This window comes from Rhodoferax sp. P1_F3 (assembly GCF_056405715.1).
In genome coordinates, this window is the sequence record NZ_JBFUBO010000002.1 from 172,311 (window position 1) to 225,096 (window position 52,786).

Annotated in this window: 61 protein-coding genes and 1 pseudogene (1 of these 62 running past the window's edge); 36 read left to right on the plus strand and 26 right to left on the minus strand. The window is 63.5% G+C overall.

What is annotated here, in order from left to right:
• Both AC1DZ5_RS03430 and AC1DZ5_RS03435 read right to left on the minus strand, forming a co-directional pair.
• Positions 1-184 carry the 5' portion of an AraC family transcriptional regulator gene (locus AC1DZ5_RS03430; RefSeq protein ID WP_477886070.1) on the minus strand. It extends 686 nt beyond the left edge of the window, so the window shows 184 of its 870 coding nt (coding positions 1-184); it begins with the start codon at positions 182-184; its stop codon lies off the left edge, out of view.
• Between the two features lie 29 nt (positions 185-213).
• On the minus strand, positions 214-660 hold the full coding sequence (locus tag AC1DZ5_RS03435) for a GyrI-like domain-containing protein (RefSeq protein WP_477886072.1): 447 nt from the start codon (positions 658-660) through the stop codon (positions 214-216).
• Between the two features lie 139 nt (positions 661-799).
• Between AC1DZ5_RS03435 and AC1DZ5_RS03440 the strand changes: the two genes are divergently transcribed.
• Positions 800-1,417, plus strand: coding sequence for a sterol desaturase family protein (locus AC1DZ5_RS03440; protein WP_477886074.1), 618 nt, complete (start codon positions 800-802; stop codon positions 1,415-1,417).
• Between the two features lie 30 nt (positions 1,418-1,447).
• Entirely contained in the window at positions 1,448-1,798 is a 351-nt protein-coding gene (locus AC1DZ5_RS03445) for a FlxA-like family protein (protein ID WP_477886076.1), read from the plus strand.
• Positions 1,799-1,813: 15 nt separating this feature from the next.
• Here the strand turns inward: AC1DZ5_RS03445 and nagA are convergent, their stop codons facing one another.
• Together nagA and AC1DZ5_RS03455 are read right to left on the minus strand one after the other, a co-directional pair.
• Entirely contained in the window at positions 1,814-2,935 is a 1,122-nt protein-coding gene (gene nagA, locus AC1DZ5_RS03450) for an N-acetylglucosamine-6-phosphate deacetylase (protein WP_477887032.1), read from the minus strand.
• Positions 2,936-2,954: 19 nt separating this feature from the next.
• A complete protein-coding gene (locus AC1DZ5_RS03455) occupies positions 2,955-3,686 on the minus strand; it encodes a GntR family transcriptional regulator (RefSeq protein ID WP_477886078.1) in 732 nt (243 codons plus the stop codon).
• A gap of 146 nt (positions 3,687-3,832) precedes the next feature.
• Between AC1DZ5_RS03455 and AC1DZ5_RS03460 the strand changes: the two genes are divergently transcribed.
• The 3 genes from AC1DZ5_RS03460 to AC1DZ5_RS03470 all read left to right on the plus strand — a co-directional run bounded on the left by AC1DZ5_RS03460 (position 3,833) and on the right by AC1DZ5_RS03470 (position 5,808).
• Positions 3,833-4,456, plus strand: coding sequence for a hypothetical protein (locus AC1DZ5_RS03460; protein ID WP_477886080.1), 624 nt, complete (start codon positions 3,833-3,835; stop codon positions 4,454-4,456).
• A gap of 90 nt (positions 4,457-4,546) precedes the next feature.
• Entirely contained in the window at positions 4,547-4,903 is a 357-nt protein-coding gene (locus AC1DZ5_RS03465) for a nuclear transport factor 2 family protein (protein WP_477886082.1), read from the plus strand.
• Between the two features lie 26 nt (positions 4,904-4,929).
• Positions 4,930-5,808, plus strand: a complete 879-nt coding sequence (locus tag AC1DZ5_RS03470) for a helix-turn-helix domain-containing protein (protein WP_477886084.1) — start codon at positions 4,930-4,932, stop codon at positions 5,806-5,808.
• An 11-nt stretch (positions 5,809-5,819) separates the two neighbouring features.
• Here the strand turns inward: AC1DZ5_RS03470 and AC1DZ5_RS03475 are convergent, their stop codons facing one another.
• Together AC1DZ5_RS03475 and AC1DZ5_RS03480 are read right to left on the minus strand one after the other, a co-directional pair.
• A complete protein-coding gene (locus tag AC1DZ5_RS03475; RefSeq protein ID WP_477886086.1) occupies positions 5,820-6,599 on the minus strand; it encodes a substrate-binding periplasmic protein in 780 nt (259 codons plus the stop codon).
• 83 nt (positions 6,600-6,682) lie between these two features.
• Positions 6,683-7,249, minus strand: a complete 567-nt coding sequence (locus AC1DZ5_RS03480; protein WP_477886088.1) for a TetR/AcrR family transcriptional regulator — start codon at positions 7,247-7,249, stop codon at positions 6,683-6,685.
• Between the two features lie 97 nt (positions 7,250-7,346).
• Between AC1DZ5_RS03480 and AC1DZ5_RS03485 the strand changes: the two genes are divergently transcribed.
• Both AC1DZ5_RS03485 and AC1DZ5_RS03490 read left to right on the plus strand, forming a co-directional pair.
• Entirely contained in the window at positions 7,347-8,051 is a 705-nt protein-coding gene (locus AC1DZ5_RS03485; RefSeq protein ID WP_477886090.1) for an SDR family oxidoreductase, read from the plus strand.
• Positions 8,052-8,082: 31 nt separating this feature from the next.
• Positions 8,083-9,081 carry an NADP-dependent oxidoreductase gene (locus AC1DZ5_RS03490; RefSeq protein WP_477886092.1) on the plus strand — a complete coding sequence of 333 codons (999 nt, stop codon included), beginning with the start codon at positions 8,083-8,085 and terminating at the stop codon, positions 9,079-9,081.
• Between the two features lie 32 nt (positions 9,082-9,113).
• Here the strand turns inward: AC1DZ5_RS03490 and AC1DZ5_RS03495 are convergent, their stop codons facing one another.
• Positions 9,114-9,911: a substrate-binding periplasmic protein gene (locus AC1DZ5_RS03495; RefSeq protein WP_477886094.1), complete on the minus strand. Its 798-nt coding sequence runs from the start codon at positions 9,909-9,911 to the stop codon at positions 9,114-9,116.
• A 266-nt stretch (positions 9,912-10,177) separates the two neighbouring features.
• On the opposite strand from AC1DZ5_RS03495, the gene AC1DZ5_RS03500 reads away from it, so the two are divergent.
• Positions 10,178-11,761, plus strand: a complete 1,584-nt coding sequence (locus tag AC1DZ5_RS03500; RefSeq protein ID WP_477886096.1) for a methyl-accepting chemotaxis protein — start codon at positions 10,178-10,180, stop codon at positions 11,759-11,761.
• Between the two features lie 7 nt (positions 11,762-11,768).
• On the opposite strand, the gene AC1DZ5_RS03505 is transcribed toward AC1DZ5_RS03500, so the two are convergent.
• Together AC1DZ5_RS03505 and AC1DZ5_RS03510 are read right to left on the minus strand one after the other, a co-directional pair.
• On the minus strand, positions 11,769-12,548 hold the full coding sequence (locus AC1DZ5_RS03505) for a substrate-binding periplasmic protein (protein ID WP_477886098.1): 780 nt from the start codon (positions 12,546-12,548) through the stop codon (positions 11,769-11,771).
• A 39-nt stretch (positions 12,549-12,587) separates the two neighbouring features.
• Positions 12,588-13,748: a GGDEF domain-containing protein gene (locus AC1DZ5_RS03510; protein WP_477886100.1), complete on the minus strand. Its 1,161-nt coding sequence runs from the start codon at positions 13,746-13,748 to the stop codon at positions 12,588-12,590.
• A gap of 204 nt (positions 13,749-13,952) precedes the next feature.
• Here AC1DZ5_RS03510 and AC1DZ5_RS03515 point away from each other — a divergent pair, with 204 nt between their 5' ends.
• The 4 genes from AC1DZ5_RS03515 to AC1DZ5_RS03530 all read left to right on the plus strand — a co-directional run bounded on the left by AC1DZ5_RS03515 (position 13,953) and on the right by AC1DZ5_RS03530 (position 16,827).
• Entirely contained in the window at positions 13,953-14,408 is a 456-nt protein-coding gene (locus AC1DZ5_RS03515; protein WP_477886102.1) for a 3'-5' exonuclease, read from the plus strand.
• Positions 14,409-14,499: 91 nt separating this feature from the next.
• Positions 14,500-14,907 carry a TIR domain-containing protein gene (locus tag AC1DZ5_RS03520; RefSeq protein ID WP_477886103.1) on the plus strand — a complete coding sequence of 136 codons (408 nt, stop codon included), beginning with the start codon at positions 14,500-14,502 and terminating at the stop codon, positions 14,905-14,907.
• Positions 14,908-14,919: 12 nt separating this feature from the next.
• Positions 14,920-15,786 carry a DUF4231 domain-containing protein gene (locus tag AC1DZ5_RS03525; protein WP_477886105.1) on the plus strand — a complete coding sequence of 289 codons (867 nt, stop codon included), beginning with the start codon at positions 14,920-14,922 and terminating at the stop codon, positions 15,784-15,786.
• A gap of 18 nt (positions 15,787-15,804) precedes the next feature.
• Entirely contained in the window at positions 15,805-16,827 is a 1,023-nt protein-coding gene (locus AC1DZ5_RS03530; RefSeq protein ID WP_477886107.1) for a hypothetical protein, read from the plus strand.
• A 234-nt stretch (positions 16,828-17,061) separates the two neighbouring features.
• Here AC1DZ5_RS03530 and AC1DZ5_RS03535 read toward each other — a convergent pair whose 3' ends face one another.
• The 5 genes from AC1DZ5_RS03535 to AC1DZ5_RS03555 all read right to left on the minus strand — a co-directional run bounded on the left by AC1DZ5_RS03535 (position 17,062) and on the right by AC1DZ5_RS03555 (position 22,233).
• A complete protein-coding gene (locus AC1DZ5_RS03535; protein ID WP_477886109.1) occupies positions 17,062-17,616 on the minus strand; it encodes a YdeI/OmpD-associated family protein in 555 nt (184 codons plus the stop codon).
• A gap of 34 nt (positions 17,617-17,650) precedes the next feature.
• Positions 17,651-18,769, minus strand: coding sequence for a PDDEXK nuclease domain-containing protein (locus AC1DZ5_RS03540; RefSeq protein ID WP_477886111.1), 1,119 nt, complete (start codon positions 18,767-18,769; stop codon positions 17,651-17,653).
• 37 nt (positions 18,770-18,806) lie between these two features.
• Positions 18,807-19,961 (minus strand): Fic family protein, encoded by a 1,155-nt coding sequence (locus AC1DZ5_RS03545; RefSeq protein ID WP_477886113.1) that lies wholly within the window; start codon positions 19,959-19,961, stop codon positions 18,807-18,809.
• A 116-nt stretch (positions 19,962-20,077) separates the two neighbouring features.
• The gene (gene yjjJ / locus AC1DZ5_RS03550; protein WP_477886115.1) at positions 20,078-21,454 is read right to left on the minus strand and encodes a type II toxin-antitoxin system HipA family toxin YjjJ; all 1,377 of its coding nucleotides are present in this window, start codon (positions 21,452-21,454) and stop codon (positions 20,078-20,080) included.
• A gap of 107 nt (positions 21,455-21,561) precedes the next feature.
• Positions 21,562-22,233, minus strand: coding sequence for an AraC family transcriptional regulator (locus tag AC1DZ5_RS03555; RefSeq protein WP_477886117.1), 672 nt, complete (start codon positions 22,231-22,233; stop codon positions 21,562-21,564).
• A 122-nt stretch (positions 22,234-22,355) separates the two neighbouring features.
• Between AC1DZ5_RS03555 and AC1DZ5_RS03560 the strand changes: the two genes are divergently transcribed.
• On the plus strand, positions 22,356-22,736 hold the full coding sequence (locus AC1DZ5_RS03560) for a VOC family protein (protein ID WP_477886119.1): 381 nt from the start codon (positions 22,356-22,358) through the stop codon (positions 22,734-22,736).
• Between the two features lie 23 nt (positions 22,737-22,759).
• Here AC1DZ5_RS03560 and AC1DZ5_RS03565 read toward each other — a convergent pair whose 3' ends face one another.
• Positions 22,760-23,227 (minus strand): CreA family protein, encoded by a 468-nt coding sequence (locus AC1DZ5_RS03565; protein ID WP_477886121.1) that lies wholly within the window; start codon positions 23,225-23,227, stop codon positions 22,760-22,762.
• A gap of 119 nt (positions 23,228-23,346) precedes the next feature.
• On the opposite strand from AC1DZ5_RS03565, the gene AC1DZ5_RS03570 reads away from it, so the two are divergent.
• From AC1DZ5_RS03570 to AC1DZ5_RS03605, 8 genes are all read left to right on the plus strand, one after another.
• Positions 23,347-24,525: a Fic family protein gene (locus tag AC1DZ5_RS03570; protein WP_477887034.1), complete on the plus strand. Its 1,179-nt coding sequence runs from the start codon at positions 23,347-23,349 to the stop codon at positions 24,523-24,525.
• Between the two features lie 67 nt (positions 24,526-24,592).
• Entirely contained in the window at positions 24,593-24,991 is a 399-nt protein-coding gene (locus tag AC1DZ5_RS03575; RefSeq protein WP_477886123.1) for a VOC family protein, read from the plus strand.
• A gap of 24 nt (positions 24,992-25,015) precedes the next feature.
• Complete coding sequence (locus AC1DZ5_RS03580) at positions 25,016-27,148, plus strand: TPR end-of-group domain-containing protein (RefSeq protein ID WP_477886124.1); 2,133 nt, start codon at positions 25,016-25,018, stop codon at positions 27,146-27,148.
• A 52-nt stretch (positions 27,149-27,200) separates the two neighbouring features.
• Positions 27,201-27,782 carry a DUF1439 domain-containing protein gene (locus tag AC1DZ5_RS03585; protein ID WP_477886126.1) on the plus strand — a complete coding sequence of 194 codons (582 nt, stop codon included), beginning with the start codon at positions 27,201-27,203 and terminating at the stop codon, positions 27,780-27,782.
• A gap of 78 nt (positions 27,783-27,860) precedes the next feature.
• Positions 27,861-28,430 carry an RNA polymerase sigma factor gene (locus AC1DZ5_RS03590; protein ID WP_477886128.1) on the plus strand — a complete coding sequence of 190 codons (570 nt, stop codon included), beginning with the start codon at positions 27,861-27,863 and terminating at the stop codon, positions 28,428-28,430.
• Positions 28,423-28,671, plus strand: a complete 249-nt coding sequence (locus AC1DZ5_RS03595) for a hypothetical protein (protein WP_477886130.1) — start codon at positions 28,423-28,425, stop codon at positions 28,669-28,671. The genes AC1DZ5_RS03590 and AC1DZ5_RS03595 overlap by 8 nt, the downstream gene beginning before the upstream one ends.
• Before the next feature lie 15 nt (positions 28,672-28,686).
• Positions 28,687-29,598, plus strand: a complete 912-nt coding sequence (gene lepB / locus AC1DZ5_RS03600; RefSeq protein WP_477886134.1) for a signal peptidase I — start codon at positions 28,687-28,689, stop codon at positions 29,596-29,598.
• Between the two features lie 86 nt (positions 29,599-29,684).
• Complete coding sequence (locus AC1DZ5_RS03605) at positions 29,685-30,449, plus strand: tRNA-uridine aminocarboxypropyltransferase (protein ID WP_477886136.1); 765 nt, start codon at positions 29,685-29,687, stop codon at positions 30,447-30,449.
• On the opposite strand, the gene alkB is transcribed toward AC1DZ5_RS03605, so the two are convergent.
• On the minus strand, positions 30,446-31,096 hold the full coding sequence (gene alkB / locus AC1DZ5_RS03610; RefSeq protein WP_477886138.1) for a DNA oxidative demethylase AlkB: 651 nt from the start codon (positions 31,094-31,096) through the stop codon (positions 30,446-30,448). The genes AC1DZ5_RS03605 and alkB overlap by 4 nt on opposite strands.
• A gap of 47 nt (positions 31,097-31,143) precedes the next feature.
• Positions 31,144-31,845 (minus strand): pirin family protein, encoded by a 702-nt coding sequence (locus AC1DZ5_RS03615; protein ID WP_477886140.1) that lies wholly within the window; start codon positions 31,843-31,845, stop codon positions 31,144-31,146.
• A gap of 113 nt (positions 31,846-31,958) precedes the next feature.
• Here AC1DZ5_RS03615 and AC1DZ5_RS03620 point away from each other — a divergent pair, with 113 nt between their 5' ends.
• From AC1DZ5_RS03620 to AC1DZ5_RS03630, 3 genes and pseudogenes are all read left to right on the plus strand, one after another.
• Positions 31,959-32,852 (plus strand): LysR family transcriptional regulator, encoded by an 894-nt coding sequence (locus AC1DZ5_RS03620; protein ID WP_477886142.1) that lies wholly within the window; start codon positions 31,959-31,961, stop codon positions 32,850-32,852.
• Positions 32,853-33,021: 169 nt separating this feature from the next.
• The gene (locus AC1DZ5_RS03625; protein ID WP_477886144.1) at positions 33,022-34,065 is read left to right on the plus strand and encodes an Acg family FMN-binding oxidoreductase; all 1,044 of its coding nucleotides are present in this window, start codon (positions 33,022-33,024) and stop codon (positions 34,063-34,065) included.
• Positions 34,062-34,901: pseudogene (locus tag AC1DZ5_RS03630) on the plus strand (DUF6920 family protein); the annotation flags it as partial. The gene AC1DZ5_RS03625 and the pseudogene AC1DZ5_RS03630, both read left to right, overlap by 4 nt.
• 37 nt (positions 34,902-34,938) lie before the next feature.
• On the opposite strand, the gene AC1DZ5_RS03635 reads toward AC1DZ5_RS03630, so the two are convergent.
• Positions 34,939-36,315, minus strand: coding sequence for a homoserine dehydrogenase (locus tag AC1DZ5_RS03635; protein ID WP_477886146.1), 1,377 nt, complete (start codon positions 36,313-36,315; stop codon positions 34,939-34,941).
• A 246-nt stretch (positions 36,316-36,561) separates the two neighbouring features.
• On the opposite strand from AC1DZ5_RS03635, the gene AC1DZ5_RS03640 reads away from it, so the two are divergent.
• Together AC1DZ5_RS03640 and AC1DZ5_RS03645 are read left to right on the plus strand one after the other, a co-directional pair.
• Entirely contained in the window at positions 36,562-36,813 is a 252-nt protein-coding gene (locus AC1DZ5_RS03640; RefSeq protein WP_477886148.1) for a hypothetical protein, read from the plus strand.
• A 12-nt stretch (positions 36,814-36,825) separates the two neighbouring features.
• Positions 36,826-37,689, plus strand: coding sequence for a PA4780 family RIO1-like protein kinase (locus AC1DZ5_RS03645; RefSeq protein ID WP_477886149.1), 864 nt, complete (start codon positions 36,826-36,828; stop codon positions 37,687-37,689).
• Positions 37,690-37,693: 4 nt separating this feature from the next.
• Here AC1DZ5_RS03645 and fabF read toward each other — a convergent pair whose 3' ends face one another.
• Positions 37,694-38,974, minus strand: coding sequence for a beta-ketoacyl-ACP synthase II (gene fabF, locus AC1DZ5_RS03650; protein WP_477886152.1), 1,281 nt, complete (start codon positions 38,972-38,974; stop codon positions 37,694-37,696).
• Positions 38,975-39,096: 122 nt separating this feature from the next.
• Between fabF and AC1DZ5_RS03655 the strand changes: the two genes are divergently transcribed.
• A complete protein-coding gene (locus AC1DZ5_RS03655) occupies positions 39,097-39,690 on the plus strand; it encodes a TetR/AcrR family transcriptional regulator (RefSeq protein ID WP_477886154.1) in 594 nt (197 codons plus the stop codon).
• A gap of 43 nt (positions 39,691-39,733) precedes the next feature.
• On the opposite strand, the gene AC1DZ5_RS03660 is transcribed toward AC1DZ5_RS03655, so the two are convergent.
• The gene (locus AC1DZ5_RS03660; protein ID WP_477886156.1) at positions 39,734-40,378 is read right to left on the minus strand and encodes a TetR/AcrR family transcriptional regulator; all 645 of its coding nucleotides are present in this window, start codon (positions 40,376-40,378) and stop codon (positions 39,734-39,736) included.
• A gap of 99 nt (positions 40,379-40,477) precedes the next feature.
• Between AC1DZ5_RS03660 and AC1DZ5_RS03665 the strand changes: the two genes are divergently transcribed.
• From AC1DZ5_RS03665 to AC1DZ5_RS03690, 6 genes are all read left to right on the plus strand, one after another.
• The gene (locus AC1DZ5_RS03665) at positions 40,478-40,888 is read left to right on the plus strand and encodes a VOC family protein (RefSeq protein ID WP_477886158.1); all 411 of its coding nucleotides are present in this window, start codon (positions 40,478-40,480) and stop codon (positions 40,886-40,888) included.
• Between the two features lie 21 nt (positions 40,889-40,909).
• A complete protein-coding gene (locus AC1DZ5_RS03670) occupies positions 40,910-41,434 on the plus strand; it encodes an SRPBCC family protein (protein WP_477886160.1) in 525 nt (174 codons plus the stop codon).
• 4 nt (positions 41,435-41,438) lie between these two features.
• Entirely contained in the window at positions 41,439-41,792 is a 354-nt protein-coding gene (locus tag AC1DZ5_RS03675; RefSeq protein WP_477886162.1) for a GFA family protein, read from the plus strand.
• Positions 41,789-43,225, plus strand: coding sequence for a DHA2 family efflux MFS transporter permease subunit (locus tag AC1DZ5_RS03680; protein WP_477886164.1), 1,437 nt, complete (start codon positions 41,789-41,791; stop codon positions 43,223-43,225). The genes AC1DZ5_RS03675 and AC1DZ5_RS03680 overlap by 4 nt, the downstream gene beginning before the upstream one ends.
• A gap of 62 nt (positions 43,226-43,287) precedes the next feature.
• Positions 43,288-43,692 (plus strand): 5-carboxymethyl-2-hydroxymuconate isomerase, encoded by a 405-nt coding sequence (locus AC1DZ5_RS03685; RefSeq protein ID WP_477886166.1) that lies wholly within the window; start codon positions 43,288-43,290, stop codon positions 43,690-43,692.
• 14 nt (positions 43,693-43,706) lie between these two features.
• The gene (locus tag AC1DZ5_RS03690; protein ID WP_477886168.1) at positions 43,707-44,588 is read left to right on the plus strand and encodes a hypothetical protein; all 882 of its coding nucleotides are present in this window, start codon (positions 43,707-43,709) and stop codon (positions 44,586-44,588) included.
• A 6-nt stretch (positions 44,589-44,594) separates the two neighbouring features.
• On the opposite strand, the gene AC1DZ5_RS03695 is transcribed toward AC1DZ5_RS03690, so the two are convergent.
• Complete coding sequence (locus AC1DZ5_RS03695; RefSeq protein ID WP_477886170.1) at positions 44,595-46,199, minus strand: EAL domain-containing protein; 1,605 nt, start codon at positions 46,197-46,199, stop codon at positions 44,595-44,597.
• 32 nt (positions 46,200-46,231) lie between these two features.
• Positions 46,232-46,882 carry a pyridoxamine 5'-phosphate oxidase family protein gene (locus tag AC1DZ5_RS03700; protein WP_477886172.1) on the minus strand — a complete coding sequence of 217 codons (651 nt, stop codon included), beginning with the start codon at positions 46,880-46,882 and terminating at the stop codon, positions 46,232-46,234.
• A 112-nt stretch (positions 46,883-46,994) separates the two neighbouring features.
• On the opposite strand from AC1DZ5_RS03700, the gene pdxR reads away from it, so the two are divergent.
• Complete coding sequence (pdxR, locus tag AC1DZ5_RS03705; RefSeq protein WP_477886174.1) at positions 46,995-48,449, plus strand: MocR-like pyridoxine biosynthesis transcription factor PdxR; 1,455 nt, start codon at positions 46,995-46,997, stop codon at positions 48,447-48,449.
• A gap of 9 nt (positions 48,450-48,458) precedes the next feature.
• Here the strand turns inward: pdxR and AC1DZ5_RS03710 are convergent, their stop codons facing one another.
• A complete protein-coding gene (locus tag AC1DZ5_RS03710; RefSeq protein WP_477886176.1) occupies positions 48,459-48,953 on the minus strand; it encodes a MepB family protein in 495 nt (164 codons plus the stop codon).
• 100 nt (positions 48,954-49,053) lie between these two features.
• Complete coding sequence (locus AC1DZ5_RS03715; protein ID WP_477886178.1) at positions 49,054-49,464, minus strand: tautomerase family protein; 411 nt, start codon at positions 49,462-49,464, stop codon at positions 49,054-49,056.
• A 105-nt stretch (positions 49,465-49,569) separates the two neighbouring features.
• On the opposite strand from AC1DZ5_RS03715, the gene AC1DZ5_RS03720 reads away from it, so the two are divergent.
• Together AC1DZ5_RS03720 and AC1DZ5_RS03725 are read left to right on the plus strand one after the other, a co-directional pair.
• Complete coding sequence (locus AC1DZ5_RS03720) at positions 49,570-50,451, plus strand: LysR substrate-binding domain-containing protein (protein ID WP_477886180.1); 882 nt, start codon at positions 49,570-49,572, stop codon at positions 50,449-50,451.
• The gene (locus AC1DZ5_RS03725) at positions 50,448-51,962 is read left to right on the plus strand and encodes a PglL family O-oligosaccharyltransferase (RefSeq protein ID WP_477886182.1); all 1,515 of its coding nucleotides are present in this window, start codon (positions 50,448-50,450) and stop codon (positions 51,960-51,962) included. The genes AC1DZ5_RS03720 and AC1DZ5_RS03725 overlap by 4 nt, the downstream gene beginning before the upstream one ends.
• A 74-nt stretch (positions 51,963-52,036) precedes the next feature.
• On the opposite strand, the gene AC1DZ5_RS03730 is transcribed toward AC1DZ5_RS03725, so the two are convergent.
• Together AC1DZ5_RS03730 and AC1DZ5_RS03735 are read right to left on the minus strand one after the other, a co-directional pair.
• The gene (locus AC1DZ5_RS03730) at positions 52,037-52,555 is read right to left on the minus strand and encodes an RNA polymerase sigma factor (protein WP_477886184.1); all 519 of its coding nucleotides are present in this window, start codon (positions 52,553-52,555) and stop codon (positions 52,037-52,039) included.
• 21 nt (positions 52,556-52,576) lie between these two features.
• The gene (locus tag AC1DZ5_RS03735; RefSeq protein ID WP_477886186.1) at positions 52,577-52,783 is read right to left on the minus strand and encodes a YgaP-like transmembrane domain; all 207 of its coding nucleotides are present in this window, start codon (positions 52,781-52,783) and stop codon (positions 52,577-52,579) included.
• Positions 52,784-52,786 lie beyond the last annotated feature (3 nt).

Sequence of the window (52,786 nt, forward strand, 5' to 3'; positions counted from 1 at the left end):
GTATGGTGGCTGCAATGGTTTCGCCATTCAGTGCGTGGTAGACGCGGTGCCAGTGGTAGGGCGAGAGGTGGGCCACCTCCGCCAGCTGGTCCAGGCCCAGATCCTCCGCCAGATGGTCGTGGATGTAGGCGGTGACGCGGCTCAACCGGTCTTGGTAGTCGGTCCAGCTGTGGCTGCGGTTCATGCGCGTGGGGTTCTTTCGTTATTGCAGGCCTATTGCAATCCAATAGAGATGGCAATCTTGCCATCGGCGCTGTACTGCTCGTACTCGGCAATCACCGTCTTGGCCAGCTCGGTGTGGCTCCAGATTTCCATCCATTTGGCCCCCACCAGGTCAAAGCGGGCGGGCTCCACGTCAAACAGCGCGCGTTTGGAAGCAGGAATGACCACGCGCACCATGCCCACGGGCACCTCGGCACTGGCCGGTACCGTGGCGCCAATCACCAGCGAATACAGACCCGTGTTGTTGAAGCCGGCGTTTTCAAAGTGGGTGTAGACCGCGTACACATCACCATTCAGCTTGGTGGGAATGTGGGCCAGCACCTCCTCCTGGCCAAAGCGCTGCCAGTGCGGGGGGATGGTCTGCATGGCTTCCAGGTTGGTGGTGCGCAGCTCGATGCCGACGACGTGGATGGCCTGGGACAGTTGCTCGGTTTTCATGGGGAGACTCCGGTAGGGTTGAACACCGGGCCAGTCTAAAAACACCGAGCAGACATTTCTTGCGGAGTTGCAGCGCACATCGGGTCGCCATGTGTTGCAACGCACAGACCCTGTTGGCGGGGGCCTCTCAGAATGACCCATGCCTGTATTTTCGATTGAACATAGCCGATTCACGTACTTTGCAGACTTTGTGATCTATTGCGTGTGCGTGGCAGTGCTGGCGGCATTTCTGGGCATTGCGGCGCCCCATGCATTGCGGTGGGAGCTCGTGGCCTGGGCAATGGGCGGGCTGGCGTACTGGACCCTGATTGAGTATGGCGTGCACCGCTTTGTGCTGCACCAGGTGCCACCGTTTCGGGCGATGCATGAGTTGCACCATCTCCATCCCCGCGCCTACATCGGCACGCCGACTTTTGTAACGCTCACCCTGTTTGTTGGGTTGGCATTTTTGCCCGCCTGGTGGTTAACCAACCTCTGGATTGCCAGCGCGCTCACACTCGGTGTGCTGCTGGGGTACATCACCTACTCTGTGACACACCACGCGGCCCACCACTGGCGTTCTTCGAGCAACTGGATGAAGCGCCGAAAGCAACTGCACGGGTTGCACCACCAGTTTGGTCATACGCGGCATTTCGGCGTGACCACCAGCCTGTGGGACCACGTGTTTCGCAGTGCGCACTATCCGCAGCACAAAGCGCCAACGCCACGCACCGACCAAGTCCGGGCGCCGGACGACTTCGCCAAGAGCAGTTCCTAAAGCATTGCCGCAATTTGCCGATAACCACGCATGCAAGTGTCCGGAACATCCTCTGTCTCAGGCCGTATTTCAAGCGCCGGCGGAGACGGCAGCGATATCGCAAAACTGCAGAAGCAGCTGCGTGATTTAGTGGAGGAACTACAAGGCTTAGCCGCATCTGACATCGATCCGAAGTCAAAGAAGGAGCGCGTCAAACTCCTGCAAGCGCAAATTCAGATGGTTCAGGCCCAAATCACCGCAATCCAACGGACTCGCCAGCAAGAGCAACAAAACGTCACCATCCAGAAATCCGAAAATGCGGCAAAGCTGGCGGAGAAAAAGAGCCCCAAAGCTGCATCAGAGAATGACAAACTAGGCAGCCGTGTTGACACGTATGCCTGACTTGCGTCGCAACTTTTACAAGGCGACGGCGTAGCCCTCCACCAGCACCGCCTGCAGCGCCAGATCGCGGTTCAGTACCACCACATCGCCCCAGGCGCCTGCTTGCAAACGCCCGCGGTCTTGCAGGCCCATGTGGTCGGCAGCAAACGTAGACACGCGTTTGGAGGCATCCGCCAAGTCCAGCCCCAGTGTGTCCACCAGATTACGCAGCGCCTGGTCCATGCTGAGGACTGAGCCTGCCAGCGTGCCGTCGGCCAGGCGCACACCGCCCATGCACTTGGTCACCGTATGGCGGCCCAGCTTGTAGTCACCGTCGGGCATGCCCGCGGCCGATGTGGAGTCGGTCACGCAATACAGCTTGGGAATAGCGCGCAGCGCGGTGTGGATGGCACCGGGGTGCACGTGCAGCAGGTCAGGGATGACCTCGGCAAACTCGGCGTGCGCCAGCGCGGCGCCCACCATGCCCGGCTCGCGGTGGTGCAGGGCCGACATAGCGTTGAACAAATGCGTGAAGCCCGTGGCACCGCAGCGTAGAGCGGCCACACCCTGCTCGTAGCTGCCCGTGGTGTGGCCCAACTGCACCTTGAAACCTTCTGCCACCAGTTGCGCAATCAGCTCATGGTTGCCACCCACCTCGGGCGCCAGTGTGATCAGGCGGATGGGCGCCATGGCGTGCAGGCGGTGGATTTCGTCAAAGCTGGCGGGCCGGGCAAACGGCGGCTGCGCACCCAGCCGGGCCTCGCTGATGTAGGGGCCTTCGAGGTGCACGCCCAGCACGCGGGCGGCGTTGTCCACACGTTGTTTGCACAGCGCCCCCATGGCGGCGAAGGCCGTGTCCAGGTCGCTCTGTGGTGCGGTCATGGTGGTGGCCAAGAGCGAGGTGGTGCCGTGGCGGGCATGCAACGTGGCCACGTGCAGGGCCGCGTCGCCGCCCTCCATGATGTCGTGGCCCGCACCGCCGTGCACATGCAGGTCGATAAAGCCGGGCAGCACGATGGGCACACCGCTGTCGCGCACCGCAGCAGTCGCCACGGGCGTGCCTTGGACGCTGGCAATGCGACCCTGCGCATCGAGCGTCAGCGTGCCGTGCACAAAACCCGTAGGGGTGAGGATGTGGCCTTCAATGCGGGTTTGCAAAGTCGTCATGGCGGTGTCCTTAAGTTTTCAGTTCGGCCACAAAGTCGTAGTAGTCGCTGCGGCAGTACGACTGGGTGTGCTCCACGGCCACGCCGTCGGGCAGGTAGGCGGTGCGGCTCACCCACAGCAGGGCCGCACCAATGGCGATGCCCAGCGGCGCGGCCATGGTGGCCTCGGCATTCACGGCACGAATGTGCTGCACCGCGCGCACGGGCGCCAGGCCGCTGCGCGCCAAGTGCAGATAGAGCGAACCTTCCAGGTCCTGCGGGCGCGGGCAGGCAGTCAGCAGCACCGTGCTGCGCTCGTAGGCCATGGGCACCCCGTCCGCCAGGCGCAGGCGCTCCAGCCGCGCCACGCGGGCGCCGCGCGCCAGTCCCAGGGCTTCACGCTCGGCCACGCTGGCGGCGGCCACCTCACGCGTGATCCAGGTGCTGCTGGGCATGTAGCCGCGCTGGCGCAGCTCTTCCGAAAAACTGGCCAGCTTGGACAGCGGCTGCTCCAGCCGCGGCGCAATGAAGTTGCCCGAACCCTGGCGGCGCAGCACCAGGCCCTGGCCTACTAGCACCTCAATGGCCTTGCGCGCCGTGATGCGCGACACACCCAGTGATTCGGACAGCACCCGCTCTGACGGCAGCGCCTGGTCCACCCGGTAGGTGCCGGTGCGGATGTCGCTCTCCAGCTGGCGCGCCAGCTGCAGGTATAGCGGCGAGCCGTCCGGGGGCAGGGTGGAGGATGCAAGAAGGGTGGGCATGGGCACGGGTGGTTTTTATTGATAGTACCACTTCAATACCAGCTAAATCAACCGCTATGTTTTGTATAGCTACTGGCGCAATAGCTACGGGGGCTAGAGGCCAATCTGATAGAGTTTGCGCTCCCCCACCCCTGGACCGCACCGCCATGGCCACGTTTGAAACCGAGTTTCTCAACCACTACCTACAACTCGGCCTGGGCTCCATGCCCAAGGCCGACATTGACGCGCTGGTGATGCACCTGCTGGACCAGCACGGGCTGGACGGCTCGGGCCCTCTGGCGCGGCTGAACAACCAGACCGTGAGCGAGCGCCTGAAGACCCCCGTGGCCAAAGTGAAGAAGCTGCGCTACGAGGCCGCGCTGAAGTTTGGCGGCCGCGTGGAAGACCAGGCCGCCGGGCGCCTGCTGGCCGCGCTGGCCAATGCATCGCTGGAGCCGCAGGGCGACAAGATCTGTCTCATCATCGAAGACACGCTGGCCAAAAACTGGCTGCAGGGCCAGCTGAAGATCTACCAGCACATCTTCGACCACCCCTTCAGCACCGAGATCATCCGTGTCTCGGCCGATGGGCTGTTCCAGGTGCTGGAATCGCTGTTTGGCAAGAAGGAGTTGGCCGCTTTCCGCGCGGGCTACGACAAGGCCAAGGGCACCAAAGATGCGGCCGCGCGCAAAAAACTTTTCAAAGAGACCGCCCTGGGCTTTGCCAAAGATGCTGCCAAGGCCGCGGGCGGCACGGTGCTGGCGGTGGTGAAGGGGCAGCTGGGGCTGTAACCCCGCCATGTGCATTGCGCACAAAATGTCAAAACCAGCCCCCGGCGCTGGGCACCATCGTGGCTCCTCTTCAACCACCAAGGAGCATCCATGAACCACGCACAGCAAACCACCTGGGAAACCTACGCCGCCTCCTGGAAGGCCGCTACCGTCGCAGAAAAGCAGGCCCTGTTCACTGCCAGCCTGGACCAGAACTGCACTTACACCGACCCACTGGGCACCGCCACGGGTTGGGACGCACTGACGCACACCATGCAGGGCTTTCACCAGCAGATACCAGGCGGCTACTTTGTCACCCAACAGTTCACCAGCCACCACCAGCACTGCATGGTGCAGTGGAAGATGTACGGCGGTGACGACGCGGTTCTTGGCGAAGGCACGAGCTTCGGCCAGTTCAACGACCAGGGCAAGCTGGTGGCCATGACCGGTTTTTTCGACACCCCTTAAACGACACCCATCAACGGAGCCCCTGCGTGTTCTACCTGCACCGGATTCAGCGCGGCATTGACTTCATCGAAGCCCACCTGGACGCTGACATCGCCCTGGCCGATGTGGCCCAGGCCGCTGGCTTGAGCCAGTGGCACTTTCAGCGCATCTTCAAGGCGCTGACCAATGAAACGCTGAAGACCTACATCCGGTCCCGGCGTTTTGCCAAGGCACTGGACCAGTTGCTGACCACGCGCCTGGGCATTCTGGACATTGCCCTGGCAGCGGGGTACGACACGCAGGAGAGCTTCACCCGCGCCTTCAAGACCTGCTTCCGGCTGACGCCCAACCAGTACCGCAAGTTCGGCACGCGCAGCCTCTTCGTCAAGAAGATCCAGTTTGACGAGGACTACCTGCGCCAGCTGCACCGCAACGTATCACTCACGCCCGACATCCACCAGCGCCCCGCCATGCAGCTGGTGGGCCTGGAGACGCAGTTTTACGGCGCCGATTCGGACAAGGACAACCTGGCCAAAAAGCTGCCGCCGCTGTGGGCCAACTTTCTCCCCCGGCTAGGCGAAATTGCGCACCGCGTGCCGGGCGTGTGCTACGGCGTGGTACGCCAGACCGCCAGCACCTCGGACCTACTGCACTACCACGCCGCCATCGAGGTGTCACAGCGCGGCCCGCTGCCGCCGGGCATGGTGCACCTGGAGCTTCCCCCAAGTCACTACGCCACCTTTGAGCATCGCGGACCGGTAGGCATGGTGAACAGCACCGTCAACTACATCTACGCCAACTGGCTGGCAGGCGCCGAGCAACGCCACAGCGGGGGTGCGGACCTGGAGATTTATGGTGCTGACTACAACCCCGCGTCCAACGCTTCGGTAATGCACTACGCCGTGCCACTGGCCACGGTCGCCTAGCCTGCTGGCCCTCAAGGCGGCGGGGCGTACTTGCGCAGGAGCTCCGGCATCTTCTCTTGCCGCAGCTTGGCCAGCCTGGCCCAGAGCCGTTCGGCCCGCAGCGGGTCTTGGGCCACAAACTGATGGCTCAGCATCAGGTAGTAGGCCTTGGTCTCCAGCGGAATGGATATCTTCTCTACTTCGCTCATGGGGTGGCTGCCCAGGTAGCTGTCGGCGGCCTGCTCTTGCATGACATACGCCGCGATGCGCCCCATCGCCAGCTTCTGAAAATTCTGCTCCGTGGTCTTCACCTCTTCTGCCTTCAAGCCCCAACGGGCCAGCTCAGCGCCAATGGAAAACGTGGAGTTGAATCCAATGGTGCCCTCGCCCAGGCCCGACACCGTGCGCCCATCCCAGGTGAAGGGTGAGCCCTTGAGCCGGTAGAACACATACGACTGGCTGAACACGCGCGCGCCTTCGTCGGGCTTGCCGTCCTTCATGGGGTAGCGGCCATAGGGCAGGCGGTCGGGAGCATAGGAAAACGAAAACGCGGCGTCGATGTCACCGCTTTGCAGGCGTCTAAAGCTGCGCAACTGCGGGGAGCGTTCGTACTCCACCTCCATCCCCAGCTCTTTGGCCACAAGGTTGACCAGCTCCACGATGGCGCCGGGCGGGTCGGCCATGCGGGGCCCGTTGCCCATTTGGTAGGGCGCGGCCTCGATGTCGGAATAGGCCACGCGCAGTTTTTGCGCCATCACCGGGCCACCCGCCAAAGCCAGCGCAGCGACCACCCAAAGCATCCAACGTGTCATGCTTGTGTTCCCACTGCGTTCAATGCGCAGTTGGTGCCCAGTATTGCGCGTGGGCAGGCGGTGTCAAGCGTTTTTGGCAGTGCTCAACCCGGCAACGACGCTGCCACGGTTTTCAAAATCTCGTCTGACAGCGCCTCGTCGTCCACCGCGCGCGCCATGATGAGCGCGCCCACCATGCTGGCGTAGGCCACCACGGCGCGCTCGCGCTTCAGCGTCTTGATGCGACCCGGTGCCAGCGTGGTGAACATGTCCAGCAGCTTGCGCGTGCCCTCGGTCACGGCGCGACGCAGGCTGGGGCCCTGGCGCGCAGCATCGGCGCCCAGTGCAGCCATCACGCAGCCCTCGCCCGGGTTGTCACGGTGCTGCGGGCTCAGGTAGGCCTGCATCACCGCGGCCAGCGGGTTGCCTTCGGTGTGCTCGGCCAGCCCGCTCCAGATCTCGGCCGCGTTGGCGAACGAACGGCCGCAGGCCTCGGCCATCAGCTCTTCCTTGGAGGCGAACTGGCCGTAAAAGCCACCGTGCGTCAGCCCCGCACTCTTCATCAAATCAGCCACGCCAATGCCGTCAAACCCGCGTTCGCGGAACAGGCGGCCGGCCACTTCGAGCACGCGGTCGCGGTTCTGGCTGGCTTGTTCCCTTGTGACTTTCATGGTCTTTCTCCGGTAGGTGTTGCTATTTTAAATGATGATCGACATATAATTCAATCATGACGACCGTCATTTAAAAAACCAACCCGAGGAACCCACCATGCAAATCAAAAACTCTGTTGTTCTGGTGACCGGCGCCAACCGCGGCCTGGGCCAAGCCTTTGTCAACGCACTCTTGGCCGCTGGCGCCGCCAAGATCTACGCCGCCGCACGTGACCCCGCCAGCATCACCCTGCAAGGCGTGGTGCCGCTGAAGCTGGACGTCACCAACACCGCCGACATTGCCGCGGCCGCCGCACTGGCTACCGATGTGACGCTGCTCATCAACAACGCCGGCATCAGCCGCAGCTCGCCCTTCTTGGCGGCGGACAGTGCCACCGCCCTGCGTGCCGAGCTGGACACCAACGTCTTCGCCCCGCTGGCGCTCAGCCAAGCGTTTGCACCCATCCTGAAGGCCAATGGCGGCGGTGCCATCGTCAACGTGCTGTCGGTGCTGAGCTGGCTCAACATTGCGGGTGCTGCCACCTACAGCGCGTCCAAATCGGCCGCTTGGTCTCTCACCAACGGCTTGCGCGGCGAGCTGCGCGCGCAGGGCACGCAGGTGGTGGGGGTGCATGTGGGCTTTATGGACACCGACATGGCCCGCGGCGCGCCCGGCCCCAAGGCCGACCCGCTGGACGTGGCACGCCAAACGCTGGCCGCGCTGGAGGCCGGCCAGGACGAGGTGCTGGCCGACGAACTGAGCCGCGGCGTGAAGCAGGGACTTTCGGCCCAGCCTGGTGTCTACTTGGGACAAGCGGGTTAAGGCACCCTTAGCGCGCCCACAGGAGCACACCATGCAAGCATTCATTGTTGATCGTTACGGCAAGGGCAGTGGGCAGCTGGGCGACATGCCCGAACCCACGCTGCACGACCATGACGTCCTGGTCCAGGTGCACGCGGCAGGCGTCAACCCGCTGGATTCCAAAATCCGGGACGGCGAGTTCAAACTCCTGCTGCCCTATGCGCTGCCCCTCGTTCTGGGCAATGAATTTGCGGGCATGGTGCTGCGGGTGGGCAGCCAGGTGCGGCGCTTCCATGTGGGTGACGCGGTGTACGGGCGCCCTGCGGCGCACCGGATTGGTAGCTTTGCAGAGCGCATTGCGGTGCACGAAGACGACATTGCGCTCAAGCCGAAGACCCTCAGCATGGAGGAAGCCGCCTCCCTGCCCCTGGTGGCACTGACCGCGTGGCAGGCCCTGGTGGAGCGGGCTCGGGTGCGCCCGGGGCAGAAGGTCTTTATCCACGCAGGCTCGGGCGGGGTGGGCACCCTCGCCATCCAGCTCGCCAAGCACCTGGGCGCGCAGGTGGCCACCACCACCAGCACCGCCAATGTCGCGCTGATGAAGCAACTGGGGGCGGACGTCGTCATTGACTACAAACAGGACGACTTTGAAGCCCGTCTGCGGGACTACGACGTGGTGCTGAACAGCCTGGACGCGCAGACCCTGCGCAAATCCCTGGCCTTGCTGAAGCCGGGCGGCCAACTCATCTCTATCTCGGGCCCGCCCGACCTGCGCTTTGCACAGCAGGCCGGTCTGAACTGGGGCCTGCAGCAAGTCATGCGCTTGCTGAGCTACGGCATCCGCAGCCGGGCGCGCCGCCGCGGCGTCGACTACTCCTTCCTCTTCATGCGGGCCCATGGCGAACAGCTGCGCGAGATTGCCACGCTGATCGACGCCGGCGTGCTGCGCCCGGTGGTGGACCGTGTTTTCCCTTTCACATCGGCCGCCGAGGCCCTGGCGTATGTGGAGAGCGGCCGGGTCAAGGGCAAGGTTGTGCTGCGCATGGAGTAGCAGCGGGGCCAGGGGCGCAGGCTGTCAAACATTTATCGCGGCCGCCCCATCTCGTCTGCCACCCGTGCCTGGTAGGCTTCTATGAGCCCTTCGGCTTTCATTTTCTTGAACGTTTCCGCCAGGCGCAGCGCCAGCTCTGCATGCTTGCGCTGCATATACAGGTAGATCGGGATAGTGCCCAGGCCCAAGACCCTGCGAATCCGCGCCGCGCCCGTGAAGCCCGGGGCGCTCAATACATCGCGCACCGGGTAATCCAGATCGCAATACAGATCGGTGCGCCCCGCCAACAGCTTGTTGATCCCCTGCTCTTCGTTGGAGATATCGGACAGCCGGTCCACAGGAAGCAAAGGTTTCAATATCGTCTCGCAAAACAAGATCCCGCGCCGGTATTCCACCTGCCAGTTGGACTTGCGCATGTCGTCCAGCGAATGCAGGCGCAACACCGGATTGGCCGTATACAGGCCAAAGCTGTACTCAACAAAGGGCTCCTCCACGCGAACCAGGTTGGGGTGCGCTTCACCGTAGGCATGCACGCGCCCCCCATCGATGTCGATTTCACCCGCATCCATCATCATGGTGCGGCGCGCCAGGGGGTAGTTGACGATCTGGACCGCAACCCCCAGACGCCGGAATGCTTCCTGGAAAACCAGCTTGGACCAGCGGTTGGCATAGGTGGCGGGATCCGCAGCGCCCCCCAGGATCAAGGGGCCGGCGGGTTCAGCGGCAAGGGCGTGCACCCCGCACAGGCAGCTGGGCAACAACAGGCACACCGCCAATAGACGCCTCAAGAGAGCCCGCAGCATGGACTGGACCATCGCAGGGTGTGTCACACCTATTCTCCAATTTCGAAACACAGTTGCGCGCCGACAAAGTATCGCACTGGGGTGCGCCATGTAGCAAATGCCGTGCCATCACTATTATTTTGATAGCTGCTCGCGCATATTCCACGGGGGCTAGGGGCCCAATTCGTTCACAACCGCGGCCAACTGGCGGGACCAAGGGCGTAGTTTCTGTTTGCGCAAAGCAGGCGAACCGGGCAATATCGTTGCCGTGCCCTTTTCCCTCACTGTCTGTCACCAGTTGATTGGAGTTGAACATGCCCCTGGCCAATATCAAGATCGGCGTCAAACTGAGCATTGCCTTTGTTGTCGCAGCCCTCTTAACCATCGCGCTGGGCATTGTGGCCCTGCTGCAGCTGGGCCGGGTGACCCAGAACACTGAAGACCTGGCCACCAACTTCCTGCCCGGGGTAGAAGTCAGCTCCGCAGTGCGCGGCACCATCAACGACATCCGCCGGGCCGAGGCGCGACTGATGATCTCGGACACGCCCAAAGAGATTGAAGACCAGGAGGCCCGCATTGCCACCGGCAAGAAGAAGCTGACCGAGCTTGAAGGCAAGCTGCAGGTGCTGATGGATTCGGGTGCCGAGAAGGCCTCCATCGTCAAGTTTCAGGAACACAGTGCCGCCTGGCTGGTGCTGGACCAGAAGATTCTGGAGTCCGTGAAGAGCGGCCCCGATGGCAAGGCCCCCGCCATCGCGCTGTACAAGAAGGAAAGCGCCGTCGCCTTCAACGCCGCGCTGGCCGACATCACCGCCATCAACGACGACAACTCCAAGGTGGCTGCCGAGGGCTGGGCCAGCGCCCAGGTGGTGGCCCGCAATGCGCGCCTCACCGTCACCGGCACCATTGCGCTGGCCGTGGTGGTGTGCATCGTGCTGGCGTTCACCATCACCCGCAGCATCACCCGGCCCCTGGCCGAGGGCGTAACGCTGGCCGAAGCCGTGGCCGCCGGCGACCTGACCGTGCAGGTGAACACCAGTGGCGGCGACGAGCTGGGCCAGCTGCTGCGCGCCATGGACAACATGAAAAACGGCCTGCGCAGCGTGGTGACGCGCGTGCGCCAGGGTTCGGAAGGCGTGGCCACCGCCAGCTCCGAGATTGCCCAGGGCAACCACGACCTGAGCGCCCGCACCGAACAACAAGCCAGCGCGCTGGAAGAAACCGCCGCCAGCATGGAAGAGCTGTCCTCCACCGTCAAAGCCAATGCCGACAGCGCCCGCCAGGCCAACCAGTTGGCCAGCAGCGCGTCCACCGTGGCCATGCAGGGCGGTGAAGTGGTGGGCCGGGTGGTGCAAACCATGAAGGGCATCAACGAGAGCAGCCGCAAGATCAGCGACATCATCAGCGTGATTGACGGCATTGCCTTCCAGACCAACATATTGGCGCTGAACGCTGCGGTAGAAGCCGCGCGGGCAGGTGAACAAGGCCGTGGCTTTGCCGTGGTGGCCAGCGAGGTGCGCAGCCTGGCCGGCCGCAGTGCCGAGGCCGCCAAAGAGATCAAGCAGCTGATCACCACCAGCGTGGAGCGCGTGGAGCAAGGCAGCGCGCTGGTGGACAAGGCGGGCGAGACCATGACCGAGGTGGTGACCAGCATCCGCCGCGTGACGGACATCATGGGCGAGATCAGCGCCGCCAGCACCGAGCAATCGGCCGGGGTAACCCAAGTAGGTGAGGCCGTGACCCAGATGGACCACGCGACCCAGCAAAACGCCGCGCTGGTGGAGCAAATGGCCGCCGCGGCCAGCAGCCTCAAGAGCCAGGCGCAAGACCTGGTGCACGTGGTGTCCACCTTCAAGCTGGGCGGCGCAGACGACCGTCCTGCGCTGGCCTACGCTTAGGGCGCGGCTAGTTCAGGTCCAGGTATTTCTTGGCCAGCGCCTTGCCGTGGGTCTTGCGGACCTCGGCAATGTGCTTCCACAGCTGGGTGGCGATGGCGGGTGACTTGTCGAAAAACTGTTTGGAGAACGGCAGGTAGTAGTCCTTGGACGAAAACGGCACGGGCAGCTTTTGCACGCCCGTCAGGTGCTTGTCCTCGATGACCAGGTCCACCTGCAAGTCTTGCCCCACATACCCCGCAATGCGGCCCATCAGCAGCTTCTGCAGGTTGTTGGCGGTGCTGGTCGCTTCTTCCACGGGGACGCCCAGTTTGCGTACCTCGTCCGCCGCCGAATAGCCCGCATTGACACCCACCAGTGCCTGCGACGGGCTGAACTGCCGGTTTTCCCATTTGAAGGTGGAGCCGGTTTTGACATACACGCTGTAACTCAGCGTGGTCAGGCTGTAGGCCGGGTCGGGCGCGTCGCCCAGCATGGGGTAGGCGGCGTAAGCGGCACGCTCAGGGTTGTACGACAGCAGCAGCATGGCCTGGGCGGCGCCGCTTTCCAGCTCGCGCAGGGCGCGGCGGTTGGGCAGGCGCTTCCATTCAATCTTGCAACCCATCTTGGAGGCCGCCAGCGTGAGCAGCTCGACGGCAATGCCGGGGTTTGGGGGAATAGCCTCGCCATCCCCCAGGTAGTAGGGCGGGGAGGCCTGGTCGCTATAGACGATGCTGAAAGGACAGGCTAATGCCACCTGCGCAAAGCAGCTCGCGAACACGCAAACAACAACACGCAAGAGATAGTCCATGGGCCCAACGACATAGTTCGGGCAAAGTATAGCCACGCCCTATGACAAAGGTCCATCGTCGTGACACACCACGCGGTTGCGCCCACCGGCCTTGGCCTGGTACATGGCGGTGTCGGCCATGTGCAGCAGGGTGTCCAGGTTGTCGCTGTGCGTGGCCACCCCCACACTCACCGTGACCTGCAACGTCTGCCCCCGCCAAAGCATGGGGCTGTTTGCCACGGCCTCGCGCAGCTTTTCGGCCACGGCGGTGGCCGCTGCGGCATCCGTGTCGGCCAGCAGCACGGCAAACTCTTCTCCGCCAATGCGGGCGCACACGTCGGCCGCACGAAACTGCTGCACCAGCAGCGCACTCAGGTGCTGCAGCACCGCATCACCCCCACCGTGGCCGTGGGTGTCGTTGATCTCCTTAAAGCGGTCCGCATCGATCAGCAGCGCGCTTAGCGGCTTGGCCTGGCGCTGGCACAGGCGTGTGGTTTGCTCGCCCAGCTCCATGAACGAGCGGCGGTTGGCCATGCCCGTCAGCTCGTCAGTGCGGGCCATGCGGTCGGCTATCGCGTTGGCCTGCTTGAGCTCGTAGCTCAGCAGCAGCTGGCTTCGCATGGCTACCGACAGCACCTTGGTGGCGCGCAGCGCCCCCAGCATGTAAGCCGTGGTGGCCAGGCCCAAGCCCACGGCAATGCGGCTGGGCTGAAAAAACAGCCACACCGTGCTGGGCGCCAACAGGGTGACCATGGCACCCAGCGCCATGCCGCGGTGCACTGAGTAGGTGACCGTACCGCCCCCCACCAGCCCCACCACGAAGAACAAAATGACAAACTGCCCCGCCATATCGTCCGGCGGCATCAGCCACACCGCGCCCAAACCCCAGACCAGCGACGACAGCAACAGCGTGGCCGCATAGGGCCGCTCCCAGGCCAGCACGGCCCGGCCCACCGGCTTGGCCCGAAAGTACAGCAGGTACATGGTCAGCCGCACCATTGCGCTGGCCGCCAGCACGGCCAGCCAGGTGAGCAGCTGGGCCGAATCCACCCGGCCCCACAGCGTCCAGCACAAGATGCTGGCGATCAACAGGCTCTGAAACACCGCGGGAAACGACTGCGCGAACAACAGCACCAGCGTGTCGGCGTGCACCAGCGCGCCGCTGGCCACAGGGGGCGGGGCGCCAGGCAGGGCGTGGGAAAAGGCGTTGCGTTCACGCATGGTTCTTGTTCACTCCGTCTGGCAGCCGAGTGGGCCCGGCTTGCACTATGGTTTTGATAGCTGCTGGCGCACATTCCACGGGGGCTAGGGGCCGATTTCTTTGATAAAAAACCACACCCCCGCAAAAATCCCCTAGCCGCGCGCCAGCTTTGGGGGCATTATGGTTACATAAAGATACAAGTCACTCAGGGAGGGTGAACCGGAATGGCCACGCTTATTCCTGCATTGGGTTCGTGCGTTTCGCGCATGACCGGCGGCAAAGCTCCGCTCATCAGTCGCCAGCCAAGCCTGCGCGACGAAGCCTTTTCCATTGTCGAAGAGATGGGCAACGCCCATAAGGATGGCCACGCCTGGGGCGACGTGGCCATCCTGTGCCACGACTACTTCACCATGGACTTGTGCGCCCGCGCCCTGGAGCAACGCGGGCTGCCCTTCAACGTGCGCAAGCGGGCGGGCGACTTCACCCCCCGCGCCAACGCCATCCAGATCATGACCATGAAGGTCAGCAAGGGCTTGGAATTCCCCGTAGTGGCGCTACCCGGCGTGGGGCATATGCCTGCGGCGGGGGAGGATGAGCAGGAAGCGGCGCGGGTGTTCTATGTGGCGGCAACTAGGGCGACGCAGAGGTTGGTGATTGGGGTGGGGGGGGAAGCACCCTAGTTAGCGGCCTGATACAACTAATCCAGTAGCGACTTCACAAATTGCCGGAAATACAACCGTTTGATTGTCAGATTTTTAAAGGGAGAGAAAAATGCCAGAACTTAAATCCAGAATGCTTTTCATTAGCCATGCTTGGCAATACGACGATGCATATTTAACGTTAGTAAAGTGGTTTAACGAAGAACCTAACTTTTCTTGGAAAAATTGCAGCATCCCGAGCACAGATGCGCTGCCCGACAAGACGGTCGCAGGGTTGTCTCAAGGAATAACCCGACAAATTAACCCCGCTCAAGGGGTTTTAATCATTGCGGGTATGTACGCTGCGCACAGCGGCTGGATCGACTATGAAATAGGTGAAGCTCAACGCCTTCAAAAAACAATTATTGGGATTCGCCCTTGGGGGCAGGAGCGCATGCCCATAAAAGTCCAAGAAGCCGCACACGCTTTGGTCAATTGGAATAGTGCCAGCGTAATCGCTGCCATTCGTGCAAATATTTAAAAGGCCATCAACTTGAAGCACACAGAATATCCCGCACTGTACCAAGCTGCATCAGACCTCTCCGAACGAAGTCAGAACGCCTTTTTTTATGCTTTTTTCTCCCACATGGCATTGCTAGCCATCGCCTCTGCAATATCTATTGCAAATTCGTCGAGTGCAGAGGTGGCGATTTCCCAAGCTTTCGTTCTTTTGGGAGCACTTGGCTGTGCTGTCTATCTCTTTTGGGGGCGACCGGACCGCCATTGGTATTCAGGACGTGCGGTAGCAGAGTCCATCAAAACTATAACTTGGCGATATATTTCTAAAGCAGAGCCATTCAATGAATCTGATGAAATTTCCACCCATTACTTCAAACAAAAACTGCAAGCAATTTTGGATCAAAACAAAGATGTTGCAGGCTCGCTGAATACTCATCTCGAAGGCTTGCCAGTCTCAACTGAAATGACCCGTCTTCGAGGACGAGCAACGAACGATCGCTTGACCTACTACCAAACTCATCGGATTGCGGAGCAACAATCTTGGTATGCAAAAAAAGCCGGTAGCAACAAGAAGAAGGTTACGTATTACTTTTTGGCACTAATCATCACAATTGTTTTATCAATAGGCTTTTCTATTTCCAAGATAGCCTATCCCACTGTCGCCTATTGGCCGACTGACTTCTTCGTCACCGTCGCAGCCGGACTGTTGAGTTGGATTCAGGCGAAACGGTATCAAGAATTGTCTGTTTCCTACTCGCTAACGGCGCACGAAATTAGCTTAATTCGGCAACAGACGAAGCAAGAAATGGAAGATAAAGAATTCTCAGACTTTGTTGGTGATACAGAAAATGCCTTTTCTCGTGAACATACTCAATGGGTTGCTCGAAAAGACCAGCAATAGATTTTTTTGGAGACATTTGTGAGTGAAATTGATAGCAATCCCAAGCCAAGCGACAAAGACGAAGCTAGAAAGCCTCGTACTCCAATGGTTTTTATTAGTCACGATACACGCGATGCCGAGATTGCAGAGGCATTCAGCAAGCTACTATCGAGCGTAAGCGCAGGTGTACTCAAATCTTTTCGCTCATCTGACAGAAAAGGCAATCAAGGCATGGAGTATGGGATCGAGTGGTATCCAGCGATCATGAAAAAACTTGAGGCGGCGTCTGACGTTGTTTGCTTACTCACACCAAACAGCATAAATCGCCCTTGGCTACTGTACGAGGCCGGCGTAGCAAAAGGGAAGTTGGAGACCCCAGTTCACGGGCTAGCATTGGGGATCCCATTGACAACTGCTAGTTCGGGACCATTCGCACAATTTCAAAACTGTGATGATGCGGAAGATTCCCTAACGAGGCTTGTTATGCAACTTGTCGCTCGCATTCCGAATGCTGAGCCTGATCGTGACATAGTGAAAGGCCAAGTTCAGGCATTTAATAGCCGAGTAGTTTCTTTGCAAACCTCCGACTCTGAATCTACAGATATTGAATCTGACGAAAGCAACTCGTCGGATGCCGTTGCCAAGATGTTCGAGGAGATCAAAGTGATGTACCAAGATCTTCCAATCAGAGTTGCTCGTAGACTCGATCCGGATCGAGTGTCAGAAATCAGACGACGACGAGGGTTTCCAAATCCTCGAATTTTTGAGGAAATCGCTGATTTCAGCTCTCGTGAACGGGGCGATCCAGTCGTCTTGTTGATGGTGCTTAGCCAGTTTCGAGACGAATTGCCTTGGCTTTATGAGGTTGGGACAGAGGTGTATAGGAAGATAAAGGCCTCAGACCCAGAGGCTCCTGATGAAATAAAGCGTTTGATGAGAACCATCGAAATAGTTATGCATCACCCGCTCTTCAGGGAAATGGGCTTTTCTTCGAAGAGGAGACAAGAAGAAATCGAGGATAGTTTTATGTTTTTGCGGCACTACATGGAGCGTTGGAGCTAAAGCAGCTGGTCGGCACCGCTGCGAAGAGTCGCCCGGCTGGCGCGTCAACGATGTGGGCAAGCTCTTCCAGACCCACCTGCGCGACCCGGATAGCAACAAGATTGCGCCCTGCATCGCCCACTCGAGGTCTAGCGCTACATATTTCGTAGCCGCTTGCGCATAATCCACGAGGGCTATGCGCCAATTCGACTCACAAAACCAGCGTTTGCACGCCCCTCACGTTGGCCGCAAATTTCAAGGATTTCCCCCCTGCCCCAACTTTGCCAATAGCTCTGTCATGCGCTTCTGCCGTGTTTCCGCCCGCTTGGCGCTGGTGAGCCGGTAATAGATGGAGAACAGGTGTTGCCGCTTCAGGGTCGTGTAGAAAGCGTGGGCAGCTGGGTCCTGTTGCAGCGCCGCCAAAAAGTCTTCGGGTATCTCCATGGTGGCGCTGCCGGCGTAGGCGCTGTCCCAGCGCCCGGCCTTTACATGCGCTAGGCCGGGGGCTTGCATGTGGCCTAGCGCTATCAGCCGCTCGGCATGCTGCACGTTTTTCTGCGACCAGTTGGATCGCGCGCGGCGCGGCGTCAGGCGTTGCAGAAACGAGGTGTCGTCCAGCGCGTTGCGCACGCCGTCGATCCAGCCCCATGCGATGGCGGCCACCACGCAGTCTTCCCACGTCACGCTGGGCAGGCCGGTGCCTTTTTTGAAGATGCGCACCCACAGCTCGGTCTCGCTGGCGTGGTTGGCCTGCAGCCAGGCGTGGAGCTGCTCGGGTGACTCAAACGTGTGGTGCGCCTTATTGCTCATGAATTGATAGCTGCTTGCGCAATAGCTACCGGGGCTAGCGGCTTATTTCACTATCGATCCCAGACCACTCCGCAAGTTTCTGCTGCAGCTCTTCTTTGCTCGGCAAATAGAGTTGGTATTCCCGGGCGTGGATGTTCGCGTCTTTGGGCAGGGTGATTTCTACCAGCGCCTCGTGCTTCTTCTTGCACAGCACGATGCCTACTGTGGCCGCTTCGGCATCGGTTTTGACGTGGCGGTCAAAGTAGTTGACGTACATCTGCATCTGGCCCAAATCTTGGTGCGTGAGCTTGCCGATCTTCAGGTCGATCAGCACATAGCAGCGCAGCAGGCGGTTGTAAAACACCAGGTCCACAAAGAAGTGGTCGTCGTCAAAGGTGAAGCGCTTTTGGCGCGCTTCAAACAGAAAGCCCTTGCCCAGCTCCAACAAGAAGTGTTCGATCTGGTTGATGATGGCCGCCTCAAGGTCAGACTCTGAAAACCGGGCCTGCTCTGCCAAGCCCAAAAACTCCAGCACCAGCGGTTCTTTGAGCAAATCGCTTGCTTGGCTGACGATTTGCCCTTGCTGGGCCAGTTGCCGAATGCCGTCTTGGTCGCGGCTCAGGGCCAGGCGCTCATACAGGCCGCTTTGGAACTGGCGGCGCAGTTCGCGCAGCGTCCAGTTTTGGTTGGTGGATTCGATTTCGTAGAAGCTGCGTTCATCCGCCTTTTTGATGCCCAGCAGGAAGACGTAGTGGGACCAGCTGAGGGAAAACGGGCGGTTTTTGGTGGTGGCCAATAGGTCAGACAGTGTCTGACCTATTGGCTGCTTTGTCCGAGTCTCGAATAAGCCAGACGCTGTCTGACCAATTCTTTGGGCGTGCAGTGCATAAAACTGGCGCATGAGTTTGAGGTTGGTGACTGAGAAGCCGCTGCCAAATTCGGCAGTCAGGCGTTCAGCCAAGCTCTTGAGCATTTGCGTGCCGTATGCCGCCCGGCCCTCGCCTTGCTGTTCAAACTCAACGATGTGCCGACCAATCTCAAAATTGGTGTGCACCTGCACCAGATCAACGCCACGGGCGACCGTGTTGCGAGCGGACTCAATCAGCGTGCGGATGTTGGCAAACAGTGTGGATTCGGCGTTGTCTGCGGCGGGAACGCTCGGCGTTTTCTTCATGGCTGCTCCTGAAACAAGGGCTTGTGTCGCCTTGTCTTTATACTGTATTTAAAACCAGCCTTCCATCCACTACCAACGCATACCCCGTACTCCGCCCGCCGCCCTCCAGCCTGCGCAGCACGCCGCGCTCCAGCAGGTCGTTGATGTCGCGCAGCGCCGTGTCTGCAGAGCATTTGCCAATGGCGGCCCACTTGGCGTTGGTGAGTTTGCCCTCCATACCGTCCAGCACGCGATTCAGCACCAGCGTTTGCCGTGCGTTCATGGGCGTGCCCGCCCAGCGCTGCCAGAACTGCGCCTTAATCAGCACGCCGGCCAGCAAGCCATCAGCCCCCTGCACGGCGCGCAGCAGGCAGGCCAAAAACCAGTCCAACCAGGGCGTGACATCCAGCGTGCCGCGCTGGGTGGCTTCCAGCTGGTCGTAATACTGTTTGCGCTCGCGCTGTATTTGGGCGCTGAGGCTGTAGAACCTTTGGGCTGTGCCCTCTGCACGCGCCAGCGCCATGTCGCCCACGGCGCGGCTGATGCGGCCGTTGCCGTCGTCAAACGGGTGCAGGGTGACGAGCCACAGGTGGGCCAGCCCCGCGTGGATAAGCGCGTCGCCTGCGGGGGCGGCGTTAAACCATTGCAGAAAGGCAGTAGTTTCTGCGGGTAGTGCGGTGGCGGGTGGGGCCTCAAAGTGCACTTTTTCTCTGCCCACGGGGCCAGACACCACTTGCATGGGGCCTGCGGCGTCGTTGCGCCACGCCCCCACCTGGATGCGCACCCGGCCGCTGTAGCCGGTGGGGAACAGCGCTGCGTGCCAGCCAAACAGGCGCTCGGCCGTGAGCGGCTGGGCGTGCTGCTGGGTGGCGTCCAGCACCATGTCGACCACGCCATCCACGGTGCGGTCGGCTGGGGCCAACGCGCCAATGTCCACACCCAGCCTGCGGGCGATGGAAGAGCGCACGGCGTCCAGGTTGAGTGCCTCGCCTTCAATGGCGCTGGTGGTGATGACTTCTTGGGTAAGGGCTTGCAGCGTGGCCTGGTCGCGCTGCGCCAGCCCCAGCTCGGCCATGCGGCCCGCCAAATGGCCCTGCGCGCGGTGCACCTGCGCCAGCGGCGCGGCCAGCGTAGCCGCGTCAAACCGCCACTGCGGCCAGTCTGGGCGCTGCCAGAGGTAGGTGCGGCGGCGTGGGGGCTTTTCAGAAAACATGCGGCGATTATGCGACATATTCACCGCTTTATATGCGGTGAATGTTGCGCTTATTCACCGCAAACCTTCTGAATTTGCTACGGTTTTAGTAGCTTCTGGCGCAGACTCTACGGGGGCTAGCGACCGATATGGCTTAGATTGTCTGCAGCAATCTGCCGGAAGCCGGCGGATATGCGCGCATCGGCACTGGCGGCCGCCCAGAAGCTGCGGGCCAGGGCCAGGGCCTGTGGCCATTCGGGCAGGGTGGCGGCGGTGGGCTGCAGGGGGCGCTGTGCAAAGTTGCGGGGCACCAGCTCGCCGCCCACGGGGGCGTAGAGCATGGGCAGCATGTCGTAGGCGGGGGCCAGGGCCCAGTCGTCATCGTCCAGCAGCAAGGAGATGTTGCCGTAGTGCCGGTCGGTGTTGGCAATCAGCTCGCCAAAGGCCTCTAGCAGGCGCAGGGTGCGCGCATCGGCAGGGCGCAGCAGCCCGCGCTCTTGCATGCGGTTGGCGGTGGCGGCCCAGTTGTCCATGGCGCCCACGTACTCGGCGTCGTACACCATGAGCGACACCATGCCGATGCGCCCCAGCCCCAGCGGGTTGGCGGCGTTGATGGGCGTGCGGTCAAAGCGCTCCACCTCCAAAAACACGCGGCCCGCGCCCGCGCTGATGCGGCTGGTGGCGGCGGCAATGCCGGCACTGGCCAGCGTTTGCAAGGCCAGGTGTTCGCAGACCAGCAGGTCGCGGGTGCGCTGGTCGGTGGGGGCGTCGCCTGCGGGGGAGAACTTGACCAGCACATGGCGGGGCACATCCCCCGATGCATCTGCGCTGCGGCCGACGATGGTGCAAAACTTGGGCTGCTCGCCCCCGGCGGAAGAGCCGCCCATGCTGCCCTGCATGGCCGCATCGGCCAGGGCCGGGTAGTCCGCGATGGACGCCGCGCGGCTGGCCCGCTGGGGCAGGCTGTGAAAGCGGGCAAACGCCGCCTCGCCCACCACCAGGTTGCCGGGCAGGTCGTCGCCGCACAGGGCCAGGGCGCGCAGCACGTCGTCGTCGCTCCAGAAGCGGGGGTCGTTGCCCAGCTGCAGCTCGGGGTGGGTGCTGGCAAAGGTGCGGCCCATAAAGCCCTGGGGGCGCATGTCGTCCAGAAACCAGGGCAGGCCGTCAAAGCGCTTGGAGAGGCCGTCTTCTTCGTCCACCCACACGGCGCCCTTAGCACCCACGCCCACCAGGGGCACCATGCGGCCGAACGGGCTGGGCTGGCCCTGCGCGTTGATGCGCATGACCGGCACGCTGCGGCCCACGTCGCGCACGGTGCGCGGCAGCACATAGCGCTGCTTGCGGGCGGCGCCCACCTTTTGCACCTCGCCCGCCTGAATGAGCGGGGCCAGTGCGCGAGACACGGTGGGCTGGCTCACCTGCAGCGCCGTTTGCAGCTCGGCACTGCTGAGCGCCCCGCCCTGGCGGCGTAGGGCTTGCAAGATGCTGGCGGAGAGGTCTGGGGCGGCGGCCATGAATGATTATATGAATAGATTTATTTTCGTAAATCTCTTTTTAAATCAATCATTTAAACCTTTTTTTGAATAGATATTTATGCAGAAAAATCAAGGCCAACTCCTCTCTAGCCATACCCGGTGGCCGCCAGCGCCACTTGCATATCAGGCAGCTCCCGCAGGACAGCGGGGGTGGTACCCAGCCAACGGCGAAATTCGTGGGTCATGTGGGCTTGGTCCACGTAGCCCCAGTCGGCAGCAGTTTCGGCGAGTGTGGCGGCCTGCAGGGGTGTTTGTGCTGGTACTTGCGCAATGGCACGGGCTGCACGACGCACGCGGGCCAGGCGCTTCCAGTAGGCCGGCGGTTGGCCGGTGCCCGTGCTCACCACGCGCTGTAAGGTGCGCTCGGCCACCCCCAGTGCGCGGGCTGCGTGGGCCACGCTAGGGCTGTCGGCCAGGGCCAGCAGTGCGTCGTGTATCGGGGCGTCTAGCCGTATGCAGTCGTGCAGGATCGGCAAGATATCGGCGGCATCGCAGCCGGGCCGCGCAGCCACGGCGGCCAGCAGGCGCGCCCGGTCTATCGAGGTGCCCGGCTGCATGCGATAGCCCGAGTAGCGCTCATCCACAGTGCCCGGCACGTCGTAGCGTTGGTCGGCCAGGTCCGTCACAAACCACTGCGGGGCTTGGCCCGGTAGGGCGTGCCAGATGAGGTCGCAACAGCCGTCGGGCACCACGGTGGTGGTGTGGGCGGTGCGGGCGTGGTGTTGCCAGATGTCGACGGTGGCGGTGTACAGGGCCATGGGCCCATTGTGCCTACGCCATGCCGCGTGTCGGGCGGCTGCGAGGTGGCGGTTTTTTACAAGACGGAGGCTGGCACCCGGCGTATCGTGCGGGCTTTACGCAACTCCAAGAAAGCTTTGCCATGCAATTCGGCTACACCATTCTCTACGTGCCAGACGTGCCCGCAACACTCAAGTTTTATGACGCTGCTTTTGGCTTGAAGACACGTTTTCTGGCCGAGGGGGGCGACTTTGGCGAACTCGAAACGGGTAGCACGGCCCTGGCTTTTTGCTCCCACAGCCTGTTGCAGCAGATGGGCAAGACCCCCCAGGTGGCCGACCCCGACAAAGCCAGCTCCGAAATCGCGCTGTGCACCCCAGACGTAGCCGCCGCACTGGCGCGCGCGCTGGCGGCGGGTGCCACGCTCAAGCACCCCGTAGAAACCATGTCCTGGGGCCAGACGATTGCCTATGTGGCCGACATCAACGGTTTTTTGGTAGAGCTGTGCACGCCCATGGGCTGAACGAGCCGATTTGGCTGCAGCCCTTATTTCACCGGAATGGGTAACTCGGCCGGCACCGGCACCGCCGTCACGTTGTTTTTGGGGCTGCCGTCGATGATTTTGTCGGAGTACACCAGATAGACCAGGGTGTTGCGCTTCACGTCCACCATGCGCACCACGCGCACGTGCTTGAACAGAAAGGAGGCGCTGGCCTTGAACACTTCGTCTTGCTTGTCGATCTTCTCTTTGAAGCTGATGGGGCCCACCTGGCGGCAGGCCACGGCGGCGTCTGACGTGTCTTCTGCCAGGCCCAGCGCGCCAGCGTAGCCGCCGGTTTTGGCGTGCGACAGGTAGCAGGCCACGCCTTCCACCGCCGGGTCGTCAAACACGTCGACCACCACCTTGTCGTTGGGGCTGAGCAGTTTAAAAGTGGTGCTGACAGCGCCCACGGTCTCGGCGCTGGCGGCCAGCGCAAGGCTGCTGAGCAGCAGCGAGGCAAATAGTGTTTTCATTGCAAACTCTCTTGGTTGAAATAGGGCGGGTGCTTCATTGTGTGCCCATGCACACATGGGCCAACAGCGTATCACCGGCTCATGCAACAGCTGGGCAAGAACCCGCTGGAGGTAATGCCCTGGGGCCAGACGATTGCCTATGCGCATGGCCGCAGTTCACGTTTGATGCAGTTGCCGTGGCCCCGGCGCTAGACCTGGCCCGGCTAGAGCAAGGCCGCTTGTTGGGACTGCTGAGCGCCATTGGGCTGGAGCAGGCCAACGCGGTGCAGCGCGAGCTGTGGGTGCAGGAGGCACTGGCCACTGCCGCCATTGAGGGCGAGCAGCTCAATCTTGAATCCCTGCGCTCGTCGGTGGCGCACCGGCTTCAATTGGCGGATGCGCCGGGCTCTGACCGTTCAGTGGAAGGCTTGGTGCAGGTGATGGGCGACGCACTGGCCAACCACAGCGCGGCACTGGACTTGGACCGGCTGTGCCGCTGGCAGTCGGCGCTGTTTCCGGGGGGCACGTCGGGCATCTCGCGCATTGCGGTGGGGCGCGTGCGCGACCACGCTGACGCCATGCAGATCGTCAGCGGTGCGCTGGGGCGTGAGGTGGTGCACTACGAGGCACCGCCTTCTGTAGAGGTAGCTACTGAGATGGACCGTTTTTTGGTGTGGTTTGAAAGCACACGCCCTGCTACGGGTGCCACTGCGGTGAACGGCATTGCACGGGCGGCTCTGGTGCACCTGTGGTTTGAGTCCATCCACCCGTTTGAGGACGGCAATGGTCGCCTGGGCCGCGCCCTGGCAGACATGGCGCTGGCGCAAGACATGCACGCGCAAGACCCACAGGCCAGCCCGGCGCTGGTGCGGGTGTATGGCATGGCGCACCAGATGCTCAAAACCCGCGCCGCGTATTACGACGCGCTGAACTATGCGCAGCGCCTACGCGGCATAGCGCCCGAGGCAAGCGCGATTGATGCAACACCGTGGGTGCAGTGGTTTGTGCAGGCGTTTACCCGCGCGTGCATTACCAGCCAAGCCGTGGTGCGGGACGCTACGGACAAGGCGCAGTTCCGGCTGCGGGCTGCGCAGTGCCAAACCAATGAACGCCAGCGCAAGGTGCTGGAGCGCCTGCTGGAGGCCGGGCATGCAGGCTCGGGTGGTTACGCCAAGATCACTGGCACCTCCAAAGCCACCGCCACCCGCGACCTGGCTGATCTGTTGGCCAGTGGCTTGCTGCGCGTGGAAGGCGTGGGCAAGGCCACGCGCTACGCGGTGAACGTGCCGGGCTGGGAGCAGCCTGCGCTCAAGGGTTGAGCGGGCGGCGGCTGGCGCAGTGGGGCTTGGCGTACTATTCCCACGGTTTCAATAAGAGGAGACAGGCATGTTCAGTCACGTGATGCTCGGTGTGAGTGATCTTGAGGTTTCCAAGAAGTTTTACGACGCGCTCTTGGGCACGCTGGGCATTGGCCCCGGCATTGCCAACCACAACGGTATTTGCGGCCGCTACTTTTACCGCAGCCCGGCGGGCAGCTTTGGCATCACCGAGCCGCTGAACGGCGAGCCAGCCACCTTTGGCAATGGCAGCACCGTGGGTTTCAAGATGGAATCGCCAGAGCAGGCCGATGCCTTTCACGCGGCGGGCGTGGCCAACGGCGGCACCAGCTGCGAAGAGCCACCCGGCTGGCGCGACAACGGTGTGGGCAAGCTGTACCTGGCCTACCTGCGCGACCCCGACGGCAACAAGATTTGCGCGCTGCACCGCCCGCCCAAGCCGGCCTGAGCGGCGGTTGGTATTGTTCGTCCCATGCACGCTCCCTCTGCCCGCGCACTTGGCGCGTTTGTAATGCTCACCTTCTTTAGCTCATTGCTCAGCGCCAAGCCGCCGGGCGACTACCCCCACCTGTACGAGAACACGGCCGCATCGGCCACGCTGGAGGCGCGCATGGTGCTGCGCGGCCATGTGGATGGCCTGTTCGCCATTCCGCGCACGCGGCAGGTGGTGGCCGCGGCCGGGGGCTACCTGTGGAAGTTCAGCGCGCAGGGGGAGCTGCAGGATTCGCTGCGCGAGCCGTCGGACCTGTTCACCTCGGGCGTGGCGTTCACACCGCTGTATTACATCGACTGGGTGTTCACCGGCGACCGACAGCGCAAGGCCTATGGCCCGGCGCTGAACGGCAACGCGCTGAGCCCGGCCGCGCTGCGGGCCACACTGGACAAGGCGGATGTGGTGGAGTTTGGCAACACCGACACCACGGCCTGGGCCTATGTCTGGAAGGCGGGCAAGGCGCAGATCATGGACATCACCGCCCACCACGAACAGGTGGACGACTACTGCAACCAGCGCACCCACTCGGCCGAGGCCCTGCGCTGGAAGGCCACCTGCCTGAATGAGTACAAGACTCGGCCCCAGGCCTGGCAAGAGGTGGAGCCCGAGCAGTTTCAGGGCTACGATGACAGCCCGCCCCCGCGTGCAAACGTAGTGGACTTTGACCGCCGCAAGTACTACCTAGAAGAGGGCATTGGCGGACAGCTGTTTGGCGCCACCATAGGCCGCGCGCTGAAGGCGTGGGGCGTGCCAGGCGGGCTGCCTGAGCGGTATTGGTTTGGCGATGCCTACACACAGCTGCGCGTGGGCAAGGAGGTGATCAAGTTCAAGGCCTTTGTGGCCAATGCGCGGGGCGGCTACCGCTTTTCCGACATGAGCTGGTGGAACCCCGCGCCCACGGTGTCGGGCGCCAGCCCCTGGTTTACGCAGCACATGCGGACCTACATGGAGCGTTCGGGCGAGTCGGCGCTGCTGCCCTATTACGAAAAAGACATTGGCCTGTATGTGGTGCGCCCCAAGGGCACGGGCCAGCCGGCCGCTGCGCAGGGGCTGATGCCCGAATGGCGCCCGGTGTTTGAAGGGCCCAAGGCCAATGGTGCGGCGGTAACAGGCATGGTGGAGTTTGCCGCGCAGACACCCGCAGCCGCGCCTGCGCACTACTGGCTGCGCGCGGCCAAGGTGAAGCACTATGCGGACCAGGGCCCCACGGTGGACGTGATGGCGCTGTGGCCCAGCCTGCGCCAGGTTCCCACGGCGCTGGTGGTGCACTGGAACAAGTCGTACGACGAAGAGACCACGGTGCTGCGCGTGGCGTTGGACGTGGAGGAAACCACCACTGCCTTCAACACGCTGCGCACCAGCAAGGTACAAACCACGCCGCTGGAGCTGGTGGTGCAGGTGCCCGATATCAGCGGCCCCATGGGCGGCATGCAGGTGCTGTTGAAGAGCGGCAGTAACGCGCTACCGCTGACCAAGGCGCGCTTTACCTATGTGATGAAACCGCCGGTGGAAAAGATCTCGGCCCAAACGCTGCGCGACCAGTTGCAGGCCGCCAGAATGGCAGCCAAGGTGCCGGGTGCGGCAGGCCTGCCCGTCTTCCTGAAGCTTGCTCAGACCTTTGCGCAAGACAAGGAGAACGCCGAGGCGCTGGCCCCCAACGTGACGGCCTCTTATGCGGAGCTGATCAACGACTACAACGGGCAGAAAGACTTCAAAGCCGCGGGCATGCTGGTGCGCCACTACCTGAAAGAGGTGCACCCGCACATTGGCCACTACAGCAAAGACCCCGGCCAGCCCTACAACATCACCGTCATCGCCAGCCAGACGCTCGCCATCTACAGCCAGCTGCTGCCGCAAGACAAGGACCTGGTGCCCGCGGTGATGGCCACGCTGATAGGCCCCAAGTTTGACCCGACCAAGCAGACCAACGGCACGCTGATGTACAACTTGGCTTGCTACTACGCCGTGGCCAGCGACAAGCCCCACATGCTGGAAAGCATCACCGCAGCGCGCCGCCTGGGCAAACCCACCTCGCAGTTCATGGCCGATACGGACTTTGAGAAGTACTGGAAGGATGGGGAGTTTTTGAAGGTGCTGGAGGAACAACCCTGAACCGGCAAGTGGTGACAGGTTGTCACCACTTGCAGCGCACAATGTCTTCACCATGCGCCGTCGTTTTTTTCTTGTAACCCCGCTTTGCCTGCCGCTCACCCGGCCAGCATGGGCGGAAGAGCCCGAGGCCGAAGACCAGCCCGCCAAGCTGCCTAGCTACAAGGTGTCCAGCGCGGCGTTGCAGTCGGCGGTGGGCCAGCGGTTTCCGCTGCGCTACCCTGTGCCGGGGCTGCTGAATCTGGATGTGCAGGTGCCCACCCTGCGCCTGCTGCCCGCGCAAAACCGGCTGGGTGCCGAGGCGGTGGTAGAGGCCGCAGGCCCCGCGCTGAACCGCAGCCACCAGGGCACGCTGGAGGTGGAGTTTGCACTCCGCTACGAAGCCAGCGACCGCACGGTGCGCGCGCACCAGCTGCGCCTGAAGCGCCTGCAGTTCCCCACCCTGCCGCCCGCGGCCATGGCGCTGATCAACGTGTATGGCCCGGCCCTGGCCGAGCGCGTGCTGCTGGAGGTGGTGGTGCACCGCATGCGAGCGCAAGACCTGGCCCTGCCCGACGGCCTGGGCATGCAGCCCGGCAGCATCACTGTGACGGATGAAGGGCTGACGATTGGGTTTGTGCCCAAGCCGTTGTCTTGATGCCCCAGCCAACGGTGCGTGCGTAGATCAACGGGGAGTAGCCATGCTGTAACCTTTTGCTTCGCCGCCGGTATAAGCATGGCAACTACCATCGCGCAGACCGTGGACATCAACGAACAACTGAAACGCATACGACAGGGAGACCGCAACGCATTTGCGCCCGTGGTGGTGCATTTTCAGGGCCCGTTGTTTTATTACCTGGCACGCATGGGCCTGAGCCAAGGCGTGACCCAGGAGATCGCACAGGAAACCTTTCTGCGCGCCTGGACCCATCTGGGTGAGTACGACCCGCAACGTGCGCAGTTTTCCACCTGGCTATTCACCTTGGCGCGCAATCTTGCACTGCATGCGCTGGACAAGGCCGCCCACCAAAACGAACACGGCGCGGGCGATGCGTTGCCCGAACAAGCCACCCCTGCCCTGGGGCCGGCCGATACGCTGGATGCCGCGCAACGGCGCAGGCGCTTGCAACAGGCCATGCGGGCACTCTCGGTGCAAGACCGCAGCGCACTGGCGCTGGCCTACTTTCAGGAACTGGATATGGCGGCCATTGCGCGCATAGAGAACTGCTCGGTAGCCGCCGTCAAGGTGCGCTTGCACCGGGCCAAACAACGGCTGCGCGAACAACTGGAGATTTCCCATGCATGACGACGACGCACTTGATGAGTTGCTGCGCGAAGCGCCGCTGGACGTTCCCCCCGATTTCACAGCCCAGGTGATGGCCGTGGTGCACCAGCACCCCATGCCTGTCTGGGTTGCTGCATCCGCACCGCGCCAGCGCTGGCGCATGTGGGCGCAATGGCTGGTGCTGCTGGGCAGTGTGGCCGCCGGGTCCCTGCAGCTGGCAGGGTTTGTTTTAGGTATCTGGACTGCCGCTGGTGCGGCGTAATGAAGGAGAGCAGTGATGCACACGCTTGATCAACCTCGCAAAGCCGGCTTTGCCGTGCTCATGTCCATGGTGCTGCCGGGCTTCGGGCAGCTCTACAACGGGCAGCCGAACAAGGCGATTTATGTGTTTTTGGCATTCGTCCTGTTGCTGATCCCCGGCTTGGCACTGGTGGCGGTGTATTTGCCAGCGGGCTGGGTGGTGCCCGTGGGTGCGCTGGCGACGCTGGCCACCGTGGCGCTGTGGGTTTACGGCATGGCGGACGCATGGCGGAACGCGCGGCGCCTGGCCGAGTACACTCCGCGCCCCTGGCAACTGGGGGGCACCTATGCGCTGGTCTTCTTGGCATGCAATGGCTTGGCGTTGCCCTTGGCCATCAGTTATGTGCAGAGCCATGTAGTGGCTTCGTACCATATTCCATCCACCAGCATGGAGCCGAGTGTGCGCATGGGTGACGTGCTGTTTGCCGACAAGCGCTACAACTGCCCGGGCTGCCAGGTGGCGGTTCAGCGGGGCGATGTTGCCATCTTCACCTACCCCAACAACCGCACGCAGAACTACATCAAGCGCATCGTGGCCCTGCCGGGTGACAGGGTGCAGATTCAGGGTCGGCAGGTGCGTGTGAACGGCACGCTGCTCACACAGCAAGAGACGCCAACCGACCATGGCTGGCTGGTCACCGAGCAGTGGCAGGGCCGCAACTGGCAGGTGCAGTGGGACAAAGCCGCCAGCCCCGTGCCGGAAGTGGACATTCAGGTACCCCCAGGCCATGCGTTTGTGCTCGGTGACAACCGCAGCACCAGCCAGGACACACGCCAGTTCGGCACCGTGCCGCTGCCAGACATCGTTGGCAAAGCGCTGCAAATCTGGTGGTCCCGCAGCCATGACGATGGCGTACGGTGGGACCGCCTGGGAATGGTGGTGCGCTGACCATACATTCGTAGATATTTAATCAACTACCCACATGCCGTCGTCCTCGCCGCATTAGTGGGTGCCACGTGGCAAGATAAAACTTCATGAACACCCCAGACATTCCACACCGCAACCGGCCCCACGCGGTGTCCCGCTTGCGCACCGCGCGCCTGGCGCGCAGCGCCAAGCCGTTTCTGGCGCGCGGCGGCATGAAGGCCGAGCGCTGCCCGGACTGCCGCGTGGCGCCCGCACACTGCATCTGCGCGCTGCGCCCCCAAGTGCCCACGCACGCGGGTGTGTGCCTGCTGATGGCGGACATTGAACCCATCAAGCCCAGCAACACGGGCTGGCTGATTGCCGACGTGGTGGCCGACACCTGGGCTTTTGGCTGGGCGCGCACCGAGGTAGACCCCGCGCTGCTGGCCCTGCTGGCCGACCCGCAGTGGCAGCCGTATGTGGTGTTCCCCGGTGAATTTGTGGCCGAGGGGCGGGTGGTGAACACGCTGCGCCCGGTGGCGGAGAGCGCGCCGGGCAAGCGACCCTTGTTCATCCTGCTGGACGCCACCTGGCCCGAGGCACGCAAGATGTTTCGCAAGAGCCCCTATCTGGACCAATTGCCAGTGCTGAGCCTGCAACCCGAGCAGATCTCGCGCTACCGCCTGCGCCGCAGCCGCCGCGACGACCACTTTTGCACCAGCGAGGTGGGGGCCCTATGCCTGGAGCTGGCTGGCGAAACGCGGGCCGCGCAGATGCTGGAGGCTTGGCTGGATGTGTTCAGCGAACACTACCTCCGCGCCAAGAACCAGATGCCGCCGCGCTGGGACAGCGAGGTGCATGCGCGGCTGCAGGCGCTGGGGCAACAGGCCTAGCCGACCTTGCGAAACGTCACATTGACGCGCCGCCGCCCCACCAGCGGGTGGTCGCCATCTGCCACCGGCAGCACGCCATGAAATGCCAGGCGCGACGGGCCACCCCACACCACTACGTCGCCGTGGGCCAAGCGGTAGCGCTGGGTTTTGCCGGTGCGCTGCAGGCCGCCAAACAGGAAGGTGGCAGGCAGACCTAGTGACAGGGACACGACCGGGGCGCGCAGGTCGCGCTCGTCGCGGTCTTGGTGCAGGCCGAGTTTGTTGCCGGGCAGGTACTGGTTGATCATGCAGGAGTCGGGCACGAAGTCGGGGTAGCCCGCATCAAGGGCTGCGTGCACCGCAAAGTCCATCAGGCACTGGGGCATGGCGGGCCAGGGCGCGCGGGTGCGGGGGTTGCTGGTGGCGTAGCGGTAGCCGCCGGGCTCGGACACCCAGCCCATGCTGCCGCAGCGCGTGGTCTGGATGGACATGGTGTGGCCACCCGGTGTTTGCAGATGACGCAGCGGCAGCTGGGCGATGACGGACTCCACCGCGGCCAGCATCTGCACGTCGCCCTCGCGGCCCAGGCCGCGCAGCAGCACCGCACCCGGCGCTAGCGGGGTGCGCAGGTCTTCGGTGGCTAAGGGCAGGTCGTCAAACAGGTCCACGGGGCGGGCGAAAGGCGGGCTTTGAATACTGTATTTTTACACAGTATTCAAAGCGCTTCAAACTCAATGGCGCCACCGGCCTCGTCAAACACGACCAGATCGCCCGTACGCAGCGCGGCGGGCGCAGTGAGCACGCCTTCGCCCACGGCGGCCCAAGCCACTGTGTGATTGGCGGGCGGCACAAAGCGCCAGGTCTCACCGGCCTGGAGGTGCACGCCCAGGTAGGTCATGTTGGACGGCGCGGGGATGGGGCTGGTCTGGCCGCCGTAGCTGCCCAGCAGCACACGGGCCGGGCCTGCATGGGGCACACCCTCGGGGCCCAGGTAGATGCTGTGCGCCTCGGCCAGCTCCAGCTCGGGCGGCATGGCAACCCAGAGCTGGAAGCCCAGCACGCGCTCGGTGTTCTCAGGCGCGCCGGTGTGCCACACGCCGCCACCGGCCATCATCCATTCCACGCCGCCATTGGGCAGCACGCCCTTCGCGCCGTGTTCGCCGGTGGTGTCTTCATAGGCGGTCTGGCCGCTCATCAAATAAGTGAGTGTGGCAATGCCCGAGTGCGGGTGCATGCCAAAGCGGGGCGGCTCACCACCGGCGGGTACTTCAAAACGGTCCAGAAAGATAAAAGGCTTGAGCACCTCCCCCAGGTCACCGGGGCTGACCAGGCGCGTGATGGCGCCATGGCCGCTGCCGCGCGTGCGGTGGACGACAGGACGTTGGACGGTAACTTCAGCGGTGGCGATTGCGGACATGACGGGCTCCTTCAAAGCGGTGAATCAAGCGATGTCGTTAGATTAGGGCTCGCATCATTACTTGTGTAGATGCCACAATTGGCATGAACTATGCCGTTTTTGATAGGAATGACATGCTGGACCTGAACCAAATGGCGCTGTTTGTGCAGGTGGTGCAAGCCGGCAGCTTTGCTGCAGCGTCGCGCCGCTTGGGCATGCCGCCCACCACGCTGAGCCGCCAGGTGGCGCAGTTGGAGGACAGCCTGCAGGCCCGACTGCTGCAGCGCACCACCCGCAAGCTGACGCTGACCGACGCGGGCCGCACGCTGTTTGACCAAAGCGCGGCGCAGATTGCCACGCTGCAGGACGCGGCCAGCGCGCTGGCAGGCAACGACCAGGCCGCCAAGGGCCATGTGCGCGTGGCCGCGCCTTCGGGGTTTTTTGATTACTTTCAGATGGGCTGGGTGGCAGAGTTTTTGGCCGCACACCCCGGTGTGCAGCTGGAGTTTGTACTGAGCGACGGCATGGCGGATTTCATTGGTGAGGGCATCGACGTGGCGTTTCGCGGCAGCGGGAAGTTGCCGGACTCCAGCCTGGTGGCGCGCAAGGTGGCCAGTGGCCATCTGGCGCTGGCCGCCAGCCCCACCTACCTGGCTGCACGCGGCACACCGCACACCGTGGACGACCTGGCGACACACGACTGCATTTGCCCCGCCCACAGCGGCGGCCATGGCACCTGGCGCCTGAACGGACCGCAGGGGCCTGTGCAAGTGGCGGTGAAGGGCCGCCTGGGCGCCAACACCGGCCAGGCCCAGCGCAAGGCGGCCGAGGCCGGGCTGGGCATTTGCCTGCTGCCCATCAACGCCCTGCAGGACAGCGTGCGCAGCGGCGCGCTGGTGGAGGTGCTGCCCGGCGTGGCCAGCGCGCCGGGGGGCCTGTTTGTGGTCTACCCCAGCCGCCGCCATGTGCCACGCGCGGTCACCGCGTTTGTGGAGATGGCGGTGCAGCGGCTGGTGGCGGTGCTTTAGCGCTTCTGGGACAGGGCGCAGTTAGTTCCCGCTTGCGTTCGCTGGCGCACGAAGTTTTGTACCGGCTACTCCCTACAGTGGGTCGGTACCATCAGGAGACCCCTTGCTCGACATCTCACGAAGACAGTTCGCCCACTGCGCACCGGCCTTGCTGGCTGGCGCGCCACTCATGTCTGCGTGCAGTCCCGATGCAAACGCCACAAGCTACGAAGAACTGGCGGCCGCAACGTGGCGCCCCGCGGCCTCGACAGATGCCCACGGCGACGCACTCGGCAGGGAACTGGTTCGCTACGCCACGCTGGCCCCCTCCAGCCACAACACCCAGTGCTGGAAATTCAGGGTTGAACCCCAGACCATTACGGTGCTGCCTGACCTATTGCGGCGATGCCCGGTGGTGGACCCCGATGACCACCATCTGTTTGTCTCGCTGGGATGCGCCACCGAGAATCTTGTACAAGCGGCGTTGGCCCACGGGCGGCTGGCCGATGCCAGCTATGACGCGACCCAAGATGCCGTGCGGATAACACTGGTACCCACGCGCGCCCAAGACTCTGCCCTGTTCCAGGCCATTGCCTCGCGCCAATGCACCCGCGGCGACTATGACGGCAAGCCGCTGTCGACCGCAGACTTGGATTTGCTACAGCGTGCCGGCACATCGACCGGCGTGCGCATGCTGCTGCTGACCGAGCCGGCCGCCATGGAAAACGTGCTCGACTTTGTCGTCCAGGCAAACACTGCGCAGATGGCGTCTGCAGCCTTCATCCAAGAGCTCAAGACCTGGATACGTTTCAACGGCCCACAGGCCGTTCGCACGCGGGATGGTTTGTTCAGCCTCACCTCCGGCAACCCGACCATTCCCACCTGGCTGGGTGAGCTGGCCTTGGGCTTGGTTTTCAAGCCCAAGGCGGAGAACGACAAGTACACGCGACAGATCCGCAGTTCCGCAGGCATTGCCGTGTTTGTGAGTGACGTCGCCGACAAGGCGCATTGGGTGGAGGTGGGCCGCTGCTACGAACGGTTTGCACTGCAGGCCACGGCACTGGGTATCCGCAATGCGTTCCTGAACCAGCCTGTGGAGGTGCAGTCCGTGCGGCCATCCTTTTCCGCGGCGCTGGGACTCGGTGGCCTGCGCCCTGATCTGGTGGTGCGATTCGGGCACGGGCCCACCATGCCGCCGTCACTGCGCAGGCCGGTTCAGGCCGTGCTGCTATGAGCCGCCTCAGTGGGTGGGCATGGGGGCTGGTGGTTGCCGTGACCTTGCTGCTGGCACTGGCTGCCTATGGACGCTCGCTATGGGCAAGCAGGACGCAGACGCTGCTGGATCAGCTGGAGTCGACCCGCGTACCAAAGGCTAGCCCACGCTACGACGCCCGAGAACTCGCGAACCTTCCCGCGCCTGTACAGCGTTATTTTCGGGCTGTGCTTCGGGATGGGCAGCGCGTGGTCAGCAAAGTAACCGTCCAGCATGCGGGCACGTTCAACATGACCGCGCTGGCAAGCCACGATATGTGGATTGACTTCACATCGGAGCAGCATGTGGTGACCCAGCGGCCCGGCTTTGTCTGGAACGCGCGTATGACGCTCTTGCCTGGCCTGGCGTTTTTTGTGCACGATGCCTATGTGGCAGGCGTTGGCACCCTGCAGCCTTCTGTCATGGGGCTTTTTGCCATCCCCGGCCAACAAGGCACCGGCGACATCGCGCGCGGTGAGCTAATGCGCTACATGATGGAAGCGGCCTGGTACCCCACCGCTCTGCTGCCCAGCCAGGGCACGAGCTGGTCGGCCGTGGATGATGTGACTGCGGACGCCACCATGGTCGATGGCGATATCCACATGACGATGCGCTTCACGTTCAATGCCGCAGGGCTGATTGAACAGATTGATGCCGCAGGTCGCGGCGCCATGGTGGATGGCAAGCTGATCGTTCTGCCGTGGCAGGGCCGCCTATGGAATTACCAGGAACGCGACGGCATGCGCGTGCCACTCGATGCGGAAGCTGCCTGGCTTCCGCCTGAAGGCCGCAAAACATATTGGCGCGGAACCATCGTGTCAGCCACGTATGGGTTCGCACCTGTACCCCCCCGCCTCAGCGCAACCGCTCCATGCGCAGCGTGCTCACAAAGCCCATGGCATGGGGCAGAGCCTCCAGCTGTGTCACCACTGCCCGCAGCACACGCTCCTGCACTGGATCTGTCAGCAGCACCAACGCGTTCAGCTCGGAGTCGGTAGCGTGGTCAAACACCTGCATCTGTTGCACGCGCACGCCGGCATCGACCAGCAGACCCATGACCTGGGGCACGGTGCGTCCTGCGCGGGCCACGTCTAGGCGCAGGTACCAGGCGGTCTCCACATCCGCAATGGGCGCCACGGGTAGCGCGGCAATGGCGCTGTGCTGGAACGCCAGCGACGGCACGCGGTGGCGGTGCGCCACCTCTGCGCTGCGGGCCAGGTCCACCAGGTCGGCAATCACCGCCGAGGCGGTTTGCTCCGACCCGGCACCGGCGCCGTAGTACATCGTCACACCCGCGGCATCGCTTTTCACCATCACCGCGTTCATCGAGCCATTCACGTGTGCCAGCAAATGGTCGGCCGCCACCAGCGTGGGGTGCACGCGCAGTTCCAGCCCGTGCAAATGCTGCTTGGCAATGCCCAGCAGCTTGACGCGGTAGCCCAGGCGCTCGGCCAACGCAATGTCCACCGCGTCCAGCGCGGTGATGCCTTCCACATGCACCTGGTCAAACTGCGGGGGCACGCCAAACGCGTTGGCGGCTAGCAAGGTGAGCTTGTGCGCGGCGTCCACGCCTTGCACGTCAAAGGCGGGATCGGCCTCGGCGTAGCCCTTGTTTTGCGCGTCGGCCAGGGCATCTGCAAAGCTCACGCCCTTGCTCTTCATCTCGGACAGGATGTAGTTGGTGGTGCCGTTGATGATGCCGGCTATCCATTCGATGCGGTTGGCGCTCAGGCCTTCGCGCAACGCCTTGATGATGGGGATGCTGACGGCCACCGCGCCCTCGTACGCCACCACCACGCCGCGTGTCTGGGCGGCGGCAAAGATCTCGGTGCCATGCACGGCTAGCAGCGCCTTGTTGGCAGTGACCACGTGCTTGCCGTTGGCAATGGCCTGCAGCACCAGGTTGCGCGCCAGCGTGGTGCCACCCATCACTTCCACCACCACATCAATGTCGGGGTGGTTGACGACCTGAAAGGGATCATCGGTCAGCGCCACATCCTTACCCACGATGGCGGCAGCACGCGCCAGCTTGCGCACGGCAATCATCACCAGTTCCATGCGCCGGCCGCTGCGCGCGGCAATCACCTCGGCGTTGCGCTGCAAGACGGTGTAGGTGCCGGCACCCACGGTGCCCAGGCCCAGCATGCCAATGCGCAGAGGGGCAATGGCGTGCACGGGCGTGGCAGGGGCGTGGCTGCTGACAGCAAAACTAGCGAGATGATCTTGGTACATAAAACTCTCCGAACAGTTGCTAACCCAGCTGCCTATGCTGGGTTGTTCGGGGAGATACACCAGTAGGCAGCCGGAACGGCCACCTGCACGACGCTCAGGCGGCCGTGGTTGTAATGGTGGTAATCATGCTGGCAGCCCTGGCCCGCGCCACAGGCATGGCGTTTAGAAGGGTCAAGCGGAGGCTGCACAACATGGAATAAGCATAGCACGGGCACCTTGCGGGACCGAAGCGGCGACAATCCCCCCATGACCGATAACTACAAAGCCGCAGAACTGGCCCGCGAAGCCGCCCTGTGCGAACCCTGCCGCGGCATCCAGCGCAACTGGCGCCGCGCCCCCGGCCACGCCGAACTGGTGCAGGGCGAGAACCGCAAAGAAGAGCGCGATGGCCGCGACGTCACCGTGACACGCTACCGCTGCGACCGCTGCGGCTCCATCTGGGACTACGAGAACAACAAAGCCAACCAGCGAGCGGGCTGGTCGCTGCCCCGCCGTTAAACGCGGCAGGCCATGAAAGCTCCCCCCAGACTGCAGTCCCTCCTGGAAGAGGGCCTGATCGACACCGTGGTGCGCCAGCTCATGAGCGGCAAGGAGGCCATGGTGTTTGTGGTGCGCTCGGGCGAACAGACGCTGTGCGCCAAGATCTACAAAGAGGCCAATAACCGCAGCTTCCGCCAGGCGGTGGACTACACCGAGAACCGCAAGGTAAAGAACTCGCGCTCGGCCCGCGCCATGGCCAAGGGCAGCAAGTTTGGCCGCCAGGAACAAGAGGCGGCGTGGCAAAGCGCCGAGGTGGATGCGCTGTACCGCCTGGCCGCCGCAGGGGTGCGCGTGCCGCAGCCCTATAACTTTCACGATGGCGTGCTGCTGATGGAGCTGGTGACAGATGCCAACGGTGACGCCGCCCCGCGCCTGAACGATGTGGCCTTCACGCCAGAGCAGGCGCTGCAGCACCACGCCACGTTGGTGGCCGAGGTGGTGCGCATGCTGTGTGCGGGCGTGGTGCACGGGGACTTGTCGGAGTTCAACATCCTTCTCGCAAGCTCCGATGACGTGGACTTCCCGGTGATCATCGACCTGCCGCAGGCGGTGGACGCTGCTGGCAACAACCATGCCCAGCGCATGCTGCTGCGTGATGTGGCCAACCTGCGCGACTTCTTTGGCCAGTTTGCGCCCGCGCTGTTGAAGACCGATTACGGCCCAGAGATCTGGAGCCTGTACCAGGGCGGCCTGCTAAGCAACGAGACGCCGCTGACGGGCCACTACGAGCGTGCGAATGCCGATGTGGACATGGAGGCCGTGCTGCGCGAGATTGACGACGCACGGGCCGAAGACGCCGCACGCCGGCTGCGCATGGCTACTGCTGCACCATAGCGGCCTATGCGCCGCCCACCCAGCGCTTGAGCACCAGGCTGGCGTTCACACCCCCAAAACCGAAGCCGTTGGACAAGGCGTAGTCCATCGCCATGGGCCGCGCCGTCAGCCGCACCAGGTCCAGCCCTTCGGCCAACGGGTCTGGGGTGTGCAGGTTGAGGGTGGGTGGCGCGATCTGGTCGCGCAGGGCCAGGATGGTGAAGATGGCTTCCACCGCACCTGCGGCCCCCAGCAGATGCCCGGTGGCGGACTTGGTGGCGCTAATAGCCGGACTGCTGCCGGCAAACACGGTGCGAAACGCGGCCAGCTCGGCCGCATCGCCCACCTGCGTGGACGTGGCATGGGCATTGACGTGCTGCACCTGGCCCGGCTGCAAGCCCGCCTGACCCAGGGCCAGCTGCATGGCGCGCGCTGCGCCGCTGCCGTCGTCGGGGCCGGAGGTCACATGGTGCGCATCGGCACTGGTGCCATAGCCCACCAGCTCTGCCAGGGGGATGGCACCGCGTTGCAGGGCGTGCTCTAAAGATTCCAACACCAGCACGCCCGCACCCTCGCCCACGATGAAGCCATCGCGCGCGCTGTCGAACGGACGGGAGGCCTGGCTTGGGTGGTCGCTATAGCCGGTCGACAACGCGCGCGCCGCAGCAAAGCCGGCCTGGGTGACCAGGTGGATGGTGGCCTCGGTGCCACCGCACACAGCCACATCGGCCTCGCCACTGCGGATCAGGCGCGCACCGTCGCCCAGCGCTTGCACACTGGCGGCGCACGCGGTGACGGGGGCACCAATCGGGCCCTTGAATCCGTGCCGGATAGAGACATGGCCCGCCGCCATATTGGCCAGGAAAGACGGCACGGTGAAGGGCGACAGGCGCCGGGGGCCACGCTGGTCGGTGGTGCGCACGGCGTCCGCAATGGCGGGAAAGCCACCAATGCCGGACGCGATCACCGTGGCCGTGCGCTCCTGCGCGTGCGCGTCGTTGGGGTGCCAACCGGCCTGCGCCAGCGCCTGCTCTGCCGCGGCCAGCGCCAGCACGATAAAGCGGTCCATCTTCTTGCGGTCTTTGGCGGGCACCACGCGGTCGATGTCCAGCCCCGCGTCGGCATCGTCCTCTAGTGAGGGCACGCGGGCCCCCACCTGGGCCTCCAGCCCAGCACAGAACTCGTCGGGCAGGCGCTGCAAGCCACTGGAGCCGCCCAAGAGGCGTTGCCAGACCACCTCGACACCACAGCCCAAGGGAGTGACCAAGCCCATGCCGGTAATGACGACGCGCGAAGATGGATGCATGTTGATTCCCATATGTGTACCAATCGGTATTTATCTTCGAGATTGTGACATAGGGCGAAATCCGGCTGGATTAGCTACCGAAAGGTATGAAAATATGGCCATCGCATATTGAAAGCAGAACTATGGCTATGGGACGCCCGCGCGGGTTTGATGCAGACGCAACGCTGGACACAGTGATGGCGACGTTCTGGCAGCATGGTTTTGAAGGCACGACCATGGCCACGCTGACCGCGGCCACCGGCCTGAACAAGCCCAGCCTGTACGCCGCCTTTGGCAGCAAGGAGGAGATGTTTCGCACGGCTTTTGCCCGCTACCGGGAGCGCCAAGCGGAGTTCACCGGCAACCTGTTGGCCGATCCGAGCGCGCGCGTGGGGATTGAAAAGGTATTGCTGGCGCTGGTGGACAGCCTGACCCAGCCGGGCATGCCGCACGGCTGTCTGATGGTGCACGGCTGCCTGGTGGGCAGCGCCGACAGCGCGGCCATTCGCGAAGAGCTTCAGCTGCGCCGCAAAGCCACAGAAACCCGGGTACGCGAACGGCTGAAACAAGCGCAGGCAGACGGTGAGTTCGCTAGCGCGGTGGATGTGGCGGACTTTGCCCGCTATGTGGGCACGCTGTTCCAGGGCCTGGCGGTACAGGCGGCGGGCGGCGCACCGCGCAAGGCGCTGCACCGGGTGGTGAAACTGGCCATGATGGCGTGGCCCGTCAACGCCTGAATTGCTACAAAAATTGGAGCCCCTTGCGCAATGTTGACGGGGGCTAGAGGCCTTTTTCTACCATATCCAGCAACCGCTGACCGAATTGGTGGAAGTGTGGGCCTACGGGCGCGGCCAGCGGGCCATCCACCACCAGCAGGGCCAGGCCGTGCACCGCAGACCAGGCCAAAATTTCGGCCCCTGGGCGCCGCGCCGCAGGCATCAGACCGGCCTGCACCAGTTGGTCCACCGCGTCGCACAGCAGCTCATACGGGTTGCGCCCACTGGGGCCGGCCGTGGGCAGCTCGGGCGTAGCCTGGATGAGCTTGTCGGACGGCGCAAACGCGGTGCGGAACAGGCCCGGCTCGGTCTGCGCAAAACGCAGGTAGCCGGTGCCCACGGCGCGCACGCTGGCACGCGCGTGGTCGGCGGCAGACAGGTCGGCGGGCAGTGTGGCCAGTTCGTCTTCCATGGACTTGGCGACGGCCTGCAGGGCTGCGGCGCGCACTGCCTGCAGCAGCACCTGCTGGCTGGCGAAGTGGCGGTATGCGGCATTGGGCGCCACGCCCGCACGGCGCGTGGCTTCGCGTAGCGTCACGGCGGCGGGGCCGCCCTCGCGCGCCAGCGCAATGCCGGCGTCGAGCAGGGCGCGGCGCAGGTCGCCATGGCGGTAGGTTTCACGGGCAGGCGGGGAGGCAGATGGAGGCATGGCGATCACATGTGGACAGTGTCCATTATCTTTGCTATTCTTTGTGGACGGTGTACACAATTGATGCCGCCTCCCTGTTTGACTACCCAGGAGATCCCCATGAAAGTTGAACCTTATGTGTTTTTCAATGGCCGTTGTGAGGAAGCCATTGCCTTCTACCAGCAGGCACTGGGCGCCGAAGTGACCTACCAGATCCGCATGAACGAAGCTCCCGATCCACCCCCGCCCGGGGCCATACCCGCGGGGTTTGAGCACAAGATCATGCATGCCAACCTGCGCATCGGCGATACCAGCCTGATGGTGTCAGACGGTAACAGCGATATGCAACCCAGCTTCAAGGGGTTTACGCTGTCACTGGGTGTGGCCGACGCAGCCGAGGCCGAACGCACATTCCAGGCGCTGGCCCAGGGTGGCACTGTCAAGATGCCATTGGGCAAGACCTTCTGGTCACCCGCCTTTGGCATGCTGGAAGACAAGTTTGGCGTGGGCTGGATGGTGATTGCGCCCTGACAGAGATACAGGAGGGAACCCATGCTCATTGTTTTCGCCATTGCCGTCCTCGTCCTGGGCGTGCTGCTGTATGCGTCGACCAAGCCAGACAGCTTCCATGTGGAGCGCTCGGTCCGCATCAGCGCGCCGCCTGATGCGATCTTTCCGCTGATCAACGACTTGCACCGCTGGGATGCCTGGACGCCCTACAACAAGGACCCCGCGATGAAGAAGACCTACAGCGGCAGCACCGCCGGTGTAGGGGCCCGCTACGCATGGGAGGGCAACAAACAGGTGGGGCAAGGCGAAATCAGCATCCGTGAAGCGCAACCACCACAGCTGCTGGTGTTTGACCTGCACATGATCAAACCGTTCGAGGGACGCAATGTGGCCACCTTCAGCCTAACCCCCGATGGCGATGGCACACGGGTGACCTGGAGCCTGGACGACAAACACCGCTTAGTGCACAAGGTCATGGGCATCTTTTTGAACCTGGACACCATGATTGGCAAAGACTTCGCGGTGGGCTTGGCCCAACTGAAAACCGTGGTGGAGCAACAAGGATAGACGCATGAACCAGACGTACCAAGGGAGCTGCCACTGCGGGCAGATCGCATTTGAGGTGGAGGGCGAACTGACCGGCGCCACCGATTGCAACTGCTCCATCTGCCAGCGCAAGGGCACGCTGATGTGGTTTGTGCCACGCGCCCAGTTGCGCCTGCTGACACCTGCAGAGGCCATGCGCAGCTACACCTTCCACAAGCACGTGATCCAGCACTACTTCTGCCCCACTTGCGGCATGCATCCGTTTGGCGAAGCCGTAGGGCCGGACGGCACGGCGATGGCGGCGGTGAATATCCGCTGCCTGGAAGGGGTAGACGTGTACGACATTCCCGTGCACCACCACAACGGACGCGCGCTGTGAGCGCGGCGCACCCGCTGGCGCACAAGCGCTGGTCGGCTTTGGTGCTGCTGTGCCTGGGCGAACTGATGATCGTGCTGGACACGACCATCGTGAATGTGGCCCTGCCCTCCATCCAGGCCGACCTGCGCTTCAGCGAGACCGCGCTGGTGTGGGTGGTGAACGCCTACATGCTGACCTTTGGCGGCCTCATGCTGCTGGGCGGGCGGCTGGGCGATTTATACGGGCAGCGCAAGCTGTTTGTCGCGGGCATTGTGCTGTTCACACTCGCCTCGCTGGGCTGTGGGCTGGCGAATTCACAGGGCTTGCTGGTGACGGCGCGCGCAGTGCAGGGCGTGGGCGGCGCGGTGGTCTCGGCGGTGGCGCTGTCGCTCATCATGAATCTGTTCACCGAGCCGCAAGACCGCGCCAAGGCCATGGGCGTGTACGGCTTTGTGTGCGCGGGTGGTGGCAGCCTGGGGGTGCTGCTGGGCGGCGTACTCACCAGCAGCCTGAGCTGGCACTGGGTGTTTCTGGTGAACCTGCCGGTGGGGGTAGCTATCTGCGCGGCCAGCCTGGCGCTGCTGCCCCAGGACACCCCGCCCATACAACGTCCGCGGCTAGACGTGGCGGGGGCTCTCACGGTCACGCTGTCGCTGATGCTGGCGGTGTACGCCATCGTCAATGGCAATGCCGTGGGCTGGACCACGCTGCAAACCCTGGGCATGCTGGGTGCTGCGGTGCTGCTGTTCATCGCCTTCGTCACCATCGAGTCACGCGTGCAGGCGCCGCTGGTACCGCTGGGCCTGTTCCGACTGCGCAACCTGTCAATAGCCAATGGCATTGGTGTGCTGTGGGCGGCGGCCATGTTTGCCTCGTTCTTTGTGTCGGCGCTGTATATGCAGCTGGTGCTGAACTACAGCGCCATGCAGGTGGGGCTGGCCTTTCTACCGTCCAACCTGCTCATGGCGATGTTCTCGTTGGGGCTGTCGGCCAAGATGGTGATGCGCTGGGGCATCCGTGTGCCGCTGTGCCTGGGCCTGCTGCTGGCGGCGGTGGGGTTGGCGCTGTTTGCGCGGGCACCAGTGAACGGCGACATGTGGCGCGATGTCATTCCAGGCATGTTGCTGTTGGGCCTGGGCGCGGGCATGGCACTCAACCCCTTGCTGCTAGTGGCCATGGACGATGTGGGCCCCGAACAATCGGGCCTGGCATCCGGCGTGGTGAACACCGCGTTCATGATGGGCGGCGCCCTGGGTTTGGCCGTGCTGGCCAGCCTGGCCGACGCCCGCACCGACACTTTGCGCAGTAGCGGTGCCAGTGCGGCCGAGGCGTTGAACGGCGGCTACCAACTGGCGTTTTTGCTGGGGGCGGGGTGCGGGTTGGCGGCGGCAGTGCTAGGGGTTGGGCTGCGGCCCAAGACGATTGAGGCGGCCACCGCAACAAGCGCACACTAGGTTTCGCACAGGGTAGCAGGCAGCCTTTACTATCGGTGGCCACAAACCATTGAGAGCCATCCATGCCCCATCTGGTCATTCTGTACACCGCCAACCTGGACCGCGAAACCGACATGTCTGCCCTGTGCCGCACGATGGCCGACACCATGTTGGCGCAGCGGGACGAGTCCGGAAAGCAGGTCTTCCCCACTGGGGGCGTGCGCGTGCTGGCCTACCCTGCAGCGCACAGCGCGGTGGCCGATGGCAATGGGGACTATGGCTTTGTCTACCTGAACTTGCGCATTGCGCGCGGGCGTAGCGCTGCGGTGCACAAACAGATTGGTGATGCATTGACAGCAGCTGTGGGCGCGCACTTTGCCGCACTGCTGGCACACAAGCCCCTGGGCATCACGCTGCAAATTGACGAGGGCACCGAGGTGTACGACGGCAAGCACAGCACATTGCATCCGCTGTTCAATAAAGTTTGATTGGGCCCCACACCATGAACCGGATGCGCGGATGGGGTTTGCTGTTGGCAGTGGCCGTGCCCTTGCTGATTTTCTTCAGCTGGTCGCGCCTGGGTGGAGAAAAAGCACGTATCAATCTGGACCGCTACGCGGACTGGTCAGCCACCCATGGCGGTGCGCTGATGCAGCCTTTGGCCGAGTATTTTTTGCGGCACAAGAAGCTGGCCCTGCCTGGCGATGTAACACTACCGGCCATTCCACAAAACAGTGGCGTGAAGAGCTGGGTTTTGCAACCCGACACCACCTTGCTGGTGGAATTGGACGCTACCGTGGACGGCCGCAAGGTGCAGCTGCGCTATGTGCCGTTGGTACGCTCAGCAACCGGTATTTTTTACGACTGCGTGAGTGCCACATCACCCGTGCAGGTGGGCCGCTTTTGCCAAGGCGAAACACTAAAGGCAGACGCTGACATTCCTGCGCAGCTCCAGGCCAACGCCCAGGCGCTGCAGAACCTGCCCGCAGTGCAGAGTGCATCCGGTGTCGATTTGCCGACTGGCGCAGCAGCGGGCAGTGTGGTGGTGGTACCGGCCAACGCCGCGGACCTGAACCACTGCGGCTTTCAGTGCGTCAAACCGCAAAGCTGTGTGACACCTCGACCCTTGGCCTGTGGCCGCACGGTGGATGAGGGCAACAGCCGGCATCTGGACGTGAGCGCCACCAGCGACGACTTCCGGGGCAACCAGTTTGCCACCCGCAGCGCGGTCGATGCCGCCTGCGCCCAGGCGCTGGGGGCCGGTTACAAGGTGGTGAATGCCGCCAGCCTGGGCGGTGTGTTCAAGCTGACCGGAGGCAACGAATACTGGGTGAACAACGACCTGCGCACCGAAAACAACTGCTGGGCCAGCGACACGCGTTAGTGCTGCTCAGGGCGCCATAAGCTGCGTCTGCAGGTAGGCCAAAAACTGCTGCAGCGGCATAGGCCGAGCAAAGTAATAACCTTGACCGTACTCCACCCCCAGTGTGCGCAGCTGCGCGGCCTGGGCGGCAGTTTCAATGCCTTCGGCAATCACCTGGCTGTGCACCGCTTTGGCAATGCCAATGATCTCGGGAATCAGGCTGGAGCGCAGCGTGACGTCTTCCATCTCGAATACAAACGACTTGTCGATCTTGATGAAGTCGGGCGCCACTTTTTTCACCATGCCCAGGTTGGAATAACCGGTGCCAAAGTCGTCCAGTGCGATGAGGTAGCCATCTGCCTTGAGGCGCTGCAGGTGCGGCACGATGTCGGGCGAGAAGTTGTACTCGGTCACCTCCAGCTCCACCTGCAAGTCGCTGCGGCGCAGGGTGTGCAGCTGGGCTTGCAGGTGGTTGTGGATGGCGTCGCGCTGCAGGTTGTGCGGAAAGAAGTTGAGCGCCACCTTGAAGCCGCTCTGCTGTGCGGGAAGCGCCGCCCCGAGTTCGCGCAGTGCGGTGCTGCTGACGGCGGCATCAAATGTCCAGCCCAGCTTTTGACGCATCAGCGCGGGGATGAACTGGTCGGGGTAGACCAGGGTGCCGCCATCGCGCAGCCTCGCCAGCACTTCGCAGCCCACGGTGCGGCCCGTGGCCAGCTCCAGAATGGGTTGGTAGTGGCACTCCAGGTTGGCGGCGCTGCACAGATCATGGATGCGGTACTCCATGGACTGGTAATGCCGGCAGCGCCGGCGAACCACATCGCTGGTCAAAAACCCCAGCAGCAGGCACACACAGGCGGCTGCCACCAGCAACGCCAAATGCGCCTGGTACAGCGACCACAGGGCAATGACGGACTGGGCAGAGATGGGACTGACCCCAGGCTCGGTGGTGGTGACCAGCACCAGCCCGCGCACACCGTCGAACTGCAGGTGCGGTGTGTCAGCCGCCACCATGGGCTCGGTCAGCAGGGCTTTGCGGCCCTTGAACACCTGGGTGCGCTGATTGCCTGCGCCCGCCCACACGCCGTCTGCATGTTGGGTCCAGACGTCGCGCGTGGCGTTGGGCTCCATGGCCACCTGGAAGTGGCCACGCTCCACCACGGTGGTGGAGAAAGTACCCTGCGAGAGCTGCAGCAGGCTGCCCAGGTAGTAGCGGCCAATGGAGCCATCAATACCACCGGTGCCTGCGGGCTGTGGGGCGGCCAACAGGCCGATGCTGGTGTTGCAGAACAGCTGGCGCTGCGTGTCCAGCAACCCGATGTCACGCGCATACCGGTGGTGGAACAGCAGGCTGCGCAGCTGGTTCAGGTTCTCGAGCGAGCACTCGGGTTTGTAGGACTGGTTGAGTTCATCCAGTACCTCACGCACATCGGTCTGCACCACCTGCATGGTGCGCACGATCTGCGCGTGGCCCGTCTCGATCTCCTGCACCCGCAGCTGCAGTACCAGCAGCAGCACGGCGGCGGCCAGCGCCAAGGCCAGGGCAGAACCGCACAGGGCACCCACCAGTGTGGGATGCCGTCCCAGCACTCGGGTGAAGGACACCGGGTGCTGGGACGTGGAAGAAAAGGGCATGGGAAATTATGGAGGATTCCCCGGGCCCTGTGTCATTTGCTGTGGGTCCACTCCTGCACATAGACCGGAGGGGCAATGTCGCACACCGGGTCCACCACGGGTGGCATAGGCATCACCGCAAAGGGCAGCACGCCGGCCCAGGCCGGGTGCGCCATATCTTCCTCGTCGTCCACCGGGCCGCCGCTGCGCACTTTGCAGGCGGCCTCGTGCAGCGAGATGCGCATGACGGTGGTGGCCGCAAATTCTTTGTCACTGCCGGGGCGGGCCTCGTGCTGGCGGCCGGGGGCCAGGTGCTGCATGAAGGCATCCAACGCGGCGCGCTTGTCTTCCACGCGCTCAAACACGCCGTAGACCATGGCCGAGCGGTAGTTCATCGAATGGTTAAACGCGGAGCGCGCCAGCACCAGGCCGTCCAGGTGTGTGATGGTGACGCAGGCCTGCGTGCCCTTTTGCAGCAGCTTGAGCAGGCGCCCGCCGTTGGAACCGTGGATGTAGAGGTACTCGCCTTCACGCCAGCAGGCCATGGGGATGCAATGGGTGCCCTTCTCGTCCGCAAAGGCCAGGTGGCACAGGTAGGCGGCGTCGATGATGGCATGCAGGGTGGCGCGGTCGTAGTGCGCGTTCTCGGCAATGCGGCGCACGCGGGTGCGGTCGGTAGGGGCCTGGGCGGCGGTGTCTGGCACGGGGTTCCTTTCAAGGTATGGAGGGTGAAGCGAGCGCAGAATGTAGGGCAAATGTGGTTCCAAATTTAGATCCACGAATACGCTATTTTTTAGAACCACGATTTAGACCCCCATGGACTACCAGCTGCTCTTCAGCCGTTTTCAGACCGATACCACGCACGCGCGCTGGCCGCAGCAACGCCAGCTGCACGAGTGCCTGCGCGGTGCCATCCGCAACGGCACGCTGGGTAGTGGCACGCGCTTGCTGGCCAGCCGCGCGCTGGCGCTGGAGCTGGGTGTGTCGCGCAACACCGTGCTTTACGCCTATGACCAGCTGGCCACCGAGGGCTTTGTGCAGCCCGCACGACGCGGCACCGTGGTGGCCTCGCTGGCAGTGGTGCAGCCACCACGGGCCGCAGCCCCGGCGCTGCGCACCGGGTTGTCACGGCGCACGCAGGGGCTGCCGGCGTTGCCGGGGTCCGAGATGTCGGTGGCGTTTGCACCCGGCGTGCCTGCGTTGGGCAGCTTTCCCATCACGCTGTGGCGCCGCCTGCTGGACCGGGCCTGGCGCGCGCTACGGCCCGCACAGTTGAACTATGCCGACCCGGCCGGCGAGCTGGCGCTGCGCACCGCCATTGCCGACCACCTGCGCGTGGCACGCGGCGCATTGGTGGACAGTGCACAGGTGTTCATCACCGATGGCACGCAAAGCAGCCTGGACCTGGTGGCCCGCGCGTTTGCCGACCCCGGCGACAAGGTGTGGATAGAGAACCCCGGCTACCAGGGCGCACTGGCCGCGTTCCGCGGGGCGCAGCTCAAGCCCATTGGCATTGCGGTGGACGAGGAAGGCCTGGCGCCGCTGGCCAGCGACTGGCTGCGCCACCGGCCCAAGCTGATTTACGTCACCCCCTCGCACCAGTACCCGGTGGGCAGCGTGTTGAGTCTGGAGCGGCGCATGGCGCTGATTGCCCAAGCGCGCAATGCGGCTGCCCTGATCATCGAGGACGACTACGACAGCGAGTTTCGCCACGAAGGGCCGCCGCTGTCCTGCATGCAGGGCCTGGCGGCCGATGCGCCCGTGCTGTACCTGGGCACCTTCAGCAAGACCATGTTTCCTGCGCTGCGTGTGGGCTTTGTGGTGGTGCCGGCCGCATTGGCCGAACCGCTGACCGCCCTGCTGGCGCGCGCAGCGCCACGCGGGCGCACGGCCGACCAACTGGCACTGGCCGAGTTCATGCGCAGCGGCCACTTCAGCCTGCATTTGCGGCGCATGCGGCGCTTGTACCGGCAGCGGCGCGACGCGCTGGTAGCTGCGCTGGAGCAGCAACTGGGCGATGTGGCCACGGTGCACGGCGGCTCGGCCGGCATGCACCTGGCGCTGCGCCTGCACGACCTCCAAGCAGACGATGTGGCCATGAGCGAGCGGCTGATGCAGCGCGGCATCGTGGCGCCTGCGCTGAGCCTGCATGCGGTGGGCACACGGCACCAGCCCTGGCGCGGCTTTCTGTTGGGCTATGCGCAGGTGCCTGCCGAAACCATGGAGACGCTGGTGGCCACGCTGGCGGCCGTGGTGCGCGGGCGGCGCTAGACCCTGCGGCTACAAGCCATACAGGCGCCGGGCACGCGCCAGATCGACCGCAGCACCCGACAGGTCCACAAAGCAGTCCTGCTGCCACTGCTGGGTTTTTTCTGCCTGGCGGCTAGTGGTGGTGTCCCAGGGCGGATAGACCCGCAGGGCGCGCTTGCCACCCTGGCCGTTCACCGACACCACATCGTGCTGGCGCAGCACCGCCATGGGGAACACAAACTGCCCCACCTGCGCCCAACGGCGCACGCTGACCACGCAGCAGTCCACCGGGTCGGCCATGTCAAAGGGCTGAATCGGCCCTTTGCCCACGCGCTGCCACAGCGTGACGAACTGGCCCACCTTGGTGGGCGTGATCTTGGCCGCGCGAAAGCGCACGCGCAAGCCCGCCACGGCGAGCGCATAGGCACCGTAGTCGGCACTCTCGGCCTCGGCCTGCGGGGTGCTGCACTCCCACCCAAGGGGTTGGTAGAGCTGGGTATCGGCAAGAAGCAGGTCGGGGTGCATGGGAGGAAAGTGCGTTGAGAAAGTTTGGACAATACAGGCATATGCTCCACGTCCCGCGCACCACAGCCCTTCGTCACCGCATGGGCGTCGCTGATAACGGTCATCCGCGGGCCGAGCCCGGTTGTTGCACCAGGGCCATGGCAAACAACCCTTCCCCCACCGACCAATCGGAATAGTCGTTTTCGTGGGTGAAGATGAACACGTCTTGCGGCGCCACGTCGGCACGCTGCTGCAGGTTGTGGGCGATGGCGGCGTACAGGGCGCGTTTCATGGCGTCGCTACGGCCACGTCGCATCGTGATCTCTATAACCACCATGCTGTCCGAGCGCGCTCCCCCGTTGAAGGTACGGCTGAACCAAAACTGGCCAGGTGCGTAGGGCGTCACCAGGTTGAAGAGCTCGTCTTGCGGCATGCCAATGCTGTCCACCAGTGCTTGGTGAATGCCTTCCACAATGCCCTGTTGCTGTGCAGGACTGGTGTCTTGTGGAAGGTTGGTGCGGATGAACGGCATATGATTTTTTCTCAAAAATAGATGGATGAAAACTGGATTTTGAAAACCAATTAGTCAAAAGAAAAGCGATATTTGTTTTTCATCTATGTGACATAAACTCAAGTAATGACACGCCACTTGCCACCGCTGAATGCGCTGCGCGCCTTTGAGGCGGCGGCGCGGCTGGGCCGCATGACGGCCGCGGCCGACGAGCTGTCAGTCACGCCCGGCGCCATCAGCCGCCAAGTGCAGTTGTTGGAACAGCACCTGGGGCAGCGCCTGTTTGAAGGTTCCAAAAACAAACCGCAGCTCACCCCTGCCGGACACAGCCTGCTGCCAGCACTGTCAGCCGCACTCGACCGCATGGAGGCCGCCGTAAAAGCGGTGAGCGACAGTGCCACAGGCACGCTGGACGTGGCTTGCTTCAGCACGTTCATGGTGAAGTGGCTGATTCCGCGTTTGTTTGATTTCAATGCCCGCCACCCCTACATCGAGGTGCGGTTGCGCACCTCGGACACCGCCGCAGACCTAGAGCGCACGCGCTGTGACCTCTCCATCACGGTGGAAGAAGATGTCCGAACCGGGCTGCCACTGTTCCCTGAACTGCTGGGGCCCGTGCTGGCACCGGCACTGGTAGCGCGCATCCCCTTGCGCACTGCGGCCAACCTGGCTGAACACACCCTGCTGCAGTCCAGCACCCGCTTGAACGCCTGGTCCATGTGGGCACAGGCGCAGGGCTGCGCGCTACCCGCGCCCAGTGGCCCGGCGTATGAGCACTACTACTTCACGCTGCAAGCGGCAGTCGCGGGCCTGGGCGTGTGCATAGCGCCCTGGCACCTGGTGGCCGACGATGTAGAGGCCGGACGCTTGCTGGCACCGCTGGGTTTTTGCCCCAGTGGCTACCAATACGTGGCCAAACGGCGAGCCGAGCGCAACCAAAAGCTGGACCTGTTTTGCAGCTGGCTGCAGGCCCAGTCGGCACAAACACACGCCCTGCAAACACCATGACGCCGAACACTGCCCCGCTCCCGCTGCACATCCCATTGATCCGCCCAAGCATCTGGGCGTGGGTGTCGGCACTGGCCATCGTGCTGCCCTGGATCAATCCCTTCACCTGGGGGCCCAACCCGGCCATGGTGCAAACGCTGTTGTCTGGGCTGTGTGCTGTGGTGTTGCTGTGCTGCGGCGCCTGGGGGCAGCCTTCGGCCAGAGCCCTGGCCCACGCCGTGGCAGGCGCCTGGCTGCTGGCGGCGCTGCTCAGTGCCGTGGCCGGGCTGCTGCAGTACTTTGGCCTGGCCGATGTGCGCACGGCGCCCTGGATCAACGCGGCCGACCTGGGCCAGGCCTATGCCAACCTGCGCCAGCGCAACCAGTTTGCCTCGCTCACCTCGCTGGGGCTGCTGGCCCTGCTGTACCTGGCGGGGGAGCATGCAGGGGCAGGCCACCGGCGGCTGCGCCTGGGTGCCATTGCGCTGGCGCTGGTATTGCTAGCGCTGGGCAACGCGGCCAGTGGCTCACGCACCGGGGCGCTGCAGTGGGTGCTCATCGTGGCCTTAAGCCTGCTGTGGGAGCGCAATGGCCAGCGCGCCACGCTGCGCTGGAGCGCGCTGGCACTGGGCTTGTACCTCACGGCGGCGCTGCTGCTGCCCAACATCTCCGCGTCATCCGGCCATCTGGGTGACGGCCCCAGCCTGGGCGTGCTGGAGCGGTTTCAGGAAAACTCGGGCTGTGCGGACCGCACGGTGCTGTGGCGCAATGTCGTTGAGCTGATCGCCCAGAAGCCCTGGCTGGGTTGGGGCTGGGGCGGGCTGAAGTTTGCCCACTTCATCCACCCCTACCAAGGAGAACGCTTCTGCGAAATTCTGGACAACGCGCACAACCTGCCCCTGCACCTGGCCGTAGAGCTGGGTCTGCCTGCTGCGCTGCTGCTGTGTGCGGCCGTGCTGGGCGCCGTGGCTTGGGCCAAGCCCTGGCGCGAGACACAAACCGCACGGCAGTTGGCCTGGGCCGGTCTGGCCATCATCGGACTGCACAGTCTGCTGGAGTATCCGCTGTGGTACGGCCCCTTCCAATTGGCCGTCGGCCTGTGCCTGTGGCTGCTGTGGGACACGCGCCGTGCGCCGGCACCTGCGCACCCCATGCGCGCCGCCACGGTGACCGCGCTGGCCGCTTGCGCGTTGCCCCTGCTGGCCTACGCCGGCTGGGACTATGCGCGGGTCAGCCAACTTTTCTTGCCCCCCACGCTGCGCGCCGAGGCCTACCGCGAAGACACGCTAGAGAAGGTACGCGGCTCCTGGCTGTTCCGCAACGAGGTGCTGTTTGCCGAAGTAACCACCACGCCGCCCACTCCGGAGAACGCAGCCGCGCTGTATGCGGGCGCGCTGGAGACGCTGCGCTTCTCGCCCGAACCCAAGGTCATTGCCGCCCTGCTGGAGAGCGCCCGCATGCTGGGCCGCGAGAACGCTATCACCCAGCGCATCCGCGCCCAGGCGCTGGCCGTGTACCCCAATGAGCTCTGATGGGTTTAGAAAATTGCTACTGATTTAGTAGCTGTTCGCGCATATTCCACGCGGGCTAGAGACCTGTTTGACTCCTAATCTGCTAGCAAATACTCTCGTGTCAGCGTGCGGGCGCGGTGCAGCCGGCTCTTGGCCGCGGCAGCCGTCAGGCCCAACTGGGCCGCGATTTCGGCAATCGACAACTCTTCGAAGTCGCGTAGCAAAATCACTTCCAGGTACTGCGGCGGCAGCGACTGCAGCGCACTCACCAGGTCCATGCGCAGCGCGTCGTCGCTGTGGCGCGCGGCCCAGGCGTCCACCGCGGCCTCGTCCCAGGGGTCGTAGGCAATGGCCAGGCGGCCCAGGCGGCGGCATTCGCGCTTGACCACCTGGAACAGCCAGCCCGAGAACGCCGCCAGCGTGCGCACCGAGTGCAGCTTGCGCGAGAGCACCATCAGCGCTTCCTGAACCGCGTCGTCCACATCGCTGACCAGGCAATGCCGCTGTGCGTAGCGCCGCACGTCGGGCCGGCACACGCGCAGCAGCACATCCAGCGCCCCAGGGTCGCCCGCGTGCGCCGACACCAGCACCTGCTGGCTGGCGGCGGAGGTCATGGCGTTGCTCACGGCTGTGCGTCAGCCCACGGGCTTGCGGCCCACCATGGCGCACATGGGGCAGAAGCCCACCAGCCCGGTCAGCGCCAGGCCAGCCACGCTGGCACCCGCCACCCAGCCCATGACACCGGGCACCAGCAGCACAGCAGCCACGGCACCACCCAATCCCACCACGACCCGCACCACGCGCTCCCCCATGGGGACATTTTTGACATACCAGGCAGACATTGC

What these genes read in the sequence shown, in the direction of transcription:
- AC1DZ5_RS03555 (WP_477886117.1), bottom strand. Translation starts at nt 22,233, where the DNA reads ATGGCCCTGTACACCGCCACCGTCGACATCTGGCAACACCACGCCCGC.
- AC1DZ5_RS03615 (WP_477886140.1), bottom strand. Translation starts at nt 31,845, where the DNA reads ATGTCCGCAATCGCCACCGCTGAAGTTACCGTCCAACGTCCTGTCGTC.
- AC1DZ5_RS03510 (WP_477886100.1), bottom strand. Translation starts at nt 13,748, where the DNA reads ATGCGTGAACGCAACGCCTTTTCCCACGCCCTGCCTGGCGCCCCGCCC.
- AC1DZ5_RS03560 (WP_477886119.1), top strand. Translation starts at nt 22,356, where the DNA reads ATGCAATTCGGCTACACCATTCTCTACGTGCCAGACGTGCCCGCAACA.
- AC1DZ5_RS03500 (WP_477886096.1), top strand. Translation starts at nt 10,178, where the DNA reads ATGCCCCTGGCCAATATCAAGATCGGCGTCAAACTGAGCATTGCCTTT.
- AC1DZ5_RS03475 (WP_477886086.1), bottom strand. Translation starts at nt 6,599, where the DNA reads ATGACACGTTGGATGCTTTGGGTGGTCGCTGCGCTGGCTTTGGCGGGT.
- AC1DZ5_RS03730 (WP_477886184.1), bottom strand. Translation starts at nt 52,555, where the DNA reads ATGACCTCCGCCGCCAGCCAGCAGGTGCTGGTGTCGGCGCACGCGGGC.
- AC1DZ5_RS03685 (WP_477886166.1), top strand. Translation starts at nt 43,288, where the DNA reads ATGCCCCATCTGGTCATTCTGTACACCGCCAACCTGGACCGCGAAACC.
- AC1DZ5_RS03445 (WP_477886076.1), top strand. Translation starts at nt 1,448, where the DNA reads ATGCAAGTGTCCGGAACATCCTCTGTCTCAGGCCGTATTTCAAGCGCC.
- AC1DZ5_RS03690 (WP_477886168.1), top strand. Translation starts at nt 43,707, where the DNA reads ATGAACCGGATGCGCGGATGGGGTTTGCTGTTGGCAGTGGCCGTGCCC.
- AC1DZ5_RS03460 (WP_477886080.1), top strand. Translation starts at nt 3,833, where the DNA reads ATGGCCACGTTTGAAACCGAGTTTCTCAACCACTACCTACAACTCGGC.
- pdxR (WP_477886174.1), top strand. Translation starts at nt 46,995, where the DNA reads ATGGACTACCAGCTGCTCTTCAGCCGTTTTCAGACCGATACCACGCAC.
- AC1DZ5_RS03720 (WP_477886180.1), top strand. Translation starts at nt 49,570, where the DNA reads ATGACACGCCACTTGCCACCGCTGAATGCGCTGCGCGCCTTTGAGGCG.
- AC1DZ5_RS03675 (WP_477886162.1), top strand. Translation starts at nt 41,439, where the DNA reads ATGAACCAGACGTACCAAGGGAGCTGCCACTGCGGGCAGATCGCATTT.
- AC1DZ5_RS03485 (WP_477886090.1), top strand. Translation starts at nt 7,347, where the DNA reads ATGCAAATCAAAAACTCTGTTGTTCTGGTGACCGGCGCCAACCGCGGC.
- AC1DZ5_RS03580 (WP_477886124.1), top strand. Translation starts at nt 25,016, where the DNA reads ATGCACGCTCCCTCTGCCCGCGCACTTGGCGCGTTTGTAATGCTCACC.
- AC1DZ5_RS03440 (WP_477886074.1), top strand. Translation starts at nt 800, where the DNA reads ATGCCTGTATTTTCGATTGAACATAGCCGATTCACGTACTTTGCAGAC.
- AC1DZ5_RS03640 (WP_477886148.1), top strand. Translation starts at nt 36,562, where the DNA reads ATGACCGATAACTACAAAGCCGCAGAACTGGCCCGCGAAGCCGCCCTG.
- AC1DZ5_RS03645 (WP_477886149.1), top strand. Translation starts at nt 36,826, where the DNA reads ATGAAAGCTCCCCCCAGACTGCAGTCCCTCCTGGAAGAGGGCCTGATC.
- AC1DZ5_RS03515 (WP_477886102.1), top strand. Translation starts at nt 13,953, where the DNA reads ATGGCCACGCTTATTCCTGCATTGGGTTCGTGCGTTTCGCGCATGACC.
- AC1DZ5_RS03480 (WP_477886088.1), bottom strand. Translation starts at nt 7,249, where the DNA reads ATGAAAGTCACAAGGGAACAAGCCAGCCAGAACCGCGACCGCGTGCTC.
- AC1DZ5_RS03505 (WP_477886098.1), bottom strand. Translation starts at nt 12,548, where the DNA reads ATGGACTATCTCTTGCGTGTTGTTGTTTGCGTGTTCGCGAGCTGCTTT.
- AC1DZ5_RS03590 (WP_477886128.1), top strand. Translation starts at nt 27,861, where the DNA reads ATGGCAACTACCATCGCGCAGACCGTGGACATCAACGAACAACTGAAA.
- lepB (WP_477886134.1), top strand. Translation starts at nt 28,687, where the DNA reads ATGCACACGCTTGATCAACCTCGCAAAGCCGGCTTTGCCGTGCTCATG.
- AC1DZ5_RS03715 (WP_477886178.1), bottom strand. Translation starts at nt 49,464, where the DNA reads ATGCCGTTCATCCGCACCAACCTTCCACAAGACACCAGTCCTGCACAG.
- AC1DZ5_RS03725 (WP_477886182.1), top strand. Translation starts at nt 50,448, where the DNA reads ATGACGCCGAACACTGCCCCGCTCCCGCTGCACATCCCATTGATCCGC.
- AC1DZ5_RS03575 (WP_477886123.1), top strand. Translation starts at nt 24,593, where the DNA reads ATGTTCAGTCACGTGATGCTCGGTGTGAGTGATCTTGAGGTTTCCAAG.
- AC1DZ5_RS03735 (WP_477886186.1), bottom strand. Translation starts at nt 52,783, where the DNA reads ATGTCTGCCTGGTATGTCAAAAATGTCCCCATGGGGGAGCGCGTGGTG.
- AC1DZ5_RS03605 (WP_477886136.1), top strand. Translation starts at nt 29,685, where the DNA reads ATGAACACCCCAGACATTCCACACCGCAACCGGCCCCACGCGGTGTCC.
- AC1DZ5_RS03545 (WP_477886113.1), bottom strand. Translation starts at nt 19,961, where the DNA reads ATGTTTTCTGAAAAGCCCCCACGCCGCCGCACCTACCTCTGGCAGCGC.
- AC1DZ5_RS03520 (WP_477886103.1), top strand. Translation starts at nt 14,500, where the DNA reads ATGCCAGAACTTAAATCCAGAATGCTTTTCATTAGCCATGCTTGGCAA.
- AC1DZ5_RS03585 (WP_477886126.1), top strand. Translation starts at nt 27,201, where the DNA reads ATGCGCCGTCGTTTTTTTCTTGTAACCCCGCTTTGCCTGCCGCTCACC.
- AC1DZ5_RS03695 (WP_477886170.1), bottom strand. Translation starts at nt 46,199, where the DNA reads ATGCCCTTTTCTTCCACGTCCCAGCACCCGGTGTCCTTCACCCGAGTG.
- AC1DZ5_RS03535 (WP_477886109.1), bottom strand. Translation starts at nt 17,616, where the DNA reads ATGAGCAATAAGGCGCACCACACGTTTGAGTCACCCGAGCAGCTCCAC.
- AC1DZ5_RS03625 (WP_477886144.1), top strand. Translation starts at nt 33,022, where the DNA reads ATGTCTGCGTGCAGTCCCGATGCAAACGCCACAAGCTACGAAGAACTG.
- fabF (WP_477886152.1), bottom strand. Translation starts at nt 38,974, where the DNA reads ATGCATCCATCTTCGCGCGTCGTCATTACCGGCATGGGCTTGGTCACT.
- AC1DZ5_RS03455 (WP_477886078.1), bottom strand. Translation starts at nt 3,686, where the DNA reads ATGCCCACCCTTCTTGCATCCTCCACCCTGCCCCCGGACGGCTCGCCG.
- AC1DZ5_RS03635 (WP_477886146.1), bottom strand. Translation starts at nt 36,315, where the DNA reads ATGTACCAAGATCATCTCGCTAGTTTTGCTGTCAGCAGCCACGCCCCT.
- AC1DZ5_RS03660 (WP_477886156.1), bottom strand. Translation starts at nt 40,378, where the DNA reads ATGCCTCCATCTGCCTCCCCGCCTGCCCGTGAAACCTACCGCCATGGC.
- AC1DZ5_RS03435 (WP_477886072.1), bottom strand. Translation starts at nt 660, where the DNA reads ATGAAAACCGAGCAACTGTCCCAGGCCATCCACGTCGTCGGCATCGAG.
- AC1DZ5_RS03540 (WP_477886111.1), bottom strand. Translation starts at nt 18,769, where the DNA reads ATGAAGAAAACGCCGAGCGTTCCCGCCGCAGACAACGCCGAATCCACA.
- AC1DZ5_RS03620 (WP_477886142.1), top strand. Translation starts at nt 31,959, where the DNA reads ATGCTGGACCTGAACCAAATGGCGCTGTTTGTGCAGGTGGTGCAAGCC.
- AC1DZ5_RS03655 (WP_477886154.1), top strand. Translation starts at nt 39,097, where the DNA reads ATGGCTATGGGACGCCCGCGCGGGTTTGATGCAGACGCAACGCTGGAC.
- AC1DZ5_RS03465 (WP_477886082.1), top strand. Translation starts at nt 4,547, where the DNA reads ATGAACCACGCACAGCAAACCACCTGGGAAACCTACGCCGCCTCCTGG.
- AC1DZ5_RS03710 (WP_477886176.1), bottom strand. Translation starts at nt 48,953, where the DNA reads ATGCACCCCGACCTGCTTCTTGCCGATACCCAGCTCTACCAACCCCTT.
- AC1DZ5_RS03595 (WP_477886130.1), top strand. Translation starts at nt 28,423, where the DNA reads ATGCATGACGACGACGCACTTGATGAGTTGCTGCGCGAAGCGCCGCTG.
- AC1DZ5_RS03490 (WP_477886092.1), top strand. Translation starts at nt 8,083, where the DNA reads ATGCAAGCATTCATTGTTGATCGTTACGGCAAGGGCAGTGGGCAGCTG.
- AC1DZ5_RS03670 (WP_477886160.1), top strand. Translation starts at nt 40,910, where the DNA reads ATGCTCATTGTTTTCGCCATTGCCGTCCTCGTCCTGGGCGTGCTGCTG.
- AC1DZ5_RS03565 (WP_477886121.1), bottom strand. Translation starts at nt 23,227, where the DNA reads ATGAAAACACTATTTGCCTCGCTGCTGCTCAGCAGCCTTGCGCTGGCC.
- AC1DZ5_RS03665 (WP_477886158.1), top strand. Translation starts at nt 40,478, where the DNA reads ATGAAAGTTGAACCTTATGTGTTTTTCAATGGCCGTTGTGAGGAAGCC.
- yjjJ (WP_477886115.1), bottom strand. Translation starts at nt 21,454, where the DNA reads ATGGCCGCCGCCCCAGACCTCTCCGCCAGCATCTTGCAAGCCCTACGC.